Below are 57,671 nucleotides of genomic sequence, written 5' to 3' on the forward strand. Positions count from 1 at the left end.
ATATCGCGCGGCGCATGCGCCTCCAGCTGCGGCAGTGCCGAAGCAAACAGCGACGATCCACGAATGGCCTGCGCCGCCAGCGCATGAATGCCCGGGCCCGGCAGATAGCGCCGGTGTTCATCCTGAATCGTCAGGCCGATGGACGCCATGGTCATCAGCAGACGGTTTACCCGCGTGCTGTTCATCCCCATCTGGCGCGCCAGTTCACGGCCGCCGACCGCTTTGTCACTGGAGACCAGATATTGCAGGCAGCGAATTCCGTCAATCAGGCTCTGGTTGGGTTGCGAAGACATAAATCACCTTGTGACGGTAAAAATTCAATCTTAGCAGCCTTCAGGCGGGAGTAACCTCATGATGCAAACTTTCTCTTCTCAGGCCGCGCGTGCCTTTCCGTTGCAGTCGTTACACGCCGATGTGCTGGTCGCCGGTGGCGGTCTGGCTGGCGTCTGCGCCGCGCTGGCTGCGGCACGCGCGGGCCAGCAGGTGGTGCTGATTCAGGATCGCCCGGTCCCCGGCGGCAACGCCTCCAGCGAAGTGCGGCTGTGGGCCAACGGCGCGACGTCGCATATGGGTAATAACAACCGCTGGGCGCGTGAAGGCGGCATCATGGGCGAGATCATGGAGGAGAACCTGTGGCGTAACAAAGAGGGCAACCCGGTGCTGTTCGACATGGTGCTGCTGGACATCGTGCAGGCGCAGCCGCGCCTGACGCTACTGCTCAATACCGTGGTCAGCGACATCGAAAAATCCGCGCAGCGCCTGCAGGCGGTACAGGCTTTCAACGCCATCAATCAGACCCGCTATCGCGTGACGGCCGACCAGTTTATCGATGCCAGCGGCGACGGCGTGCTCGGCTATCTGGCCGGGGCAGCGCACCGTGTGGGCGCAGAATCACCGCAGGAGTTTGGCGAAAAAATGGCGCCGGGCGAGCAGTTTGGTCACAAGCTCGGCCACTCAATTTATTTTTATACCAAACGCAGCGCGCAGCCGGTGCGCTTTGTACCGCCCTCCTTTGCGCTGAAAGAGATCACCGCTATTCCGCGCTATAAACGTTTGAGCTCCGATCTCAACGGCTGCGATCTGTGGTGGCTTGAGTGGGGCGGCCGGCTGGATACCGTGCATGAAAGCGAAACCATCAAGTGGGAGCTGTGGAAGATTGTCTGGGGCGTGTGGGATTACATCAAAAACTCCGGCGAGTTTGCCGATGCCGACACGCTGACCATTGAATGGGTCGGGCTGATTCCCGGCAAGCGCGAGAGCCGACGCTTTCTCGGCGACACCCTGCTGTGTCAGCAGGATATCATCGCGCAGCGCGACCACTACGATGCGGTGGCCTACGGCGGCTGGTCGATTGACCTGCATCCGGCCGACGGCGTGTACAGCGCTCACGATGGCTGCCGCCAGTTCCACAGCAAAGGCACTTACACCATTCCGTTTCGGGCGCTGTACAGCCAGTCGCTGGATAATCTGCTGCTGACCGGTCGGCTTATCTCTGCCACGCACGTTGCCTTTGGCAGCGCGCGCGTGATGTGCACCTGTGGCGTGCTGGGCGAAGTGGTGGGCCGCGCGGCGGCGCTGTGTCAGCAGCACAACCAGACACCGCGTCAGCTGGCGCAGCCGGAGCATATTGGTCAGCTGCAGCAACAGCTGCTGCGCCACGGCGCGTACATTCCGCGTCAGCAGCTGGCGCATCCGGCCGGTGCCGCTCAGGTCAGCGCCAGCAGCACCTTCGCGCTGCACGCCCTGCCCGCGGATGGCGGCTGGCACGCCCTTACCTCACGCTGCGCCCTGCTGCTGCCGCTTAAAGCCGGAGAACGCCTGCCGGCGCTGACGGTGCGGCTGCGGGCGTCATCCGCGCAGACGCTGCAGGTTTCACTGCTGACCAGCGACAATCCGGCCAATACCTGCGGCGATCGGCTGCTGGCCACGCACAGCCTGCAGATTGACGCTGAAGAGGCGTATTCGCTGCCGTTTGACTACCGTGCGGAGTGCGATCGTTACCTGTTTATCGCCTTTGAAGAAAATCCGGCGGTTGAAGTGGCGCTCACCCGTCAGCGCCTGCCGGGCATTATGATGGTATTCAACAGCCTCAATCCGCGCGTCGCGAAACGCACCCGGCAGATAAACGACGGCGATTACGGCGTGGATGAGTTTGATTTCTGGCTACCGCGCCGCGCGCCTAATCAGATCCTGATCGCGTTTAGTCTGGCGACGCCGCTGCGACTGTGGCACTGCGACTATTTGCTCAACGGTAAACTGCGGCCGGAAAGCCACACCAACGGCTGGCTACCGGCGGCGGACGATCGCCAGCCGTGGGTGTGCTGGCAGTGGCCGGACGCGCAGCGCGCCAGCCAGATTACGTTGCTGTTCGATAACGATTTCGATCATGCGATGGAAACGGTGCAGATGGGCCATGCGCAGGCGGTAACGCCGCACTGCACTACCCACTATCGCCTGTGGCTGGATGACACGCTGCTGGCCGAGGTCAGCGATAATCATCACTCGCTGTGCCATCATGCGCTGCCCCCGGATACCGCGTTCCGCCAGATTCGGCTGGAGCTGCTGGCCAGCGCAGGCGCCCTGCCCGCGCTTTACGGCCTGCATGTGCATCACCAGCCGGCGATGCCCTGACGCGCCAGCTGCAGGGCGATAAACCACATCACGCCACCCACCAGCAGATTAATGATGCGCTGCGCGCGCACGGTGCGCAGGCGCGGCGACAGCCAGGCGGCCAGCAGCGCCAGACCGAAAAACCACAGCAGCGAGGCGCTGGCGGTGCCGAAAGCGAACCAGCGGCGCGCCTCCGCCGACGGCAGCTGACTGCCGAGGCTGCCGAGCACCACGAAGGTGTCGAGATAGACATGCGGATTGAGCCAGGTCACCGCCAGCATAGTGGCGACAATGCGCCAGCGCCCCTGCTTCAGCGCCGCCTCTGACGCCAGCGTGACATCGCCCTGCCAGGCACTGCGCAGCGCGCCCCAGCCGTACCACAGCAGAAACGCCACGCCAGCCCAGGTGATCAGCATCAGCAGAACCGGCGACTGCTGCAACAGCGCGCTGCCGCCAAATATTCCGCCACAGATCAGCGCAATATCGCTCAATGTGCACAACGATGCGGTCATCAAATGGTAATGGCGCTTAATGCCCTGGTTCAGGACAAAGGCATTTTGCGGGCCTAACGGCAGGATCAGCGCAGCACCAAGGGCAAGCCCTTGTAAGTAAACAGATAACACGGAAGATTTCCTGAAAAAGGGGTGTTGCTGTGCAGTATAGTGAGGCGCGGATATTAGCGGAAATGGAAAGAATTAATCGGTCATTAGCGGAACTGATAAAACAAGGGCACCCGCAGGTGCCCAGATAACTTACTCGCTGCGCGCAGGCTGCTGCGCCTCGCTCTGCACCTGATGCAGGTGCACGTCCATCTGCGGATAAGGAATACCGATACCGTGCGCATCCAGTGTGCGCTTGAAGTTCTTCATCAGATCCCAGTAGACGTTTTGCAGATCACCGCTTTTGCTCCAGCAGCGCACCACAAAGTTCAGCGACGAAGCCGCCAGTTCGTTCAGGCCAATCTGAATACCCAGATCTTTCAGCACGCGCTCGTCCGCTTCCACCACTTCACGCAGTAGATCGATCACCTGATCGACATCCGCATCGTAGGCGACGCCAATAATGAACTCGTTGCGGCGGATAGGTTCGCGCGAAAAGTTAACGATGTTGCCGGCGATGATTTTGCCGTTTGGCACCACCACGATTTTGCCGTCAGCGGTTTTCAGCGTGGTCGAGAAGATCTGTACATTCTGTACGGTACCCATCACGCCACCGAGATCGACGAACTCACCGGTGCGGAATGGACGGAAGGTCACCAGCAGTACGCCTGCCGCCAGGTTGGAGAGCGAACCCTGCAGTGCCAGACCGACGGCCAGACCGGCAGCACCGAGCACGGCGATCACCGAGGCAGTCTGCACGCCGACGCGGCCCAGCGCGGCAATAATCGTGAAGGCAATAATACCGTAGCGCACCAGCGCCGAGAGGAAATCAGCCACGGTGGCATCAATATGACGCGCGACCAGCAGGCGATTGACGCCGTTCGATACCACGCGCGCGATAATCATCCCGACAATAATAATGGCGATAGCCGCCACGATGTTCACCGCATAGCTGAGGATCAGCGCCTGGTTGCGCACCAGCCAGCCACCTGCATTGTTAATGCCGTCAACGACGTTAAGATCTTCCATTTGTTAGCCCTGTTGTTGAGTTTCCCGCAGGAAAGTACAAAAACTGCCAGATTCAATCCGACACTCCCGAGTACAAGGGTAAACAATAATGGGGCGAAGCGCCAAAAATGTGCTGTATAAACCGGGATTTCCAGACGGGACGCATAAAAAAAGGCCCTTTCGGGCCTTTTTTGTACGGTAAGCAAAAATTACAGTACGTCGACAGCGTTCAGCTCTTTGAAAGCCTGCTCTAAGCGCACAACCATGGAAGATTGTGCCGCACGCAGCCAGACGCGTGGGTCGTAGTATTTTTTGTTCGGGCTGTCAGCACCGTTCGGGTTGCCAAGCTGACCCTGCAGGTACGCTTCGTTGGTTTTGTAGTACTGCAGGATGCCGTCCCAGGTTGCCCATTGGGTATCGGTATCGATGTTCATCTTGATCACGCCGTAGCTGATAGACTCTTCGATTTCTGCAGCAGAAGAACCGGAACCGCCGTGGAACACGAAGTCCAGCGCGTTGTGCGGCAGGCCGTGTTTCTCTGAAACGTATTTCTGCGAATCACGCAGAATGGTTGGAGTCAGTTTCACGTTGCCGGGCTTGTACACGCCGTGCACGTTACCGAAGGAAGCAGCGATGGTGAAACGCGGGCTGATTTTGCTCAGCTCGGTGTAAGCGTAATCTACGTCTTCTGGCTGAGTGTACAGTGCAGAAGCGTCCATGTGGCTGTTGTCCACACCATCTTCTTCACCACCGGTGCAGCCCAGTTCGATTTCCAGCGTCATATCCAGTTTCGCCATGCGCGCCAGATATTTAGAAGAAATCTCGATGTTCTCTTCCAGTGACTCTTCAGACAGGTCGATCATGTGTGAAGAGAACAGAGGCTTACCGGTTTTTTTGAAGTGCTCTTCGCCAGCATCCAGCAGGCCGTCGATCCACGGCAGCAGTTTCTTCGCACAGTGGTCGGTGTGCAGGATTACTGGCACGCCGTACTGTTCAGCCATCAGATGCACATGGTGTGCACCAGCGATTGCGCCGAAAATCGCAGCGCCCTGTGGTTTGTCGGTTTTGAAACCTTTACCGGCGATGAAGGCAGCACCACCGTTGGAGAACTGAACGATGACCGGCGCTTTAACTTTAGCCGCAGCTTCCAGTACCGCGTTGATGGAATCCGTGCCGACGCAGTTAACGGCTGGCAGAGCGAATTTGTTTTCTTTCGCTACTTGGAAAATTTTCTGAACGTCATCACCAGTGACAACGCCGGGTTTTACGAAATCAAAAATTTTAGACATGGTTGTGTCCTGTTTCGTTTATCGTCCACTCCCCAATGGGAATGCGATCTGTTCGCCCACAGCGGGCAAGCCTTCAGACAGCGCCGAAGCGCTGCCCCCAAAAATTACTGCTTCGCGCGCTCTTCCAGCATGGCTACTGCCGGCAGTTTTTTGCCTTCCACGAACTCGAGGAACGCACCGCCACCGGTAGAGATATAGGAGATTTTGTCCTCGATACCGAACAGGTCGATAGCCGCCAGGGTATCACCGCCGCCGGCAACAGAGAACGCGTCGCTGTCTGCGATAGCGTTGGCAACGATTTCGGTGCCCTTACGGAAGTTCGGGAACTCAAACACGCCAACCGGACCGTTCCACAGAATGGTTTTTGCGTCTTTCAGCAGTTTCGCCATGTTCTGTGCGGTTTCGTCACCGAAGTCCATAATTTCTTCGTTATCCGCTACTTCGGAAACCTTTTTCACGGTTGCCGGGGCAGTTTCGGAGAATTCCGTGCCGACGCGTGAATCGGTAGGTACCGGAATGCCGTACTGGTCGCGCAGGCCTTTAGCGGCCTCAACGAAGTCTGGCTCGTACAGCGATTTGCCGACGTTGTTGTCGATCGCCACGAAGGTGTTAGCGATACCGCCACCGACAATCACGGTGTCAGCGATTTTCACCAGCGACTGCAGCACGTCGAATTTGGTCGACACTTTAGAACCACCCACCACGGCGACCAGCGGACGCTGTGGATTGCTCATCACTTTGCCCAGCGCTTCCAGTTCGGCAGACAGCAGCGGACCGGCACAGGCGATAGGGGCGAATTTGCCCACGCCGTGAGTGGACGCCTGCGCGCGGTGCGCGGTGCCGAAGGCATCCATGACGAACACGTCACACAGGGCGGCATATTTCTTCGACAGGGTTTCGTCGTCTTTTTTCTCGCCTTTGTTAAAGCGAACGTTTTCCAGCACCACCAGTTCGCCCGCGCCCACTTCAACGCCGTCGAGGTAGTCTTTCGCCAGGGTCACGTTAGTGCCGTTCAGTTTTTCTTTCAGGTAGTTAACAACCGGCAGGAGGGAGAACTCTTCGTTGTATTCACCTTCGGTCGGGCGACCCAGGTGAGAGGTAACCATCACTTTCGCGCCCTGTTTCAACGCCGCTTCGATGGTAGGCAGAGAAGCACGAATACGTGCATCTGACGTCACTTTCCCTTCTTTCACTGGTACGTTGAGATCGGCACGGATCAGAACGCGTTTACCAGCAAGATCCAGATCGGTCATCTTAATTACAGACATGGTGAACCCTCTCGTTGATTCTCATAAGTTTTGCCAGACGCAGTCCGCGTCTTACCTGAAACCGCTTGCGGCCATTGCTAACGTGGTGTCGATCATGCGGTTAGCAAAGCCCCATTCGTTGTCACACCAGACCAGGGTTTTGATCAGGTGGTGACCGCTGACCCGCGTTTGCGTGCCGTCCACTATGGCACTGTGCGGATCGTGGTTAAAATCTACTGAGACTAACGGTAATTCCGTATAGTCAACTATACCACGAAATGCCCCCTCTGACGCGTTTTGCAGCAACGCGTTGACCTCACACGCCTTCACCGCCTGGCGCACCGAAACGCTCAGATCAATGGCGGTCACGTTGATCGTCGGCACGCGCACCGCGATAGCCTCGAAGCGATCGTTAAATTTCGGAAAAATACGGGTAATGCCAGCGGCAAGACGCGTATCGACCGGAATGATCGACTGACTGGCGGCACGGGTACGGCGCAGGTCGCTGTGATACGCGTCAATCACCTGCTGATCGTGCATCGCCGAGTGGATGGTGGTCACGGTGCCCGACTCAATGCCAAAGGCGTCATCCAGCAGCTTGATCACCGGAATAATGCAGTTGGTGGTGCAGGATGCGTTGGAGACAATGCGGTCAGTTTGTTTAAGAGCCTGTTCGTTAACGCCGAACACTACGGTAGCATCCAAATCGTTGCCGCCGGGATGCGAGAACAACACTTTCTTCGCGCCAGCCTGCAGATGCGCTTCACCATCGTCGCGGCTGCCGTACACGCCGGTGCAGTCCAGCACGATATCGACATTCAGCTCGCGCCACGGCAGCGCGGCAATCTCCGCCTGATGCAGGATACGGATGGTATCTTCGCCAACCCACAGCTGATCGCGCTCCTGGCGGACGTCAAAGGCAAAGCGGCCGTGGCTGGTGTCGTACTTCAGCAGATGCGCCATGCCAGCCGCTTCCGCCAGTTCGTTAATCGCCACTACGGTGATTTCCGCCCGGCGACCGGTTTCATACAGCGCACGCAACACGTTGCGCCCGATACGACCAAAACCATTTATTGCGATACGAATGGTCATCTCACTTCCTGCAGCCACACCTGAAAAAACGTGCCAAATACCTTGAGCGTTTCGCTGCGTTTTGTACAGGGAATTCTTGCCCGGTTACGGTTGCTGACGGAGAGCACACGGCTGCAACTGAAACGGTTCAGCGAGAATAAAGCATGGAAGGAATAACAGGAATGATTGCGATCAACTGTGCTGCTGATTATTGGATCTGCGTCACAAATTCAGGCAATGGCGATTATTACTGCAGGAATAATTGAACCGTTTCAGGTTGAGGTGATAACAGGCCCGCCGATCTGCTCATGGGTGGCGCGGCGCAATTTATTGCGCGTAGTTAAGCCTGAGGATGGCAGCAGAACTGCGCGATGAATCGCGCCGCTACAACACGCAGCGGCGCGATGGGTTACGCGAAATTACAGAATCGATTTCGCGGTTTTCACCACGTTAGCCACGGTGAAGCCGAACTCTTCGAACAGCTTCTCAGCTGGCGCTGACTCACCGAAGGTGGTCATGCCAACGATGGCACCGTGCAGGCCGGTGTATTTGAACCAGTAATCCGCAATACCGGCTTCGATAGCAACGCGTGCGCCAACTGCTTTCGGCAGCACAGACTCACGATAAGCTGCATCCTGCTTATCAAACGCATCGGTAGACGGCATGGACACAACGCGCACCTTACGACCTTCCGCGCTCAGCTGCTCGTAAGCGCCGACTGCCAGCTCAACTTCAGAACCGGTCGCAATCAGAATCAGCTCCGGCGTGCCGTCGCAATCTTTCAGCACGTAACCACCGCGCGCCACGTTAGCCAGCTGCTCAGCGCTACGATCCTGCTGCGCCAGGTTCTGACGCGAGAAGATCAGGGCTGATGGACCGTCAACGCGCTCGATAGCGTATTTCCACGCCACCGCAGATTCCACCTGGTCACATGGACGCCACAGGCTCATGTTCGGGGTGGTGCGCAGGCTGGCCATCTGCTCAACCGGCTGGTGCGTCGGGCCATCTTCACCCAGACCGATAGAGTCGTGGGTATAAACCATCACCTGACGGATTTTCATCAGCGCCGCCATACGTGCCGCGTTACGCGCGTACTCGACGAACATCAGGAAGGTTGCGGTGTACGGCAGGAAGCCACCGTGCAGCGCAATACCGTTGGCGATGGCAGTCATACCAAACTCACGCACGCCGTAATGAATGTAGTTGCCTGCGGCATCTTCATTGATCGGCTTCGAGCCAGACCACATGGTCAGGTTGCTTGGTGCCAGGTCAGCCGAGCCGCCCAGATATTCCGGCAGCAGCTTACCGAAGGCTTCGATGGCATTCTGCGACGCTTTACGGCTGGCGATTTTTGCCGGATTAGCCTGCAGCTGCTCGATGAACTTCTGCGATTCCGCCTGCCAGTTAGCGGGCAGCTCGTTGTTCACGCGGCGTTTGAACTCTGTGGCCAGTTCCGGATGCGCAGCGGCGTAAGCAGCAAACTTCTCGTCCCAGGCTTTCTCTTTCGCCTGGCCGGCTTCTTTGGCATCCCACTGTGCGTAGATATCAGAAGGAATTTCAAATGGCGCGTAGTTCCAGCCCAGCTGTTTACGGGTCAGCGCGATTTCGTCGTCACCCAGCGGGGCACCGTGCGAATCGTGCGTACCGGCTTTGTTCGGGGAACCGAAACCGATGATGGTTTTGCACATCAGCAGCGATGGCTTGTCGGTGACCGCTTCGGCTTCTTCTACCGCTTTTTTGATCGCGTCGGCGTCGTGACCGTCTACGCCACGCACCACGTGCCAGCCGTAGGCTTCGAAGCGTTTGGCGGTGTCGTCGGTGAACCAGCCATCCACGTGACCGTCGATAGAGATGCCGTTGTCGTCATAGAACGCCACCAGCTTGCCGAGCTTCAGGGTACCGGCGATGGAGCACACTTCGTGTGAGATGCCTTCCATCATGCAGCCGTCGCCCATGAACACGTAAGTGTGATGGTCTACGATGTCATGGCCCGGACGGTTGAACTGCGCCGCCAGCGTGCGCTCAGCAATGGCGAAGCCCACGGCGTTCGCGATGCCCTGACCCAGTGGGCCGGTGGTGGTTTCCACGCCTGCGGTGTAACCGTATTCCGGGTGACCTGGGGTTTTAGAGTGCAGCTGACGGAAGTTCTGCAGCTCGCTCATCGGCAGGTCATAGCCGGTGAGGTGCAGCAGGCTGTAAATCAGCATCGAGCCGTGGCCGTTGGACAGCACGAAACGGTCGCGATCTGCCCACAGCGGGTTAGTTGGATTGTGGTTCAGGAAATCACGCCACAGCACTTCAGCGATATCGGCCATGCCCATTGGGGCACCCGGATGTCCCGATTTCGCTTTCTGTACTGCATCCATACTTAACGCGCGAATGGCGTTGGCAAGCTCTTTACGAGAGGGCATCTTCTACTCCAGGTCGGATTAATGCTCCGCCACGCTTAACTGATTGTAATTAATGAGTTATAAGGCGAAGCGAGAAAAAAGTCGCACATCAATGTACATGAAAATCGGGGCAAAAGTACATGTATCAGGATGCTAAATCTGCGGTTCAGGGTTGCATTTCGGGGCCTGTCTGCTAGCCAATCCGCCCCTGGCACGCTATAACCAATGCGTTTAAACACCTGCGTGGTTTTTCAGGTGTTTGTTTTCTCTACTTGTTACTCAAAGGATGCTGATATGAAAATCCGCGCCATGGTTGTCGCGCTGGGAATGGTTTCGCTGCTGAGCGGCTGCGAAGGAATGGATAACAACGCACTGTTGCAGTCTGGCGCGCAGGCGTTTCAGGCTTACTCGCTGAATGATGCCCAGGTTAAAGAGCTGAGCGATCAGTCGTGTGCACAGATGGATAAAGAGAACCAGCTGGCGCCGGCCAACAGCAGCTATCAGCAGCGGCTGAACAAAATCGCCGCCGCGCTGGGCGATAACATCAACGGTGTACCGGCCAACTACAAGGTGTATCTGACCAAAGACGTCAACGCCTGGGCGATGGCCAATGGCTGTATCCGCGTTTATAGCGGTCTGATGGATATGATGAGCGACAACGAAGTGGAAGGCGTGCTCGGCCATGAAATGGGCCACGTCGCGCTCGGCCATACGCGCAAAGCGATGCAGGTGGCTTTCGCGACCACGGCGGCACGCAACGCTGCGGCGTCGGTGGGCGGCGTGATTGGCTCACTGTCGCAGTCACAGCTGGGCGAGATGGGCGAGAAACTGGTTAATGCGCAGTTCTCACAGACTCAGGAGTCGCAGGCGGATGACTATTCGTACGATCTGCTGAAGAAGCGCGGCATTAATCCGCTTGGTCTGGCGACCAGCTTCGAGAAGCTGGCGAAGCTGGATCAGGGCCGCCAGAGCTCAATGTTTGACTCGCATCCGGATTCTGAGTCGCGCGCGCAGCATATTCGCGACCGCATCGCGGCGGATGGTAAGTAGTCGCCGGTCTTCCCCTCACCCCAGCCCTCTCCCGCACGCGGGAGAGGGAGCAGTCCGTGCTGTTCTCACCTCCCGCTCGATCGGTTCCCTCTCCCGCATGCGGGAGAGGAAGCGGTCCGTGCTGTTCTCACCGCCGGCTCGATCGGCTCCCTCTCCTGAGGGAGTGGGAGCAGTCCGTGCTGTTCTCACCGCCCGCTCGATCGGTTCCCTCTCCTGGGGGAGAGGGTCAGGGTGAGGGCAGCCGTCCGCACTGCCGCTTAACCTTTATTCGCCGCCTGCACGTGCAGCATATCCAGCGCCAGCGTCGCAGCGGCCAGTGAGGTCAGGTCGGCGTGATCGTAGCCCGGTGCCACTTCCACCAGATCCATCCCCACAATGTTCATACCCTGCAGGCCGCGAATCAGCTTGGTGGCTTTATCGCTGGTCAGGCCACCAATAACTGGCGTACCGGTGCCTGGCGCATGGGCCGGATCGAGGCAGTCGATATCAAACGTCAGGTACACCGGCAAATCGCCCACGGTGCGCTTCACTTCGGCCAGGATGTCGTCCACGCTGCGGTCATTAACCTGCGCGGCGTCCAGCACGTTGAAGCCCAGGCTCTTATCGAACTCGGTACGGATACCAATCTGCACCGAATGCTGCGGATCGATCAGCCCTTCCTGCGGCGCAGTGTAGAACATAGTGCCGTGGTCAAAAGTCGGGCCGTTGGAGTAGGTATCGGTATGCGCATCGAAGTGCACCAGCGCCATCTTGCCGAAGTGTTTGGCGTGCGCGCGCAGCAGCGGCAGCGTGACATAGTGATCACCGCCAAAAGTCAGCATGCGCTTGCCGTTCGCCAGCAGCTTTTCCGCGTGCGCCTGCAGCTTGTCGGACAGATCCTGTGAATCACCGAAGGCGTACACCAGATCGCCGCAGTCCACCACGTTGAGGCGCTGACGCAGATCGAAATCCCACGGCCAGCGGCAGCCTTCCCACGCAAGATTAGTGGAGATCTGACGGATCGCCCCCGGCCCTAAACGGCTGCCCGGCCGGCCTGACGTCGCGGCATCAAACGGCACGCCGGTAATCACCCACTCGGCGTCGCTGTCGTAAGGCTGGAAGTTCAGCGGAAAACGCATGAAACCGAAGGCGTTAGAAACCAGGGAGTTGTCGTACTGATTGCCCAGCGTGTTGTACATAACGAGTCCTCTTAAATCCTTAAATCGGTTAGCCAGTTAAGGTATAGATGAAAAAAATCCCCTCCGCGTCGTTAGGCCCGACGAGGAAGGGATTGATGGGCGTGATTATCGCCGAGATTGCCGCGCATCGCAATTAGCGCTCGCGCATCGCCTCTTTGGCCTTGTTAAACGGTTTGACCAGATAATCCATGATGCTCTTCTCGCCGGTTTTGATATCCACGGTGGATACCATGCCCGGGCTGATGGCAAAGCGCCGGCCAGCCTTGTTCTGCACATAGTCGTTATCAGTACGAATAAACACGCGGTAGTAGTAAATCTCCGGTTTGACTTCGTCCTGGATGGTATCCGGCGAAATGCTTTCCACCACGCCGTTCAGGCCGCCGTAGATGGCGTAATCGTAAGCGGAGATTTTTACCACCGCGCGCTGGCCGGGATGGATAAAAGCAATATCGCGCGGCGACAGGCGTGCTTCAATCAGCAGCCGATCGTTCATCGGTACGATGTTCATCAACTCACCGTTGGGCGGAATCACCCCGCCCACCGTCGAGACTTTGATGTTTTTCACGATGCCGCGCATCGGCGCGCGGATGGTCAGACGCGTTACGGTATCTTCGCGCCCTTTAATCACCTGCGCCAGGCTGTCGGCTTCGGCGCTGGCCTTCGCCAGCTCTTCGCGCGCCTGCACGTAATACTGCGAGCGCATATCGGTAAGTTTCAGCTCAAGGTCGGACTTATCGCGCTGTAAGCGCAGCACTTCCACGCTGCTGGCGGCACCAGTTTTCGCCAGTCGCTGAGTAATAGCCAGTTCGCGATTAGCCAGCGCCAGCGACTCCTTAAACTGCCGGGTTGCATCATTGAGCTGGGCGCGTTTGGTGTTATACAGCCGGGTTTCCGCCGCGATAAGATCCGGGTAGCCCTTCAGCTCGGCGGGAAACGTGAGCGGATCATCGTTCACTTCCGCACGCAGGCGCGAGGCCGCTGCCAGTGCGGCCCGGTAGCGCGCCGCGCTCTCGCCGACGCTGGACTGCGAGCGTGTGGCATCCAGTTTCGCCACGATCTGCCCGGCCTGCACGCGATCGCCCTCATGCACATACAGTTCCGTAAGAATGCCGCCCTCCAGCGACTGCAGCACCTGCTCGCGCGAACTGGGGATCACCTTCCCGGTGCCGGTTGAGACCTCATCCAGCATGCCAAACCACGCCCACACCAGCGCCACCACGATCAGCGCCGTGCTGATGACGATCAGCCGCACTGCGCCGGTGTAGTGGCTTTCCGATTTCAGTTCACCGAGCAGATCGTCGGACGAATCCACTTCCGCGGCGGTCACCAGCCGCAGTTTTGCCGGCAATTGTTTCATCATGCCTGTCCCTCCCCCGCCGCTCCGCTGGCGCGCGGTGCCGGCAGCGCGTTCTCTTTCGGGCTATCCATTACCAGCTGCCCCTCTTTCAGCACCAGTATGCGATCGACCAGCGACAGAATCGCCGCGCGGTGCGTCGCCACGATCAGCGTGCGGCCATTCAGCCAGGCGCCCAGCCGCTCAATAAAATCCTTCTCGGTATGATCGTCGAGCGAAGCGGTCGGCTCATCCAGCAGCACGATATTAGGATCGCGCAGCAGCATGCGCGCCAGCAGCAGCGACTGGCGCTGGCCGCCGGACAGCCCAACGCCGCCCTCCATGACCGGATGATCAAGCCCGAGCGGCAGACGGCGAATAAAATCGGCCCCGCCACTGACCGTCAGCGCGGCAAAAATCGCTTCGTCGGTGGCGTGCGCCGCGCCCATGGTGAGGTTTTCCCGCAGCGTACCGTGGAACAGCCGCGCGTTCTGCGTCAGTAGCCCGACGTTGCGCCGCACGTCCGCGACATCAATATGCGGCAGGCTGAGATTGTCCAGCCGCAGCTCGCCGCCCACCAGATCCATGCCGCCGGCCATCGCCTGCAGCAGCGTGGATTTGCCGGAGCCGTTGCGCCCCAGCACGGCGATGCGCTCACCCGGCTTGATGGTCAGCGTCTTGATGCGCAGCGCCACCGTCAGCGAATCGCTGTAGTAGCGGAACATGGCATCGGTGAACTGATAGTGGCCAAACAGTACCGGACAGTGAATGCGCGTTTCGTCTTTACTGTTCTCCACCGGCAGATTCATCAGCGCATCGAGGCTGCTCTTCGCCGCTTTTACCTGCTGCCAGCGTGCCAGCACGCCACACAGCGTCGCCATTGGCGCAATCATGCGTGAAGACAGCAGCGACGCGGCGACAATCGCCCCGGTGGTGATATCGCCGTTGATCACCATCGGCGCCCCGACCACGATCACGCTGGCGTACACCAGTCCCTGAATAGTGACGCCCCAGCTAATCAGCGCATGCATCACTTTGCGCATCTCGACGCCCGACTGCGCGGTGATGCGGATATAGCTGTTCCACTGCTGCAGAAAGCGATCCTCCGCCTGCATCAGCTTGATATCTTCCAGCCCCTGCACGCTCTCCACCAGCACCGCGTTGCGCAGCGTCGACTCTTTCAGGTTTTGCTGCGCCAGCTTCGCCAGTTTTTTCTGGCTCAGCACGCCGGGCAGGATCATCAGCAGCACCGCCACCGGCGCGATCCACGCCAGCTGCGGCGCGATGATCGCCATCACCAGCATAAACAGCAGGAAGAACGGCATGTCGACGATCGCCGTCACCGTGGTCGACGTCACCATTTCGCGCACCGCTTCCAGCTCGCGCAGCTGCGAAATAAAGGTGCCGGTCGATCGCGGCACCGCGCTGTTGCGCAGCCGCAGCGCATGGCCGAACACGCGATCGGAGACGCGCATATCGGCGCGCTTGCCGAGCAGATCGGTGACGTGATCGCGACCGACGCGCAGAATATAGGTGAACACCACCGAGAGGATCACCCCGATATACAGCACGTACAGCGTGGGGTACGACTGCGCCGGAATCACCCGATCGTACACCTGCATCGAGAAGATGATGCCGACCAGCGCCAGCAGGTTGATCAGGAACGATCCCAGCATCACGTAGCCGTAAGGACGCATGTCGTGCAGCACCAGACGGCGCAGCCAGTCGGGCCTGACCGTGGCGAGATAGCGATCGACACGGCTATCTTTGGCGGCCGTCACCGGACGCAGCGCCGCGGCGTAGCGGATCTGCGGCAGCAGCGTGTTCAGCGCGATCGGCGCCGGTTGTTCATCGCCGGCCAGGTGCACGCGCACCGTGTCATCGCCATCAAAGCTGGTGATGACGCCAACCTGGCCGTCGCTCAGTTCCACCGCCAGCGGCAAGCGCCAGCTGCTGATCTCCCACTGATGCTCTTCATACAGCTGCAGCGACAGCCCGGCCTGACGCGCCAGATGGCGCAGTGCTTTATCACGTGACTGTTTGCCCTGCCATTCGCTGGCAGCCATGATCATGCCCGGCGAGCACGGCAGACGATAATGGGTGGCGATGAGAATAATGGCGGTGGCCCAGCCGTGTAACGGCACCTCGCCACCGGCGGCGCTGGCGGGATTGCCATTGGGTGCGTCCGGAATCTGTAATTGCGTCATGGCTGGATCTCCACAGACTGGATGCGCTGGTTATTCAGCGCAAACGCTGACCGCATCTGCCCGGTGCTGTATAAGCAGTCGAGCTGCAGTGAACGTAACTGACTGATGGTTTGCTGCATGGCGAAGCGCGTCTGAAACACTTCCTGTTCGGCGTTGAGCACGTCCAGCAGCGGACGGGTGCCGAGTTGCAGATACTGGTCCTGATACAGCTGCTGCGTCTTCTCGCCCAGCGTCTGCTGACGCGACATGATCGCCAGGCTCTGCGACAGGCTCAGCGCTTCGGTTTGCGATTCGCTGAGCTGCTGCTGCGCTTTGAGACGCGCCGAGTTCACCGCCGCATTGGCCGCCTGCAGCGCGCTGGCCGCCGCATCGCGCGCCGCGGTAATGCCGCCGCCCTGATACAGCGGCATCTCAACTTTGACGAACGCGGAATACTGGGTGCGGTCGAGCGTTTCGCTGCCGGAGTAGTGATTGTTGAGGTAATGCGTGACCTGCGGTTCCAGCGAAATGGTGGGTAAATTCTGCGCGTTGGCGTTATCCAGTTTAGCCTGCGCCTGCCGTGCCTGCGCCCACGCCGCCAGCACCGCCGGATTGGATTTGTCGTCAGCTTTGCCCACCGCGCAGGCGCGCGTCAGGCTGGGCGGAAACGCATCGCTGACCTTTTTCACCAGTGGCCAGCCGAGATAGCTGGCCAGCGTGGCACGCCAGCGGTTGAGGCTGGCCTGATACTGGGTCAGCGTGGTGCGCGCGCCTTCGATACGCGCGTCGGTCTGGGTGGCGTCCGAGAGCGATGCCGCCCCCTCTTCATTGCGCTGACGCGCCAGATCGCCAATCTTACTCAACGCCGTCAGCTGATCCTGGGCGATCTTCACCAGTTGCTGATAGCCCTGCACCTGCACCAGCGCGGCGGCGGTGTCGTGCGCGACGGTATCAATACTCACCAGCACGCTGGCCTGCTCCTGCGCCACCCCGGCTTCGGCGGAGCGCACCGAACTGCTGACTTTGCCGAAGTCATACAGCATCTGCGATACCGACAGCACAAATGACGGGCTGAAGCCTTTCTCGCTGTAGGCGTTGCTGTAGCCGTTGTTCATGCCGGCGCTGATTTGCGGATAGTATTTGGCCTGCGCCACATCGACCTGGCTGGCCTGCTCCAGCATTTTGCCAATTGCCTGCGCGATGTCCGGATGCCACTGGATGGCGCGCTGTACTGCCTGGTTAAGGGTTAAGGTATCCGGCACGTTAGCCAGCGCGGGTTCGGCCACCTGACCGGTTAAGGAGGGAAGATCCTGCTGCTGCGCCAGACCGGCTGAGGTTATGCGCCCCGCCTGCGTCACGGCATCACTGGCAGCCATAAGATGAGAACTGTGAAAAAACACAATGCCAGCACACAGGGCGCTGAGCTTACAGGTACGGCGAGTTGTTGCGCCTGATTGCATCAGATCCATCGATTGTTCACCAGTAAAAGAGAGAAAGGGGCACCTCCCTGTGCCCGTTATGCTTCCCTGCGTTACACCCACTAAGCCGTGTGGTTTTGATGCGGTTGCTGCAGCAACTCCTCCAGTGAGACGTTTACGCCTTCCAGGGTAATCAGCTGCGTACTGCTGTACCCCGTGCCGCTGCCGTCACGGTCAATCGACAACACCGTATTGCCGTCCGCGGTATGATCCACTTTCACAAAGTCATTGATATTACTGGTGGAATCATTCCAGCCGATCAGCAGACTGCTGACGTCGATCTTGTCACCCTGCGCGACGCTGAAGTCGGTCCAGGTGTCGTGACCGTTGCCGCCGGTGGCATCTGCGCTGCTCAGCAGGTGGTAAACCAGCGTATCTGCGCCGGCACCGCTGGTAATGGTGTCGTCGTAGGCGCTGCTGGTTAGGCTGTCAGCCGCGGCGCTGCCCGTGATGGTCGGGTGAAGCTCAATGGTAAAGGTGTTGCTGGTGATGGTGCCGTCGGACGACACCAGGGTGTAGGTAAACACCTCCTTATGCGTGATGTTCTGGATATTCACATCCGCGTTCAGGGTATAGGTATAGCTACCGTTGGCGGCGATGGTCAGTACACCAAAGTCCCCGGCCACCGCCGTGCTGCCCACGCTGCTCACGGTGGTGAGATCGCCGTGCTCATTGAGGATGCTCAGCGTGCCGCTGTGGCTGACGTTGCTGTCTCCCCAGATGCTGCCGCTGGCATCATGCTCGCTGCTGGTGGTGGTTTCCGCCGCCAGACTGGTGGTGGCGAACAGCGCGGTGGCCGCACCGTTATGCAGCGTCACCGTCAGCGTCGCCGAGGTCACTGCACCGCTGGCATCCCGCACCGAGTAGGTGAAGGTGTCTGCGGATGGCAGGGTATCGATATCCAGCCCGGCCTTCAGCGTGTAAGTGTAGTTACCCTTAGCATCAATGGTCAGCGTACCGTAGGTGGTGTTGATCACCGTATTGCCGCTGGACGCCACCGCGCTGCTGCCCACCGACGCCACCGCTGTGCCGGACGGAATCGTCCCGGCGATCGAGCTGGTGTCGTTGGTCAGCAGGTTACCGGTGACCGTCGCGGCGGTGGTGACCGCCAGCGTGGTGAAATCCGACACCGTGCTTACCGTGGTGGTTGGCAACACGCTAATGTTGGTGGTGGCTGCCACCACCACCGCATAGTTGCCGGTCCCCAGTCCGGTATAGGTGACGTTTGCCCCTTTCAGCGTACCGATCGTCAGCAGCGCGTTAATGTAGTTGGTCTTGATACTGATCAACTGCCACGAGCCGTTCGCCTGCTGTTCGTACAGGTTTAACGAATAGTTGGCGGCCACGCCGAGACTGGTCACCGAACCGTTGAGCGTCACGGTACGGCTGTCATCGTTACCCACGCTGAACAGGTAAGCATTACCGTTGTTCAGTACGCTGGCATTGAGCACCGTACCCAGCCCCACGGTCAGCAGCGCGGTGTGCGACGAGCTGACCGTACCGTTGTTCACCGTTGCCTGCGTGCTGGTGTAATCCACCTCGTTGCTGTCGTTGGTCGCCACGATGCGAATCGCACCGGTCAGCGAGGCCCCCGGCGAGACGTTACCGGCGCGATCCGTCTGGATCACCGAGAGCGGCGCACCGGTGATCTGCGCGGTGGTGAGCGTCACCGACCAGTTGCCGCCGCTGCCGACCGTGGTGGTGCCGAGCGCGTTGCCGCTGGCATCGCGCACCGTCACCGTGGCCCCGACTTCACCGCTACCGGTGACGAGGGTACCGGCGCTGTTGATCGCCAGCCCGCTTACCGCCGCCGGAGGCAGGGTATCCACATTTACCGTCGCCGTGATGTTGCCGGTGCTGACGTTACCCGCCGCATCGGTCACCGTGGTGCTCAGCGTGTGCGCGCCGTTCGCCAGCGTGGCGGTGGTGAAGCTCCAGCTGCCATCACTACCCGCGGTCACAGAACCAATGGCGCTGGCACCGTCGTAGATGGTGACCACGGCACCCGCTTCCGTGGTGCCGCGCAGCGTTGGCGTGGTATCGCGCGTAAAGGCGCCGTTCGCCAGCGTCACCGGCGTACCGCTGATGTCATCAATGATGGTCAGCGTACTGGCAACCGGCACCACGGTATCGACGATCAGCGTGGTCGACACCTGCGGGCTGACGTTGCCCGCCGGATCGGTCTGCGTCACGTTCAGCGTGTGGCTGCCGTTACTCAGCGCGTTACCCACCACGAAGCTCCAGCTGCCGTTGCTGCCCACCGTGGTGGTGCCCAGCAATGTGGTGCCGTCGTACACCGTGATGCGCGCGCCCGCCTCGCCGTTGCCGCTCAGCAGCGGCGTGCTATCGTTGGTGACGCCATTATTCGGAATGGTCACCGCCGTGCTGCCGTTGTTGTTGAGCGCCAGCAGATTGGTGATGGCCGCCGGTGCCGTGGTATCGATGATCACCGTGGCCGCGGTGGTGCCGCTGACGTTACCTGCGGCATCCGTTACCGTCACCGTGATCGGGTGCGGCCCGGCGCTAAGCGCCGTCAGAGGCGTGAAGCTCCAGCTACCGTCCGCCTGCACAATCGCCGTACCCAGTGCCAGACCGTTGTCCAGAATGGTGACGCGTGCCCCGGCCTCCGCCGCGCTGACGCTGCCGCGCAGCGTTGGCGTGGTGTCGTTGGTCGCACCGCCGTTAACAATGGTGGCACCGGTCGCATCATTAATAATGGTGAGACTGGTGTTCGCTGGCGCCACCGTATCCACGGTGAGGTTAATCACCTCAGAACGGGGGCTGACGTTGCCCGCGCTGTCGGTCACCGTCACGCTCAGCGCGTGGGCGGCATTACTCAGCGTCGGCGAGACGAAGCTCCAGCTGCCGCTGGCGTTAGCCTGCACCGTTCCGAGCAGCGTGTTGCCATCGTAAACCGTGACAATCGCGTTCGCTTCCGCCGTGCCCTGCAGCGTCGGCGTGCTGTCGTTGGTGACTCCGTTATTAACGATAGCCACACCGGTGACGTCGTTGGTCAGCGTCAGTCCGGTTGCCGCCAGCGGCGGCGCGGTGTCGACGGTCAGCGCAAGGGACGCTGCGGGACCGGTATTGCCGGCCGCATCGGTGGCCGTCACGCTGAAGGTGTGTAAACCGTCAGACAGGGTGCCGGTGACGAAGCTCCAGCTGCCGTTGCTGGCGGCGGTTACCGAACCCAGCACCGTATCACCATCGCGGATGGTCACGATGCTGTTGGCTTCCGCCGTACCGCTCAGGCGTGGCGTGCTGTCATTGGTGACGCCACCCGCCGCAATCGCCACCGGCGTGCTGCCGTTGTTGTTCACCGCTGCCAGCCCGGTGATAGCCACCGGCGGCGTGGTGTCGATCACCAGCGTGGCGCTGGTGGTGGCACTGACGTTACCGGCCGCATCGGTGACCGTGACGTTGAGCGTATGGAGCGTTTCGCTCAGCGCCGCGGCTGGCGTCAGTGTCCAGTTGCCGTCACTGCCCACCAGCGCGGAACCGACCAGCGTGGTGCCATCCAGTACGGTGACGATGCTGCCCGCCTCCGCCCGGCCGCTCAGCACCGGCGTGCTATCACTGGTCACGCCGCCATTCGGGATGACGCTGCCGCTGACGTCGTTGGTGACCACCAGCGTGGCCGCGCCCGGCGCAACGGTATCGACGGTGATAGTCACCGGCGTGGTGCGCGGGCCGGTATTGCCCGCCGCATCGGTGACCGCCACGCTCAGCGCATGCGCGCCGTTACCCAGCGTCGGCGAGACAAAGCTCCACGCGCCGCTGCCGTTCACGAGCGCCGTGCCGAGCAGCGTATTGCCGTCATAAACGCTAACCGTGGTGTTGGCCTCGGCGCTGCCGCTCAGCGTTGGCGTGGTATCGTTAGTCGCGCCGCCAGCCGGTATGCTGACGCCGGTAACATCGTTAGTGATGGTCAGGTTGGTGGCCACCAGCGGTGGCGTCGCATCAACGATCAGCGTCACGCTGAGCGCCTCGCCGGTGTTACCCGCCGCGTCTGTTTCCGTGACGCTGAAGGTATGGCTGCCGTCGCTCAGTGCCGCAGAGGTGTAACTCCAGTTACCGCTACTGCCGACCGTCAGCGAGGCCACCACATCGCCATCGAGGCGAATCGTCACCACGCTGCCCGCCTCTGCCACACCGCGTAACAGCGGCGTGTTGTCATTAGTGGTACCGCCGTCAGCAATCGTCACCGGCGTGCTGCCGTTGTTGTTGCTGGCCGTCAGCGTCAGATCGTCCGGCGCCAGGGTATCAACGATCACCGTCGCGCTGGTGCTGGTGCTGACGTTGCCCGCCGCATCGGTCACCGAAACGCTCAGGGTGTGCGATCCTTCACTCAGCGCTGTCGCTGGCGTGTAGCTCCAGTTGCCGCCGGACGGCACGGTCAGCGTGGTCAGCACATCACCATTATTCAGGATGGTGACCGTGCTGCCCGCTTCCGCTACGCCGCTCAGGGTTGGCGTGGCATCGCTGCTGTAGCCGCCGTTGAGCACCGGCTGCGCGGTATCATCGTTGGTGATGACCAGCGTCGAAGCGTTCGGTGCGATGCTGTCCACAGTGAAGTTAAGCGCCGCGGTGAGAGCACTGCTGTTCCCCGCCGCATCGCTGACGCCCACGCTCAGCGCGTGCGTCCCTTCGCTCAATGCAGGCGTGGTCAGCGTCCAGCTTCCCCCTGCGCCCACCACCACCGACGCGATAGCGGTGTTGCCATCGTACACTGTGACCAGGCTGCCCACTTCGGCGCTGCCACTGAGTACCGGCGTGTTGTCATTGATGACGCTGCCGTCGCTAATCGGCACCGCCGTGCCGCTGCGATCGTTGCTGATCACCACATCAGCGGCCACCGCCGGCGCGGTGATATCCACGGTGAAGCCGAGGGTAGCCGATGGCGTCCCCTCATCACCGCCAGGGTTTTGCGCGGTAATGTAGTATGCGTAGCTGCCTTCAGCCAGTGTCGGCGTATAGCTCCACTGGCCGTTAGCATCCGCCGTAACGCTGGTGATTACCTCACCCGTAATGCCGTTATAGATACGTATGGTTTGATCGGCTAAGGCAGAGCCGCTGAGCGTTGGCGTGGTGTCGCGGGTTACCGCACCGTCTGCCAGCGTCACCAGCGTCGTGCCCGTGTCGTCAGTGATTTGCAGCGTCGAGGTGGCTGGCGGCAGATCGGCCTGCACGTTAAGGCTGAACGCCGGCGTCGCCGTACTGACGTTGCCCGCCGCATCGGTGACGGTCACGGTGAAGCTGTGAGGTCCGTTGTTGAGCGCCGCGGTCGTAAAGCTCCAGGCACCGCCAGAGCCGGTCAGCGCAGTGCCCAGCAGCGTGGTGCCATCGTAGATGTTCACCGTGCTGCCGGCTTCTGCCGTGCCGCTCAGGGTTGGCGTGTTGTCATCGGTCGACGCGCCGTCATCCAGCGGGCCCGTCGTGCCGCCCACGTTATCGGCGACCACCAGGTCAGGAACCGCGTCTGGCACCAGCGTATCGACGGTGATATTCACCGGCCCCGCCGGTTCGCTGACGTTGCCAGCGGCATCCACCACCTGCACCGAGAAGGCGTAGCTGCCATCCTGCAGCGCGCTGGTTTCAAAGCGCCATACGCCATTGGCATCGGCGACCACCGAGCCAATCACCGTATCGTCCTGCAGCAGATTGATGATGGCACCGGCCTGCGCCGTTCCGCTCAGTACCGGCGTGGTGTCGTTGGTAAAGCTGCCATCCACCAGCGGCAGTGCGGTCGGACCGTTGTTGGCGTTGACCTCAAACGACAGCACCGGATCCGGCCCGACGGTGTTAACCGTCACGCCAATGCTCACCGGGTCGCTGACGTTACCCGCGTTGTCACTGACGACGACCGTCAGCGTGTAGCTGCCGTTATCCAGCGGCGACGTATTCAGGCTCCAGTTGCCTTCGCTGTCCACCGTCGCCGACCCCACCAGCACGTTGCCGTTGTACACGTTGACGAGACCACCCGCCTCACCGCTGCCGCTCAGCAGTGGCGTGTTGTCGTTGGTGGCGCCACCATTGGCGATGGTGACAAGGTTATCCGGATCGTTGTCATTCTGCAGCAGCACGGCGCTGACCGGCTGCGGCGGCGTGGCATCAACCTGAACGGTGAAGCTGGAAGACGGCGCACTGACGTTGCCGAGGCTGTCCGTCACCGTGGCCGTCAGGGTGTGCTGACCATCGGTGAGCACGGGCGACAGGAACACCCATTCGCCGGCCGCATTGGCGGTGGTCGAACCCAGCACCACATTGCCATCGTAAATGGTCACCAGGCTGTCAGCCTCCGCCGTACCGCTCAGGCGTGGCGTGTTGTCATTGGTAAAGGTGCCATCGGGCACCAGTACCAGATCGGTACCGTTGTCGTTATTCACTTCCAGCGTGGCCTGGGCCGGAGCCTGGTTATCCACGGTAAAGGTAATCGGTGCCGACGCCGGTCCGGTGTTACCGGCCGCATCGGTGACTGTCACCGTCAGGCTGTGCGACGTGTTGGTGAGGGTTGGCACGTTGAAACTCCACGCGCCGTCACTGCCCGCAATCGCCGTACCAATCGGCGCGCCATTATCCAGAATGTTCACCGTGCTGCCCGGCTCAGCAACGCCCGCCAGCAGCGGCGTGGTATCGCTGGTGGTCGATCCCGACGGAATATCCACCAGCGCACTGCCGTTGTCATTGGAGAGACTGATTTCCGTCACCTGATCCGGTGCGGTGGCGTCAATCACCAGCTGTGCCGTGACCGGCGCGCTGACGTTGCCCGCCGCGTCGCGCGCCACAACGGTTAAGGTGTAGCTGCCGTCACTCAGCGCGCTGGCCGGCGTGAAGCTCCAGCTGCCGCTGCTGCCCACAGTGACGCTGCCCACCGGACCGTTCTGCGAGGTAATCACAATCAGGCTGCCCGGATCGCCGCTGCCGCTCAGCACCGGCGTGTTGTCACTGGTTAAGCCGCCGTTCGGGATGGTGACCGGATCGCCGTTGCCATTGTCGCTGGCGACGCTCAACTGGGTGACCGCCGACGGTGCTACGGTATCGACGGTGATCGCCACACTGGCGCTCGGTGCGCTGACATTGCCGGCGACGTCGGTGACCGTCACGCTGAGGCTGTGCGAGCCATCGGTCAGTTCAGGTGAGAAGGTCCATGCGCCGTCGTTACCTGCCGTCGCCGTGCCGATAGGCGTCTGTCCGTCATAGACGATGATGGTGCTGTTCGGCTCTGCCGTTCCGCTGAGCAGCGGCGTGCTGTCATTGGTGTTGCTGCCTGAGGTGATTGGCGTGGCCGGATCGACATTGTTGTTCACCAGCAGCAGATCGACGACCGCGTCCGGCGCCGTGGTATCCACGGTAAAGCTAATCGGCGCGGAAGGATCGCTGACGTTACCCGCCGCATCAGTCACCGTTACCGTCAGGCTGTGATCGCCCTCGTCCAGCGTACCGGTAACAAACTGCCAGCTGCCATCGGCGCCCACGGTCACAGAACCGATCGGCGTCGTGCTGTCGCCATCGTAGACAGTGATGATACTGCCCGCCGTGGCGCTGCCGGAGAGCTGCGGCGTGGTGTCGTTGGTCGCGCCATTGGCGGCTATCGCCACCAGCGTGCTGCCGTCGTTATTGCTCAGCACCACATCCACTGGCGCTGCTGGTGGCGTGAGATCAACGGTGAAGGTGTACGGCGCGGACTCCGGCCCGACGTTGCCTGCCGGATCGGTGACGCTGGCCGTCAGGCTGTGACTGCCCGCTTCCAGGGCGGTATCAGGCGTGAAGCGCCAGCTGCCGTCATTGCCGGCGTTAGCCGAGCCGATGATCACGCCGTTGTCGCGCACGATCACCACGCTGTCAGGCTCGGCGCTACCGCTCAACACCGGTGTGGTGTCGTTGGTCGCCCCGCCAGAGGCCACCGGTACGGCCGGATCAACCTCATCGTTCACCAGCAGCAGGCCGGTCGGCTCGGCCGGTGCCGTGGTATCCACGGTAAAATCAATTGCCGCGGACGGTGCGCTAACGTTGCCCGCCGGGCTGGTAACCGTCGTGGTCAGGCTATGTTCGCCCTGGCTCAGCGTCGGTACCGCATAGGTCCATGTGCCACCGGCACCCACCAGCACGCTGCCCAGCACCGTGTTGCCATCGAGGATGGTGACGGTGCTGCCGGCATCGGCGGTGCCGCTCAGCTGCGGCGTGGTGTCGTTGGTCGCGGTGCCGCTGTTAATCGGCTGCAGCGTCTCGCCGTTATCGTTGTTCAGCACGACATCAGCGGCGGCAGACGGTGCGGTGAGATCGATAGTGAAATCAAACGCATCAGACGCCGGCCCGCTGTTGCCCGCCGTGTCGGTGACAATGGTGGTCAGGCTATGCGTGCCCGCCTCCAGTGCCGGATCCGGCGTGAAGCTCCAGTTGCCGTTTGCATCGGCCTGCGCCGAGCCAATCACGCTGCCATTGTCGTAAATCGCGACGAGGCTGCCCGGCTCCGCGCTGCCGCTGAACAACGGCGTGGTGTCATTAGTGACGCCATCCGCCGCGATCGGCAGCGGCGTTGCGCCCTGATCGTTAACCAGCAGCAAGTCTGCGGCGGGCGCCGGATCGGTGAGATCGATGTTCACCTCCAGCGGAGCAGAAGGTGCGCTGGTATTGCCAGCCGGACTGGTTTCGGTCGCCGTCAGGCTGTGCTGCCCCTCGCCCAGCGCAGTGGCTGGCGTGAAGCTCCAGCTGCCGTCGTCGTTGACCGTGGTGGTGCCCAGCACGGTATTGCCATCCGAGACGGTGATGGTGCTGCCGGCGGTGCCGCTGCCGCTCAGGACCGGCGTGGTGTCGTTAGTGGCACCGCTGGTGATCAGCACAGGCGTGCCGCTCTGATCATCACTGAGCTGCACATTGCCCGGCGCGGCTGGCGTGGTGGTATCGATGGTAAAGCTGAGGGCGGCCGAGGGTTCGCTGGTATTGCCAGCGGTATCGGTCACCGTCGCCGTCAGGCTATGGTCGCCCGCTGCCAGCACCGGTGCGGTGAAGCTCCAGCTGCCGTCGTTACCGACGGTGGCGGTGCCCAGTACCGTATCGCCATCGGAAATGGTTACGGTGCTGCCCGGTTCCGCGCGGCCACTCAACACCGGCGTGGTGTCATTGGTGAGGCCATTGCTGACCGGCACCGGTGTGCCGCTCTGGTCGTTGCTGAGCAGCAGCTCGCTGGCCACGGCAGGGGCGCTGGTATCGACGATGACAATCACCGCCGTACTGCCCGGCCCGGTATTGCCCGCCGTGTCGGTAACGGTGGACGTCAGGTTGTGCTGCCCTTCGCTCAGCGGATCGGTCGGGGTGAAGCTCCAGCTGCCGTCGCTGCCTGCCGTCGCCGTGCCCAGCACCGTATCGCCGTCGCTGACGGTCACCGTGCTACCGGGTTCAGCGGTACCGCTCAGGGTTGGCGTGGTGTCATTAGTGCTGCCGCCCGCGGCAACCGGTGTGCCGTCGCCATTGCTGAGCTGCAGATTGCCTGCCGCCGCCGGTGCCTGCGTATCGACGGTGACGGTTACCGGTGTTGACGCCGGTCCGGTGTTGCCGGCCGCATCGGTCACGGTGCTGGTCAGGCTATGGCTGCCATCGCTGAGGGGCGGCGTGGTGAAGCTCCAGTTGCCATCGTTGCCCACCGTGGTGCTGCCAATCACCGTACCGCCATCGGAGATAATCACCACACCGCCAGCTTCGCCGCTGCCGCTCAGGGTTGGCGCAGAGACGTTAGTGCTGCCTGTGCCCAGCGGATCGCCGTCATCGTTGGTCAGCTGGATGCCTGTCGGTGCCGCGGGCGCGACGGTGTCGATGGTGATGGTGATTACCGGCGAATCCGTCACCGTGCCGCTGCCGTTATCGGCGATGGCGCGGAATGCGTAGGTGCCGTCGGCCAGCGCCGCTGGCGTGAAGCTCCACTGTCCGTTGCTGCCCGCGACAACGCTGCCCAAAACCGTGCTGCCGTTGTACAGGGTGACGAGATCGCCCGCCCCGGCCTGGCCACTGAGAATCGGCGTGCTGTCGGTGGTGCTGTCGTTATTGGCCAGTTCGACCAGTGTGCTGCCGTTATCATCGGTGACAATCAGCAGGCTGCTGGTGGCCGGCACGCCCGCCTCAATGTTGACCGTGAACACCGGCGATGCCGGACTGACGTTGCCGGCCGCGTCAGTCACCGTGGTGGTCAGGCTGTGCTGCCCGTTGGTGAGCGCATCTGGCGTAAAGCTCCAGCTGCCGTTGCTGCCGGCGGTAACGCTACCGAGCAGCGTGGTGCCGTCATAGATACGCACCACCGCGCCCGCTTCTGCCGAACCGCTCAGGGTTGGTGTGCGATCGTCGGTGGTCTGGCCGGAAGCCAGCGCGCCGGTGGCGCTGCCCGCGTTATCCGTCACCTGCAGGCCGCTGACGGCGGCAGGCGCGGTGGTGTCAACGCTAAAGGCGATCGGCGTTGATGCCGGGCTGACGTTGCCGGCGGCATCGGTCACCGTGGTGCTCAGGCTGTGATTGCCCTCGCCCAGCGCTGGCGTGGTGAAGCTCCAGCTGCCGTTACTGCCCACGCTGACGCTGCCGAGAACGGTGTTGCCATCGCGAATCGTGACAATACTGCCGGCTTCCGCCGTGCCGCTCAGCAGCGGTGTCGCATCGTTGATCGCGCTGCCGCCCGTCACCGGCTGTGCGGTACTGCCGGCATCGTTCAGCAGTGCCAGATCGCTGGCTGCCGCCGGTGGCGTGGTATCAACCGTAATGTTCAGAGTGACGGTGTTAATCACATTGCCGTCAACGTCGGTAATGGTGGCGCTGAACGCGTGGCCGCCCTCACTCAGGTTGCTCAGGGCAAAGCTCCACTGCCCATTGCCGTCGGCGGTGGTGCTGCCGAGCAGATCGCCGCCGTCAAAGATGCGGACGAGGCTGCCCGCCCGGGTCAGGCCGGCGAGGGTCGGGCTGTCGTCATTGGTGACGGCGCCGTTTTGCAGTGAGACGAGGGTATTGCCGCTGTCGCCCACCAGCTCAATGCTGGCGCTGGCGGGCGGCAGCGCAGCGTCCACATTGACCACAAATTCCGCGGTCGCGCTGCTGACGTTGCCCGCCGCATCAGTTTGCGTAACGGTCAGGCTGTGGCTGCCGTTGCTGAGCGCGGGCGTGGTAAAGCTCCAGCTGCCGTTGGCCCCGACAAGGGTATTGCCCAGGAGCGTGCTGCCGTCGTAAATGCTGATCAGCGCACCGGCTTCGCCGCTGCCGCTCAGGGTAGGTGTGTTGTCATCGGTGGTAGCGCCCGACGTCAGCGGGCCCTGGCTGGCACCCACGTTGTCGATCACCTGCAGATCGCCGATCGCCGCCGGTGCGGTGGTATCGACGGTGACCACGATAGCCGCTGACGCCGGACCGGTGTTGCCGGCGCTGTCGGTTACCGTGGTAGTCAGGCTGTGATTGCCGTCGCTGAGCGCTGGCGTGGTGAAGCTCCAGCTGCCGTTACTGCCGACAATAGCCGTGCCGAGCACGACGTTGCCATCGCGTACCGTAACGGTGCTGCCGGCCTCTGCCGTGCCGCTCAGCACCAGCGTGTTGTCATTGCTGCTGCCGCCGGCGGCAACCGGCGTCACCGTGCCATTGCTGTCGCCGGTCAGCAGCAGATCGCCTGCCGCACCGGGCGCCACGGTATCGATGGTGACCGTCAGGGTGACGGAGGTGGTGACGTTACCGGCGGCGTCGGTGGCAACCGCGCGGAACGCGTAAGTACCATCTGCCAGCGTGGCGGGAGTGAAGCGCCACTGACCGCTGCCGTCGGCAATAGTACTGCCCAGCAGCGTGGTGCCGTTGTACAGCGTGATGACGGCGTTAGCGCTCGCCAGGCCGCTCAGCACCGGCGTGCTGTCTTTGGTGCTGGCGCCATCGCTCAGCGTGCGCAGCGTAGCATCGCTATCGTCGGTAATTTGCAGCGAACTGCTGGTTGACGGCAGGCCCGCCTGAATCGTCACCACAAACGGCGAGGACGCAGCGCTGACGTTGCCGGCAGCGTCCGTCAGCGTCACGGTCAGGCTGTGGCTGCCATTGCTCAGCGCTGGCGTGGTAAAACTCCAGTTGCCGTTCGCGCCCACCAGCGCCGTGCCGAGCAGCGTCTGACCATCGTAAACGCTGACCACAGCGCCCGCTTCACCGCGGCCGCTCAGGGTCGGCGTGTTGTCATCGCTGCTCGATCCGTTTGGTACCGGCGTGGTGCTGCCGCCGCTGTTGTTGGTCAGGGACACGTCCGTGGCCACTGCCGGTGGCTGCGTATCGACAGTGAAATCAACCGGGCTGGTGGCCGGACTGGTGTTGCCGGCAGCATCGGTAACGGTAACCGTCAGGCTGTGCTGCCCTTCACCCAGAGCGGGTGTCGTGAAGCTCCAGCGGCCATCGGCACCGACGGTGACCGTACCCAGCAGCGTGGTGCCGTCGTAAATACTGACAATGGTCCCCGCTTCGGCCGTGCCGCTTAGCGTAGGCGTGTTGTCATCGGTGCTGGTGCCGCCCGTGATAGCGCCCTGCACGCTGCCCGCGTTATCCGTGATCAGCAGATCGCTGACTGCCGCCGGTGCCGTGGTATCACCGCCGCCGCCATTGTCGCCGCCGCCGTTATCCCCACCGCCGCCGCCGCCACCGCCGTTGTTACCGGCGATCAGCGCACCGATACCGGCCAGCGCGGCGCCGGCGATACCAAAGGCGGTCAGTGTTCCGTCACCCGTGACGTTTTCCGCTAACAGCCCTTCCGTGCTGTCGATAGAGACAAACTGGAAGCCTTCTGTGCCGGGATCTTCCACCCACCACAGCGCGCCTTTGTCGTCCTGCAGCACCAGATCGCTGTCGCCGTTAGCATCGTAGAATTTATGAATAACAACGACTTCACCGGATTTAGTGGTGACCACTAAATCACTACCATTGCGTGTGAAAGACTTAATATCAGCCTGATTAAGGTTGAGCTTAACCACACTGGGAGCAGTCAAATTAACCTGATTACCGCTCACTTCAGTAGCAATCGTTCCGCCTTTAGGCGTTACAGAGATATTGTTCATTTTATCGATATCCCGCGCAGTTATAAGCTTAATGGCATCCATAAAAACGCCCGGTATCGCCAGACACCGGTATTCTTCGCGAATAATTCAATGAATTACTCACATCCTCTCCAGGCCGGTTTCATCTGCCAGAGGCACAGTGAAAACGCGCTGAGTCGTTATTTGCCGCCCGTGCGAAAAATAGCTCTGCCGAACTCTTTTCAGACTTGCGCCAACAAATCAGTGAGATAGACGCTCTTCCAGTGGTAGCCTTGCATGCCGTAAATTGATTTTTGCGACAGCAAATCAACCTGACGTTGATGTTCAACGCCCTCAATAATCACGCCGCGACATAATTGATTGAGGTGGTCGAGCAGAATGTCGAAAGTGCGATCTTCGCCAAATTGCCAAAAAAATTTTTTATCAATCTTGACGATGTCGAATATTCCGCTATCGAGCATGGTCAGGTTGGAATAACCCGGACCAAAGTCATCGAGCCATAACGGGGCCGGCGTGATTTTGGCTACGCCTTTCAGGATCAACAGGTCGGCGCTATTAAAGCGTGCGGTGAAGAAGGCAGAGATTTCCAGCCGTAATCGCGTCAGCGCGGCCAGTTTTCTTTGTATTTCAGCATCTTTAAAAATGCCTGAAACAATATCTCTGTCTACATTAACGCTGATGACCTGCTCAAACCCCGCATGGTAAAGCTGAATAAGTTTTTCGACCTGGTGGAGGAATAACTGCCATTTTTCGTCAGCAGAAAGCCAACTGAAGAACCCTGCATCCCTGTCAGGGTTACGCTTATTATTGGTATCTGCATCATCTGCGAAACGCGTCAACAATTCCCATGCCACCACTTCACCGGAAATAGCGTGAACCGGCTCCAGCATCAGAATGTAGTCGGATTTGCAGCGCATTTTACGATCCTTACACTGGCTGATAGCGCGTTAAACCGTCAGCTTTTCTCATGTGATTCGTAAGGGAAACATCGATAAAACTTAACACCTTAACTGAAGGTTAACTTACAACTTACATTTTGAAAAATAGATTTCAGTGAACAACAGCATGAACTTTAATCGTTTAAACCAATCAATAAAGCTTCATTTTCACTGCATGTTTCACATAAAGATCAGATAATTCTTAGGATCTGGATTTTTGCTTATCGGCCCTGACAAAAAATAAAATCCATACTCATTTGATTAATAAGCAATAAATTATACGTCATTGGTATAAATTCTGGCTTTGTCCTTAATATGAGATAATGTACTGCTTAAAGCGGGATTCCAGAAAGCGTCAAAAAAACCGACAGCCTGCACAGCGCTCACCTAACGCCTTATGCTTAAATTTTTATTATATATAGACAGAAACTCATAAAAGAAAGATTGGTCATTAGCGGGCAGGTGCAACACTAAGCCACAGATTTAAAAAACGTTTTTTTCACTACCGATGCGCTTTCGCTGCTGAATTAAGCAGATAGCTTTTGTTAATAAACGGTTTGAATTTGCTGTTTCGGCCGGGATAATTTCAGAGTGATAGCGATCACGAATTGAATAAATGGCGGGAAGGATTGTCAGGGAAGGTGATAATAACGGGCTCCAGCCGGAGCCCGTTGCGGGAAATACACTTACTCGTCTTCGAGATAGGTGTAGCCGTAAAGCCCACTCTCAAACTCTTCAAGGAACTGCGCCCGCAGCTCTTCGTCAATATCCTGCTGCTGTTTTACCTGATCGCGGAATAACGTCATCAGATCGTTAGGATTGAGCTGCACGTATTGCAGCATATCCGCCACGGTATCCCCTTCATCAGACAGCTGCACTTCTACGCTGCCATCCGGGAAGGCGAAGACGTCAACCGCTTCGGTATCGCCAAACAGGTTATGCATATTGCCGAGGATTTCCTGATACGCCCCGACCATGAAGAAGCCCAGCATCGGTGGATTATCCACATCGTACTCCGGCATTGGCATGGTGGTGGCAATACCGTCGCCGTCAACGTAGTGATCAATGGTGCCATCGGAATCACAGGTGATATCCAGCAGTACCGCACGACGCTGCGGAGTTTTATTCAGCCCTTCCAGCGGCAGCACCGGGAACAGCTGATCGATGCCCCACGCATCCGGCATCGACTGGAACAGCGAGAAGTTGACGTAAATCTTGTCCGCCATGCGCTCCTGCAGCTCATCGATGATCGGCCGATGGGCGCGGTTGCTCGGGTCAAGGTGCTGCTGAATATAGTGGCAGATGCTGAGATACAGCTGCTCTGCCCAGGCGCGCTGACCGAGATCGTAGGTGCCTGATGAATAGCCGGTATGGATGTCGAACAGGTCCATCTGGCTGTCATGCAGCCATTCGCGCAGCGAACGGCGTACGCTTGGCTCGTGCATCTCCTGCCAGGTATCCCACAGGCTCTGAATCGGGCGCGGTGAGTCGGCATCCGGTGCGACCGGCGTACTGAATTCATTGCGCTCAACGCCGATGATGTTGGAGACCAGCACGGTATGGTGCGCGGTCACCGCACGCCCCGATTCCGTAATCACGGTCGGATGTTCCAGACCGTGCTCTTCACAGGCGTCGCCGATGGCCCAGATCACGTTATTGGCGTATTCGTTCAGGCCGTAGTTGACCGAGCAGTCTGACTGCGAACGCGTGCCTTCGTAGTCAACCCCAAGCCCGCCGCCGACGTCAAAGCACTTGATGTTGACGCCCAGCTTCGCCAGCTCAACATAGAAGCGCGCCGATTCACGCACGCCGGTGGCGATATCGCGAATATTGGACATCTGCGAGCCGAGGTGGAAATGCAGCAGCTGCAGGCTGTCGAGACGACCCGCTTTGCGCATGATATCGACCAGCTGCAGCACCTGCGATGCCGCCAGACCAAATTTGGATTTCTCGCCGCCACTCGACTGCCACTTACCGGAGCCCTGCGATGCCAGACGGGCGCGAATGCCGAGACGCGGCACCACATTCAGCCGCTCGGCTTCTTCCAGCACCAGGCGCACTTCGGTCATCTTCTCAATCACCAGATAGACTTTATGGCCGAGCTTTTCACCAATCAGCGCCAGACGGATATATTCGCGGTCTTTGTAGCCGTTACACACAATCACCGAGCGGGTTTTCCCGGCGTGCGCCAGCACCGCCATCAGCTCAGCTTTGGAACCCGCCTCCAGCCCCAGCGGCTCGCCGGAGTTGACCAGCGATTCAATCACGCGCTTATGCTGGTTAACTTTGATCGGGTAAACCAGGAAGTAGTCGCCCTTATAGCCGTAGGATTCACGCGCGCGTTTAAAGGCGGCATTAATCGAACGCAGACGGTGCTGCAGAATTTGCGGGAAGCAGAACAGCGCAGGCAGGCGCTGGCCGTCGGCCTCGCGCTCTTTAACCAGCTTCGCCAGGTCAACGCGCACTTCCGGCTGATCCGGATCCGGGCAGACGCTGATGTGGCCGAGTTCGTTGACGTCGTAATAGTTGTTTCCCCACCAGGCAATGTTGTAGGTGCGCAGCATTCTGCTTGCGTCCTGATCGTTCATCGCCACCTCCTGCATCGAGCGGAGTACACCCTGTTCGCCAGCTGACGAACCCTTGATATTCTTCATGTCGTCAGACATCACGAACCTCAATTTTCCGTTGAAATATGAAAAAGTTGCCGGATTTTGCTGCTACTGCGCCGGATGGAAATTTCCTCATTCTGCTTATCTTGCCTCAGCAGGTTACCGTGCGCCTTACTGAGGTTAAGTGTAAAACACCGTGCCGGAAGCGGTGCACAACGGGGCAAAATCGTCCCGCATCACCTCACCACAGGCGAGTGAAACACAGCAGAGAAACTGGGGGAATAGCTTAGCCGGCGCTCGTGTCGGGATAATTACCGCAGCGCAGAAAACTTCGACGAGAGAAAAGAGCAGAACTGGAAATGGAAAGGCGTGCCAGCGCGCCAGAACGGCGCCGTGAACCGAAGAGAGCGAAAATGTGGTTCATTGTTTTTATCACCTCCAGCGCCTGCTAACAGCATGCGGAAACGGAGTGGATGAAAATCAGATCAACAGCCTCTGACAGCGCGACGCACGGGGGCGTCATCCATGGGACAACTGCGGCGTTTTATACAGTCTGACGCGGCAAAATGCAAAATCTTTGTCGGCGCGCTGCGGCGGGTGTCAGGAAAATATTCCAGTTGATCTGTAGCGATAAATGCGGATGGCGAAAAAGCACTGGAAAAACGCGCACTGAGTGACCTAAAATAGCCGTCCAGATGGTTTTCCATCTAAACTGATTAACATCCAGGCGGTGTGAGCCTGGTACGCTGACACTTCCTACTGCTTGCGGCTTTGCCTGAAGGGGCGTCGAGCTGGCATCATCCCGCTTACGCTATGCAGTCGAATTCAAACCATTTGCAAGGTAAAGAACAGAATGGCTAAACACCTTTTTACATCCGAGTCCGTATCAGAAGGACATCCTGATAAAATCGCCGATCAGATTTCCGATGCCGTGCTGGACGCCATCCTTGAACAGGATCCCAAAGCACGCGTCGCCTGCGAAACCTACGTAAAAACCGGTATGGTGCTGGTTGGCGGTGAGATCACCACCAGCGCCTGGGTCGATATCGAAGAGATCACCCGTAATACCGTACGTGAAATCGGCTATGTTCATTCCGATATGGGCTTTGATGCTAACTCCTGTGCGGTGCTGAGCGCGATTGGTAAACAGTCGCCGGACATCAACCAGGGCGTAGACCGTACCGATCCGCTGGAACAGGGCGCGGGCGACCAGGGCCTGATGTTTGGTTACGCGACCAATGAAACCGACGTGCTGATGCCGGCACCGGTGACCTACGCGCACCGTCTGGTGCAGCGTCAGGCTGAAGTGCGTAAAAACGGTACGCTGCCATGGCTGCGCCCGGATGCCAAAAGCCAGATTACCTTCCAGTATGACGGCGGCAAGATTGTCGGTATCGATGCGGTAGTGCTGTCAACTCAGCATTCAGAAGAGATTTCTCAGGCCGATCTGCGTGAAGCGGTGATGGAAGAGATCATCAAGCCGGTACTGCCGACCGAGTGGATCAACGCCAGCACCAAATACCACATCAACCCAACCGGTCGCTTCGTGATCGGCGGCCCGATGGGCGACTGCGGCCTGACCGGTCGTAAAATCATCGTCGATACCTACGGCGGCATGGCCCGTCACGGCGGCGGCGCATTCTCTGGTAAAGATCCGTCGAAGGTTGACCGCTCAGCGGCTTACGCTGCGCGCTACGTGGCAAAAAACATCGTTGCCGCTGGCCTGGCCGATCGCTGCGAAATCCAGGTTTCTTACGCGATTGGCGTGGCAGAACCGACCTCAATCATGGTGGAAACCTTCGGTACCGAGAAAGTTTCAACCGAACAGCTGACGCTGCTGGTGCGTGAGTTCTTCGACCTGCGTCCATACGGTCTGATTCAGATGATGGATCTGCTGAAGCCTATCTACAAAGAAACCGCTGCCTACGGTCACTTTGGTCGTGAACACTTCCCGTGGGAACAGACCGACAAAGCCGCCCAGCTGCGCGAGGCCGCAGGCCTGTAATCAACGCGGGTGCGGGCAACGGCTCTCACCCCGAACTTCTCTTACGGGAGAAGGTAAAATCGAGCCCGCGCAAGCGGGCTTTTTTACCGGCGAAATTTCCACGCTTTCGTCCCTGACCGCTTCCCCTATCCCGCCTTTGCACCATCACACTTTTTGTCTATACCACCGCAGGCGCATTTTTCAGCGCTGTCTACACTGTTAGCACTGCGCTTACAACAAAGTGTTAACGATTACATTTTGAAATCCTTTTAATATCTTCAATTTAGAGATTTTTCAGCGTAGTAACGGTGATGAAAATGCGTTATTTTCAGCGTCGTCTGATAGCCGATATTTATAGTGATGTCAGAAACTTAAAGGGTGCTATACCTTACTGGTTATGTGACTGATTCGGGCAAAAAATGCTGGATTACAGGGTTTCAGCGTGTGTAACCGATTACATCGATGTGATCGCACTCACTTTTTCCCGCAGGCAGCTTACTTAACATTGATAAAAACAAAGATGGATAAACTTCGGAGGCAATATGCCTGGTAATACTCACAAAAGCAGAACCTCAAACAAGGCGATGACCCTGTTTGTCTGCTTTCTGGCCGCTCTGGCGGGCCTGCTGTTCGGTCTGGATATCGGCGTTATCGCCGGTGCTCTGCCCTTCATCGCGAAAGATTTCAACGTTACCGCACATCAGCAGGAGTGGATCGTCAGCTCAATGATGTTCGGTGCTGCGGTCGGTGCCGTGGGCAGCGGCTGGATGTCTTCGCGTCTCGGCCGTAAAAAGAGCCTGATGGCCGGTGCCATCCTGTTCGTTATCGGTTCACTGTGGTCGGCGATGGCGCCAAACCCGGAAATGCTGATTGCCGCACGCGTGGTGCTCGGCCTTGCCGTCGGCGTTGCCTCTTATACCGCCCCGCTGTATCTCTCGGAAATCGCACCGGAGAAGATCCGCGGCAGTATGATTTCCCTGTATCAGCTGATGATCACCATCGGTATTCTCGGCGCTTACCTGTCGGACACCGCGTTCAGTGCCTCGGGCGACTGGCGCTGGATGCTGGGCATCATCACTATTCCGGCGGTGCTGCTGCTGGTTGGCGTGGTGTTCCTGCCAAACAGCCCGCGCTGGCTGGCGGCGAAAGGTGACTTCCGCGATGCACAGCGCGTGCTGGACCGCCTGCGTGACACCAGCGAGCAGGCGAAACGCGAGCTGGATGAGATCCGCGAAAGCCTGAAGATCAAACAGTCCGGCTGGCAGCTGTTCCAGAGCAACAGCAACTTCCGCCGCGCGGTGTTCCTCGGCGTGCTGTTGCAGGTTATGCAGCAGTTCACCGGCATGAACGTCATCATGTACTACGCACCGAAAATCTTCGAAATCGCCGGCTTCGCCAATACCACGCAGCAAATGTGGGGCACCGTGATCGTAGGTCTGGTGAACGTGCTGGCCACCTTTATCGCTATCGGTCTGGTGGATCGCTGGGGCCGTAAACCCACGCTGGTGCTGGGCTTCCTGGTGATGGCAGCCGGCATGGGTATCCTCGGTACCATGCTGCACATTGGCATTAACTCTGCCGGTGAGCAGTACTTTGCCATCGCCATGCTGCTGATGTTCATTGTTGGCTTCGCGATGTCAGCCGGTCCGCTGATTTGGGTACTGTGTTCTGAAATTCAGCCGCTGAAAGGGCGTGATTTTGGTATCACCGTCTCTACCGCGACCAACTGGATTGCCAACATGATCGTTGGTGCCACCTTCCTGACCATGCTGAACTCGCTGGGCAACGCGCCGACTTTCTGGGTCTACGCCGCGCTGAACGTGTTCTTTATTCTGCTGACGGTCGCGCTGATTCCGGAGACCAAAAACGTCTCGCTGGAGCACATCGAGCGCAACCTGATGTCGGGCAAAAAACTGCGCGATATCGGCCAGCAGTAAGGCCAGATGCGTTAACCGGGGCTGCCGCAGGGCGGCCCTTTTTTTATCTGCCGCCTGTGCGCATGCAGTTGCGTACCCCGCTGCAACGCCTTATGCTGCCGCACATGAAAACGCCACGTCTGCCCATCGCCCTGCAACAAGCCGTCATGCGCTCGCTGCGCCATTTTTTGCAGCTGGCTCAGCAAAAACTCGAACGTCATTTCGAAGAGCCGACGCTGGTTTATCAGCAGCGCGGCACGGCCGCAGGCACCGCTTGGCTGGAGCAGTGGCAAATTCGCCTCAACCCGGTGCTGCTGCTGGAAAACCAGCAGGCTTTTATCGATGAAGTGGTGCCGCATGAGCTGGCGCATCTGCTGGTGTGGAAAACCTTCGGCCGCGTGCCGCCGCACGGCAAAGAGTGGAAGTGGATGATGGAGGACGTGCTGGGCGTGCCCGCCCGCCGCACCCATCAGTTCGCAATCACTTCGGTGCGCAGCAATACCTTCCCCTATCGCTGTCGCTGCCAGCAACATCAGCTGACGGTACGCCGCCACAACCGCGTGGTGCGTGGTGAGAGCGAATATCGCTGCGTGCATTGCGGTACGCTGCTGCAACCCGGTGAATACGCAGCGGATTAGTCCGCGATTCTCATTCCCCGCGCCCGACCATTCTGTTACCCTGCCGCCCTTTTTCGGTACCAGGTTACTTTTTGGAATATGTCTCGCAAAACGCTGTTATTACTCTCTCTGCTGGTCGCGCCGCTCAGTGCGTACAGCCTCAGTCTCACCCATTACAACCAGAACAATTTTCAGCAGGCGAAAGTGGTCGCGGCAAAGATCAACGCGGATGCGCCGGCGGATTTTTACTGCGGCTGCAAAATCAGCTGGCACGGTAAAAAAGGCGTGCCGGATCTCAGCAGCTGCGGCTATAGCGTGCGCAAGAACGCCAACCGCGCGGAACGCATCGAGTGGGAACACGTCATGCCGGCGTGGGAGTTTGGTCATCAGCGTCAGTGCTGGCAAAATGGCGGACGCAAAAACTGCAGCAAAGACGCAGATTACCGCCGCATCGAAAGCGATCTGCACAACCTGCAGCCAGCCATCGGCGAAGTGAACGGTGACCGCAATAACTTCCAGTACAGCCAGTGGAACGGTGGCGAGCAGCAGTACGGTCAGTGCAGCATGAAGATCGATTTTAAGCAGAAGCGCGCCGAGCCTCCCGAGCGCGCGCGCGGCGCCATCGCCCGCACCTACTTCTATATGCGCGACCAGTATCATCTGCGCCTGTCACGCCAGCAAACCCAGCTGTTCACCGCGTGGAACAAGCAGTATCCGGTCACGCCGTGGGAGTGCGAACGTGACCAGCGCATCGCCACGGTGCAGGGAAATCACAATTCCTGGGTACAGCAGGCTTGCCAGCGCTGAAAGCGCTACCCTACACTAGCTTTTTTCGATTGGGCCGCATCGCGCGATGCGGCATAACGCCGGCAGGAACCGCATGCGCATACCCCGCATTTATCACCCCGAAGCTCTAACCGTTAACAGTGAAGTTCTGCTTGATGAGGATGCCGCCAACCACGTCGGCCGCGTGTTGCGTATGAGCGCCGGACAGCAGATCGAGCTGTTTGATGGCAGTAATCTGACTTTTAGCGCCGAAATCACCCAGGCCGACAAAAAGCGTGTAAAAGTAAAGGTCCTTGCCAGCCAGCCTGATGATCGCGAATCTCCGCTGCACTTACACCTCGGTCAGGTGATGTCGCGCGGTGAAAAAATGGAATTCACTATCCAGAAATCGATCGAACTGGGCGTGAATGTGATTACGCCCTTGTTTTCTGAACGCTGTGGCGTAAAGCTGGATGCCGAACGCCTGGCGAAAAAGATTCAGCAGTGGCAGAAAATTGCCATCGCCGCCTGCGAGCAGTGCGGTCGTAATCGCGTGCCGGAAATCCGCGCCGCGATGACGCTCGAAGCCTGGTGCGCCGAAGCGGATGACGGCCTGAAGCTCAATCTGCATCCGCGCGCCAGTCACAGCATCAATACGCTGCCGCAGCCGGTTGAGCGCGTACGGCTGCTGATTGGCCCGGAAGGCGGCCTGTCGGCAGAGGAAATTGCCATGACGGCGCAGCACGGCTTTACCGATATCCTGCTCGGTCCGCGCGTTTTGCGCACCGAAACCACGGCGCTCACCGCCATCACGGCACTTCAGGTGAGGTTTGGTGACCTCGGTTAAGGGATACTTTCAGCCCGAAGACACACGCAGATAACTGACCAGCACAACGCTTTCGCACGGAACGGGGTGGCTGAATTCCCCTTTGAGGAGAGAATAATGATTAAGCTTGGCATCGTTATGGACCCGATTTCGTCCATCAACATTAAAAAAGACTCCAGCTTCGCCATGTTGCTGGAAGCACAGCGCCGCGGTTATGAAATTCACTACATGGAGATGGGCGATCTGTCGCTGCGTGGTGGCGTGACTTACGCGCGCACCCGGCTGCTGAGCGTCGAGCAGAACTACGATCAGTGGTATACGTTTGGCAGCGAGCAGACTATCCCGCTGGCCGATCTTAACGTGGTGCTGATGCGTAAAGACCCGCCGTTTGATACCGAGTTCATTTACGCAACCTATCTGCTGGAGCGCGCGGAAGAGCAAGGCACGCTGATCGTTAACAAACCGCAGAGCCTGCGTGACTGCAACGAAAAACTCTACACCGCCTGGTTTGCCGACCTGACGCCAGACACGCTGGTGACGCGCAACAAAGAGCAGCTGCGCGCGTTCTGGCAGGAGCATGGCGATGTAATCTTCAAGCCGCTCGACGGCATGGGCGGCGCGTCGATTTTCCGCATCAAAAAAGATGATGCCAACTTCGGCGTGATCACTGAAACGCTGACCAACCACGGTCAGTTCTTCTGCATGGCGCAAAATTATCTGCCGGCGATCAAAGACGGTGATAAACGCGTGCTGGTGGTCGATGGTGAACCGGTGCCATACTGCCTGGCACGCATTCCGCAGGGCGGCGAAACCCGTGGCAACCTCGCCGCCGGTGGCCGCGGCGAAGCCCGTCCGCTGAGCGACAGCGACTGGGAAATTGCCCGACGCGTAGGTCCGACATTGAAAGCCAAAGGGCTGATTTTTGTCGGCCTCGATATTATCGGTGATAAACTGACAGAAGTTAACGTCACCAGCCCAACCTGCATCCGCGAAATCGAGGCGGCGTTCCCGGTCTCCATCACCGGCATGCTGATGGACGCGATTGAAAAACGTTTGGGCTGAGGATGCCGCAGGAGTGAGAGCTCCGTGAACCACCCAAAGCCGGTGCAGCCGTTCAGCACCGGCTATTTTTGGTAAACGAGTGAGAATGAATTTACAGCACCATTTCTTGATTGCGATGCCGTCGCTGCAGGACCCTTTCTTCAAACGCTCGGTGGTGTATATCTGCGAGCATAACGAAGAGGGTGCCATGGGTTTGATCGTTAACAAGCCGATGGACAACCTGACGGTCGAAGGCATCCTGAAAAAACTTAAGATCAGCCCATCAGAACGCGATCCTGCCATCAAACTGGACAAACCGGTGTTTGCCGGTGGTCCGCTGGCGGAAGATCGTGGCTTTATTCTGCACTCGGCCCAGCGCGTGTTCTCCTCCAGTATCCGCATTTCTGACAATACGGTGATCACCACTTCGCGCGATGTGCTGGAAGCGATCGGCACGCGTGAACAGCCAGAGAACGTGCTGGTAGCACTGGGTTATTGCGCGTGGGAGAAAGATCAGCTGGAAAATGAGCTGCTGGAGAATGCCTGGCTGACCACGCCGGCCAATACGCAGATCCTGTTCCAGACGCCGATTGCCGAACGCTGGCGTGAAGCCGCGCGCAGCATGGGTGTGGACATCCACAACATGACCAGCGATGCAGGGCACGCCTGATGGCCAGTGAAACGCTGCTCGGCTTCGACTTCGGTACCAAAAGCATAGGCGTCGCCATCGGGCAACAGCTGACCGGCACTGCGCGCCCGCTCGCCGCGCTGAAAGCGCAGGACGGCACGCCGGACTGGGAGCTCATTGGTAAGCTGCTGAAAGAGTGGCAGCCGGATTACGTGGTGGTTGGCCTGCCACTCAACATGGACGGCAGCGAACAGCCGCTGACGGCGCGCGCGCGCAAGTTTGCTAACCGGCTGCACGGCCGCTTCGGCGTGCGTGTGGAGCTGCAGGATGAGCGTCTGAGCACCGTTGAAGCGCGTGCCGATCTGTTCGAACGCGGCGGCTATCGCGCGCTGCAGAAAGGCCATATCGATTCGCAGTCCGCGGTGATTATCCTGCAGGACTGGTTCGAGACGCATTAAATCAGCCCGGACACGGCCGCGCGGTTTCGCGCCGCCGTGTCGGCGGTTCTCAGGGCAAGTCCCTGCTCAAATCAATCCCGCCTCGCGCCGGGCCTGCTCGCTCTGGGCGAAAGTCTGCATCCCTGCCTGCGCGCCAGTCTGCAACACACCGGGCAGCTGATGCATTTTGCCTTCGCGGATCAGGTTAGCGACCGCCGGCGTCGCCACCAGTACTTCAAACAGGCCAATGCGGCCGCCGGCTTTGGCGGCGACTAAACGCTGCGCCAGCACCGCTTTCAGGCTGCCGGCCAGCTGCGTGCACACGAGGTTTTTCTCCTCGGCCGGAAACACATCCACCAGCCGGTCCACCGCCTGCGTCGCGCCGCGCGTATGCAGCGTGGCCAGCACCAGATGGCCGGTCTCAGCAGCGGTCAGCGCCAGCCGGATGGTTTCGCTGTCGCGCAGCTCACCCAGCAGGATCACATCCGGATCTTCACGCAGCGCCGCTTTTAATCCGAGCTGAAACGAAGCGCAGTGTGCGCCGATTTCGCGCTGCTGAATCAGCGAACGCTGGCTGTGGTGGACGAACTCGATCGGATCTTCCAGCGTGATAATGTGGCGCGCCTGCTGACGATTGAGGCTATCCACCAGCGCCGCCAGCGTGGTGGATTTGCCGCTGCCGGTCGCGCCGGTGATGAGGATAAGCCCTTCCTCCTGCTGCAGCAACGAGCGCACCACGTCCGGCAGCTGCAGGCGCGCCATATCCGGTGGCTGACTGGCAATCAGCCGCAGCGCCAGCGCCAGTCCGTGACGCTGGCGGAACAGATTGGCGCGCAGCCGGCTGCCGTTGCCGAGCGTGATGGCGAAATCGACGTGACCGCTGCCAGCTAACTCGCTGCGCTGCGCGGCGCTAAGCCACTGCTCGCTAAAGGCCTGCAGCCAGCGCTCAGGCAAGCTGTGCTGTTGCGGTATTGGCTCCAGTACGCCCTGCCGGCGCCAGTGCGGTAAATGTCCGCTGCAAAGGTGCAGATCGGCCGCATTATGCTTTACACTAAGCGCCACAACGTCATCCAAATCCATTTAACTTCTCCTGACTATGACTTCCATTGAGCACAACTTACAGCAAGTGCGCGAGCGTATCGCTGCTGCTGCCGCGCGTTGCGGCCGCGCGCCAGAAGAAATTACGCTGCTTGCAGTGAGCAAAACCAAACCTGCGAGCGCTATCGCAGAAGCCATTGCCGCCGGACAGCGCGCCTTCGGTGAAAATTACGTGCAGGAAGGGGTTGAAAAAGTTGCCGAACTGGCCGCACATCCTGATCTGCAATGGCACTTTATCGGGCCGTTACAATCCAATAAAAGCCGTCTGGTGGCGGAAAACTTTGCCTGGTGCCACACCGTTGACCGCCTGCGTATTGCGCAGCGGCTGAACGATCAGCGTCCGGCCGCGCTGCCGCCGCTCAACGTGTTAATTCAGGTAAATATCAGTGACGAGCACAGCAAATCTGGCATCATGCTGGAGGCCGTCGCCGGGCTGGCACAACAGATTGCCGCCCTGCCGCGTTTGCGCCTGCGTGGACTGATGGCAATTCCGGCACCCGAGCAGGATTACGCGCGCCAGCTGGCGGTGTGCCAGCAGATGGCCAGCGCGTTTCGCGCCTTGCAACAGGACTATCCAGGCGTCGATACGCTTTCTCTGGGAATGAGCGACGATATGGATGCGGCGATTGCCGCAGGCAGTACGATGGTGCGCATCGGCACCGCGGTATTTGGCGCGCGGGATTATGCACGCCCTTCACAACAATAATTGAGGAACCTCATGTTAACACTGACGTTTTTAGTCAAAACGCTGATTGATCTGTACGTGATGGTGCTGCTGCTGCGCATCTGGATGCAGTGGTCACGCTGTGACTTTTACAATCCGCTGGCGCAGTTTGTCGTGAAGATCACCCAGCCGATTGTTAAACCGCTGCGCCGCATTTTGCCGGCGCTGGGACCGATTGACACCGCGTCACTGCTGCTGGCATTCGTGCTGACCACGCTGAAATATCCGATTCTGCTGCTGATTCAGGTCGGGGTGTTCTCCGTCGATCCGACCAACCTGCTGGTGGGCCTGCTGTCACTGGTCAAATCCGCCGGCTATCTGGTGTTCTGGGTGATCATCATTCGCTCGCTGATGAGCTGGATCAGCCAGGGACGCGGTGCGATGGACTATGTGCTAATCCAGCTGACCGAACCGCTGATGGCACCGATTCGCCGTATCCTGCCGGCGATGGGCGGCATCGATTTCTCGGCGATGATCGTGATTCTGGTGCTGTATGCGCTGAACTTCCTCGGTATGGACCTGTTCCCGGGTCTCTGGTACCTGCTCTAATTCGTTAATCTGGAACTGTTATGCAAAAAGTTGTGCTCGCCACCGGTAATCCGGGCAAAGTACGTGAACTGGCCGATCTGTTAGCGGCCTTCGGCCTGGATATCGTGGCGCAAACCGAGCTGGGCGTAGAGTCTGCCGAAGAGACCGGGCTGACCTTTATCGAAAACGCCATCCTGAAAGCGCGTCACGCGGCGCAGATCACCGGCCTGCCGGCGATTGCCGATGACTCCGGGCTGGCGGTCGATGCGCTGGGCGGCGCGCCGGGCATTTACTCGGCACGCTATGCCGGCGTTGATGCCAGCGACCAGCAGAATCTCGACAAACTGCTGCAGGCACTGGAGCAGGTGCCGGACGACGAGCGCCAGGCACAGTTCCACTGCGTACTGGTGTACGTGCGTCACGCCGCCGACCCGACGCCGCTGGTGTTCCACGGCAGCTGGGCCGGGGAGATTACCCGCGCGGCCGCCGGTGAAGGCGGTTTCGGTTATGATCCGATCTTCTACGTGCCGGCGCTGGGTAAAACCGCCGCCGAGCTAAGCAAGGATGAAAAGCGTGCCGTGTCGCATCGGGGTAAAGCATTGACGCTACTGCTGGAAGCGATGCGCAATGCCTGAGTTACCACCGTTAAGCCTTTATATCCACATCCCGTGGTGCGTGCAGAAATGTCCGTACTGCGACTTCAACTCGCACGCGCTCAAAGGCGAAGTGCCGCACAGCGAGTATGTGCAGCATCTGCTCAACGATCTTGACCAGGATCTGCCGCTGACCGCCGGGCGCGAAGTGCGCACCATCTTCATTGGCGGCGGCACGCCCAGCCTGCTGAGCAGCGAGGCGATGCAGCAGCTGATGGACGGCGTGCGCGCGCGCCTGCCGCTGGCGGCGGACGCCGAAATCACCATGGAAGCCAATCCGGGCACGGTGGAAGCCGATCGCTTCAGCGGCTATCAGCGGGCGGGCATTAACCGGATTTCGATTGGCGTGCAGAGTTTCAGTCCGCAAAAGCTGACGCGCCTGGGGCGCATCCACGGTCCGGACGAGGCGGTCCGCGCGGCACAGCTGGCGGCCGGTCTCGGCCTGCGCAGCTTTAACCTCGACCTGATGCACGGCCTGCCGGATCAGTCGCTGGAAGAAGCGCTGGACGATTTGCGCCAGGCGATTGCCCTCAACCCGCCGCATCTGTCGTGGTATCAACTGACCATTGAGCCCAACACGCTGTTTGGTTCACGCCCGCCGGTTTTGCCGGATGACGATGCGCTGTGGGATATCTTTGAGCAGGGTCATCAGTTGCTGAGCGCCGCAGGCTATCAGCAGTATGAAACCTCGGCCTACGCCAAACCGGGCTATCGCTGCGAGCATAACCTGAACTACTGGCGCTTCGGTGATTACCTCGGCATCGGCTGTGGTGCGCACGGCAAGCTGACGCAGCCGGACGGGCGCATCGTGCGCACGGTGAAAACCCGTCATCCGCGCGGTTTTATGAAGGGCAACTATCTGGATAAGCAGCATGACGTGCCGGACGAGGACAAGCCGTTCGAGTTCTTTATGAACCGTTTCCGCCTGCTGGAAGCCGCGCCGCGCGCCGACTTTGAGCGCTACACCGGACTGAACGAGGCAGTGATTCGCCCGCAGATCGACGCAGCCATCGCCGCCGGTTATGTGCAGGAACAGCCAGAGCACTGGCAGATCACTGAAAAAGGCAAACTGTTCCTCAATTCGCTGCTGGAGCTGTTCATGTAAATTCAGCGGAGAAGGCACGCGCCTTTTCCGCTGGCAGCCGTACTAAACCGCACGGCTGCATCTGTTACGCTCAGGCGACCATCACCTCATTATTGATTAACAGCGTCGCGCTGTGGTCGAGACTCTCAAACACCTGCCACACTTTGCCACCGCTCTGCTGCGTCCCCTGCTGCTGCCACTGCTGATAAAATTGCGTGCTATCGCTGAGCTGCACCACGTCGCCGGCATCACCATCAATCAGCCAGCTGCGCGTGCGCTCTGGCAGCAGCACATGCTGGTGCGCCTGCTGCAACAGCTGCTGCGCATCCAGCTGCAGCAGATTGTCTCCGGAGCCGGTGAGATCGATATGCTGCAGGCCGCTGATATGCTGCGTCAGCTGCTGATAATCAAGCTGCTGATGTTCTCCTTCCAGCACCAGCGCAGAGAAGCCCTGCAGCGGTTGTCCACTGTGCGCCGCCAGCCACTGCTGCACATCATTCAGATGCAGCTGCGCGCCCTCCTGTTCCTGCGTTTCCGGCAGCGTATGGTGCTGTACCAGGCTCTCGTCTTTGCCCCAGCGCACAGTATCAATAATCCAGCCGACATCGCGCTTCACCAGCACGTTCCAGCACAGCACTTTTTTATAGGTATCCGGATCTTCGCCCGAATGGACGTCAATATAGCCAATCTGCTGGCCCGCCGGAGCCTGCCAGCTAAAGGTGTTCAGGCCCTGCTCAGACCGGCTGGCGCCACCGGGCTGCAGGTATTCGCGCCCCAGCAGCTCGCCGCTGGGGGAGAAGATATCCACGTAGGTATCGCAATTGTGGAGATAGCCATAATTGAACTCCACGTAATTGGTGGCGCCAAAATCAAACTGCACGACCGAATGATCCAGCATCTCAATCGCTTTGCTTTCATAGCCATCCGGCCGGTTCATGATGCCGGTGTAGAAACTGCTGTTGCTGGTGCCATGTTTCAGTTCGGTGACTTTCAACCCGCCGTATTGATACACCCGGCCGGTTTGCCAGCTGGTATTGGCGCGACAGTTCCAGTTCTCTTCGCCAGAACTGTGCTTCACGCCAGAGTCATAGTTAATCATCCAGTTGGGCGCATAGTTGCTGATGTTACCCGCCAGATCGACTGCTTTTATCGTAAAGTTGTTACTGCCCGGCTGCATGTCGCGGTCCGGGGTAATCTGCCAGCGGCCATCGGCCCCCACCGTCGCGCTGCCGGCTACAACGCCGTTCTGGTACAACGTCACCAGACTGTAAGGCTCGGCCTGTCCGGAAAAATCGAGCCGCTTATCGTCGGTGGTCTGGCCCGGCAGCACCGGCTGGATGGTGCCGACGTCATCGATAGCCTGCAGGATGGTGGGCGTGTTGATACGGGTGTCGACGGTCAGCGTCCAGCTGTCGCTCCATTGACTGACGTTGCCGGCTTTATCGCTGCTGCGGCTGCGAAAACGCCAGTCGCCGTCCGGCAGCAGATCCTGCGGCGGCGTCCAGTGCCAGTGGCCGCTGCTGTCGACGGTGGCCGTACCGCCGACAACCCACTTTCCGCCCGGTGCGGCATACTGAATGCGCACCACGCTGCCGGGCTCGGCTTCACCGTGCAGTTCCGGCCGGACATCATCGGTGGGTTGGCCGCGGCCAAACTGGCCCTGATACAGCCCGCGATTGTCGTCGTAATAGCTGAACGTCGGCGTTTCCGGGATAAGCGTATCGAGATAAAAGGTCCACTTCGGCGACGGCTGACTGCGGTTGTCGGCGCGGTCCTCGGCCTGCGCCGTCAGGTTATAGGTTCCGTCCTGCGGCAGATCGAGCTGTGCCTGCCAGTTGCCCTGCGCATCGGCACGGACAGAGGCGAGAAGTTGGTTGCCATTATAGAGATAAACCAGCGCGTTGGCTTCGGCCTGCCCGCGTACCACCGGCTGATCATCGTTGGTATAGCCGTTACGGCGGATGCTGTTACCGTCCTCCACGCCGCCGGCAACGTGGTCTTCAATGGCTTCAATGATCGGTCTGGCGGGCGGATGGGTATCGATATTGTAATCCACGCGCGTGGGTGCGCTGTGATTGCCGGCGGCATCCACGGCGGTGAAGGTGAGCTGGTATTCACCATCGGCCATCGGCTGCGGCGGCATCCACTCGAAGTGGCCATTGATCACCGGCACGCGTAGCGGATTGCCACCGTTAACCGTCACGATGACTTCAACGGCATCCGGCGTTTGTACCGTTCCCTGCCAGCGTTTTTGCGGGTCGTTGTACCAGCCGCGTTCGGCAACGATAACCACAGGGGGTGATAAAACCGGGTGTGAACTGGAAGCAGAGGTGTCAGAAAATAACATAAAATTTCCTTAAAAATTAATAAGTTCAACAGGCTGAATGCCCGTTGATATAGTTATTAATGCGGAAATTTTGCTGTTATCAGATTCGTCCCGAATCTAAGACAATCTGTTAAATCACGACTTAAAAGCTGCGGGGATAAAAAAGGCGCCACTGTTCAGAAGAACAATGACGCCGTGATGTTCCGCGCATTCAGCGGCAACGCGGCTGGCTTAGCCCTTTACGTTCTGCATCAGCGTCTTGCGCTGGCTCTCCAGTGCGGTCACCCGGTTACATACTTCATGACCGAAGTTCTGGAAATCCTGCTCCTGATTGTTCCATTCAGTCTGAATCGACTGCTGTAGCCCGCCGAGGTTGCCCATCAGCGCCTGCAGCGGATTGCTGCCGCTGGCGGCCTGTTTGGTGCCCATCTCGTTCAGGCTATCCTGCAACACCCCGCCCAGCGTGCTCTGCACCAGCTTCTCGCCGTCGGCGCGCACCTGCTCAATGGCCTGATGGTGGAAAGTCAGGCCATCCGGGCGATGCTCGATGATGCGGTTCATCTGCTGCCTGAGCTGGCCGTTCAGCGTGGTCAGGCGATTGCGCACATTGCTGTCCGAGCCGAGTTTTTCGACAATCACTTTATCCAGCGCCACGCGGCCCCGCTCCAGACGGGTGGTTGCGCCGCTGTCGACCCACGGCAGATCGCGACGCAGCGCGTTCTGGTAGTCAATCGCCTGCTGGCGCGTGGCGTTATCGACGCTCACCGACTTGCCGTTGAACTGCACATCGCCCTGCGGCGTGATTTCAAGATTGCCGTTGCTGCCCACCACCTGCACGCTCTGGGGTTTAATGATCACATCATCCTTTGGATTGACGCTGCACTGATAGTCAGCATGCGCCTGAGCTGCCGCCAGCAGCAGCGCGGCGAGAAGAGCCTTACGAACCATGAAATCTCCTGAGTATTCTGTGCGGGAAAGAGCAAGACAGTTTGCGGTTGTTACCAGGTCGCCATAAATGGCGCCCCTACAAAGGACCATCCCCCGCAGGGGCAATCCCCTGTAGGGTGCGCATTTATGCGCACCAGCATACTGTAATAAAACTTAGTCCCACCAAACGTCGAAGAGTTCAGTGACCTGAATATCGGCGAGATTTTTCTTTTCCAGCCAGTTACGCACCAGCTCGCGGTGCGCGTCGGTGCATTTGCCGGTCTGCTGCAGACACACCAGCCCTTCCCACACCAGATAGCCGCTGCCGTCATAGGCCAGACCATTCGGATCGATCACCTCATTGATGAACTGATCGAGCGTGGCATCCACCTCTTCCTCACTGGTGCCTTCGGCAAAACGCCAGGCAACAGAGAAGCCCAGCTCCTGAAACTCATCAACATGCAACTTTTTACGTAAACGGCGGCTACGTTTTACAGCCATTATTTCACCCTCTCAAACATCAGATCCCATACGCCATGGCCCAGTCGCTGCCCGCGCTGCTCAAATTTGGTTAACGGACGCGTTTCCGGACGCGGCACGTAATTCTGGCTCTCCGACTGATTGCTATAGCCATCGATGCTGCTCATCACTTCCAGCATGTGCGTGGCGTACTCTTCCCAGTCGGTCGCCATGTGGAACACGCCGCCCAGCTTCAGCTTGCGCAGCACCAGCTCGGCAAACGGTACCTGGACGATGCGGCGCTTGTTGTGGCGCGCCTTATGCCATGGATCCGGGAAAAACAGCTGCACCATGCGCAGCGAATTGTCCGGCACCATGTTCTCCAGTACTTCCACCGCATCGTGACACATCACGCGCAGATTCTGCACGCCAGCCTCTTTGGCCGAGGCCAGACAGGCACCGACACCCGGCGCATGCACTTCAATGCCGAGGAAGTTCTGATGCGGATTGTTCTGCGCCATGGTCACCAGCGAGGCACCCATGCCAAAACCAATCTCCAGCACCAGCGGCGCTTCGCGGCCAAACAGCGCAACCATGTCCAGCGGCTGCGGCTGATACTCGACGCCCATCTCCGGCCAGTAATTGTCGAGCGCGAGCTGCTGTCCTTTCGTTAAGCGCCCCTGGCGGCGCACAAAACTGCGGATACGGCGCAAAGGCCGCCCGTTCTCATCAAATTCCGGGGTGATGACGTCATTAATCATGTTGAAACCTGCTGGTTAGCCTGTTCAGGGAAACGGGCATTATGCAAAGTTAAGTAACAGAAGCAAGCCTTTGCAATCTTCCGGTTTACACCCTGATGTCTCTGTGCTGGAATTCCTGCCTGATTGTAGAGTAAACACGGAAAATTTCCTTCTTATGATGCAGGCGCCGCAGTTCGCGCAACAGGTGCTGGAGTGGTACCAACGCTTTGGCCGTAAAACTCTGCCGTGGCAGCTGGAGAAAACGCCCTATAAGGTGTGGCTCTCCGAAGTGATGCTGCAGCAGACGCAGGTTGCCACCGTTATTCCCTATTTCGAACGCTTTATGGCGCGCTTCCCCACGGTTGCCGACCTGGCCGCCGCGCCGCTTGATGAAGTACTGCATCTGTGGACCGGCCTCGGCTATTACGCACGGGCGCGTAACCTGCACAAGGCGGCTAAACAGGTGGTTGAGCTGCACGGCGGCGTATTCCCGCCTCATTTCGATGAGGTCGCGGCGCTGCCGGGCGTCGGCCGCTCCACGGCGGGCGCGATCCTGTCGCTGTCGCTTGGCCTGCATTTCCCGATCCTCGACGGCAACGTAAAACGCGTGCTGGCGCGCTGCTATGCAGTGAGCGGCTGGCCGGGCAAAAAAGAGGTGGAGAAGCGCCTGTGGCAGATCAGTGAAGACGTCACGCCAGCGGAAGGCGTCAGCCAGTTCAATCAGGCGATGATGGATCTCGGCGCGTTAGTATGTACTCGCTCCCGCCCGAAATGCGACATCTGCCCGCTTAACAGCGGCTGCGCGGCCTATGCACAAGGCAACTGGGCCGATTATCCCGGCAGGAAGCCGAAAGTCACGCTGCCAGAGCGCAGCGGCTGGTTCCTGATGCTGCAGCACGGCGACGAGGTGTTTCTGGAGCAGCGTCCGCCAGTGGGTTTGTGGGGCGGCCTGTTCTGCTTCCCGCAGTTCACCAGTGAGCAAGCGCTGACTGACTGGCTGGCGGCGCGCGGCATCCACGCGAAACCGCAGCAGCTTACCGCGTTCCGCCACACCTTCAGCCATTTCCACTTAGATATTGTGCCTATGTGGCTGGCGTGGCCTTCCTCCGGGTCGCTGATGGATGAAGCCGGCGGTCTCTGGTATAACTTAGCGCAACCACCGTCAGTGGGGCTGGCCGCGCCGGTAGAGCGCCTGCTGCATGAGCTACGCCATCCCCGGCAGCTTCAACTGCGAACCAGTTTGACCGAAGAGGAAGAGTAATGAGCCGCACCATTTTTTGTACTTATCTGCAACGCGAAGCTGAAGGCCAGGACTTTCAGCTCTATCCTGGCGAACTGGGTAAGCGCATCTACAATGAGATTTCCAAAGAAGCCTGGCAGCAGTGGATGTCCAAGCAGACCATGTTGATCAACGAGAAGAAGCTCAACATGATGAACCCGGAAGATCGCAAAGTGCTGGAGAAGGAGATGGTGAATTTCCTGTTCGAAGGCAAAGATGTGCACATTGAAGGTTACACCCCGCCAGAAAAATAAACGTTCAGGGCCTCCCTTTGAGGCCCTCTTTTTCGAGTCAGGCACGCATTCACAATGAATAAAAAACTGATAGCACTGCTGGTCATCGCACCCCTGTTAGTCTCCTGCTCCGGACAAAAAAAATCGCAGTACCATGAAGAGTGGGTTAAGGACACCAACGGTTTTGACATTCTGATGGGGCAATTTGCCGCCAACATCGAGAATATCTGGGGAATCAATGAGGTTCTGATCGCCGGACCCAAGGACTACGTCAAATACAGCGATAACTATTACACCCGCAGTCACATCAACTTCGACAGCGGTAGCATCACCATTGAGACCATTTCCGGCACCGATCCGATGGCCAGCCTGCGTCAGGCCATCATCACCACGCTGTTGATTGGTGACGATCCGGGCAACGTCGATCTCTACTCCGACGCCAACGATATTCAGATCAGTAAAGAGCCGCTGCTGTACGGCCAGGTGCTGGATAACACCGGTCAGCCGATCCGCTGGCAGGGACGCGCCGGTAACTTTGCCGATTACCTGATCCAGAACAAACTGCAGAAACGCACCTCCGGGCTGCACGTTATCTGGTCGGTGACCATTCCGATGGTGCCTAACCACCTCGACAAACGTGCGCATAAATATCTGCCGCTGGTGCGCAAAGCCGCCGAACAGTATGGCGTTGATGCCTCGCTGATTCTGGCGATCATGCAGACCGAATCGAGCTTCAACCCTTATGCGGTAAGCAACGCCGATGCGCTGGGTCTGATGCAGGTGGTGCAGCATACTGCCGGGGTCGATGTGTTCCGCATGAAGGGCAAATGGGGTAAACCGAGCCGCAGCTATCTGCTCGATCCGGCCAATAACATTGATGCCGGTACCGCTTATCTGTCGCTGCTGCAGAAGAGCTATCTCGGCGGGATTCAGGATCCGCTGTCGCGTCGTTACGCAGTGATCACCGCTTATAACGGCGGGGCGGGCAGCGTGCTGCGCGTGTTCTCCAGCGATAAAGACCGCGCCTTCGCCACCATCAACGGCATGTCACCGAGCCAGGTGTATCAGACGCTGACCACCAACCATCCGTCGGCCGAGTCACGCCGCTATCTGTACAAAGTGAGCCAGGCACAGCGCAGCTACCACCGTTATTGATTAGCGCTCATCGCCACCTTCTCCCGCCCGCGGGAGAAGGTGGCGTGCGGTGGGGGAACAGCCCCTCTTATAACATCATATTCGCCACTAACCGCTTGTGCCCGCTGTCATCTTCCTCGGTGTAAACCCCCTGCAACTCCGGTGAAAAGCCCGGCAGCAGATTGATACCCGCTTCCAGCGCGAGGAAATAGCGCTGCACTGCCCCGCCCCAGGTTTCGCCTGGCACCACACACAGCACACCCGGCGGATACGGCAGCGCTCCCTCAGCGGCAATGCGCCCTTCGGCGCTGGCGATCGGCACCAGCTCAACGTCACCGCGAATATACGCCTGATGCGCATCCTGCGGATTGACCTCGACTTTCGGGAAACACGCCTGACGGAACATGTCGCGCTGCAGATCCTTAACGTCGTAGCTGACGTACAAATCGTGCATCTCCTGGCACAGGCGACGCAGCGTGTAGCCCTGATAGCGCTCAACGTGCCTGCGATACACGCTCGGCAGCACTTCGGCCAGCAGCGCATCTTCCCGCACGTGCTGTTCAAACTGCTCCAGCATCGCCACCAGGTGTGCCATTTTTTCCGGCGTTTCCGCTGGGGTCAGCAGGAACAGGATCGAGTTGAGATCGCACTTCTCCGGTACGATACCGTTCTCGCGCAGATAGTTGGCGAGAATGGTGGCCGGAATGCCAAAGCGGGTGTATTCGCCGCTGGTGGCATCGATGCCTGGCGTGGTGAGCAGCAGCTTGCACGGGTCCACCAGATACTGTCCGGCATCGTAACCGGCAAAACCGTGCCACTTCGCGCCCGGTTCGAAGCTGAAATACGCCGGATCGGCGGCGATGGTGGCGGTTTCTGCCGCCTGCCATGGCTTGCCGTGCACCTGCTCCGGCAGGAAGGGCTGAATCAGGCTGCAGCGCTCAAGGATTGCTTTGCGTGCCTCAATGCCCAGCGTGACGCAGTCGTGCCACATGCTGCGCCCCGCTTCGCCCTGATGCATTCTGGCGTTGATATCCAGCGCAGCGAACAGCGGATAGAACGGGCTGGTTGAGGCGTGCAGCATAAACGCGTTATTCAGGCGCTTGTGTGGGCAGAAGCGTTTCTGGCCGCGAATATGGTTATCTTTCTTGTGAATCTGCGAAGTCTGCGAGAAGCCCGCCAGCTGCTTATGCACCGACTGGGTGACAAAGATCCCCGGGTCGTTCTCGTTAAGCTCCAGCGTCAGCGGCGAGCAGCCGGCCATCAGCGGAATAAACTGCTCATAACCCAGCCATGCCGAATCAAACAGAATGTAGTCACACAGATGCCCGATGCGATCCACCACCTGGCGCGCGTTGTATACCGTGCCATCGTAGGTACCAAGCTGGATGATCGCCAGCCGGAACGGACGCGGCTGATCCGCGCGCTGTGGCGCGACCTGGCGCACCTGCTCGCGCAGATACGTCTCGTCGAAACAGTGCGCATCGATGCCGCCAATAAAACCAAACGGATTACGCGCCGCTTCCAGATAAACCGGCGTGGCACCCGCCTGGATCAGCGCACCGTGGTGGTTAGATTTATGGTTATTGCGGTCAAACAGCACCAGATCGCCGCGCGTCAGCAGCGCATTGGTCACCACTTTGTTGGCGCTGGAGGTGCCGTTCAGCACGAAGTAGGTTTTATCGGCGTTGAACACGCGCGCGGCATATTTCTGCGCATCCTTGGCCGAGCCTTCGTGGATCAGTAAATCGCCCAGCTTGACGTCCGCGTTACACATATCGGAGCGAAAGACGTTCTCGCCGTAGAACTCATAAAACTGGCGTCCGGCCGGATGGCGGCGGAAAAACGCCCCGCCCTGATGGCCCGGACAGGCAAAGGTGCTGTTCTGCATATCGACATAGCGCGTCAGGGTGTCGAAAAACGGCGGCAGCAGTTCCGCCTCGTACGCCTGCGCCGCCTGCTCCAGCGCCTGCCACTCTTCCGCTGCGCCGTTGATCTCTCCGGTCACGCCCGGCAGCGTCAGCACCGCCTCATCAAAGGCGTTCGCGACAAACACCGGCAGATTGAAGCCAGTCTGGCGCAGCAGCGTCAGCACGCCGCTGCGTGTATCGGCCAGCGAGACCACTACCGCGGCCACGTCGGTGAAATCGGTATTATCCAGCGTCACCACGTCGCGCGCGGTGTTGAGACTCAGGCTTGGCGCTACCGCTACGCTGGCAGCAATTTTCAATGGGTTCATAACACAAATCCCCGTAATGAAGGATGAGTGGGTGCCAGTGGCACAGCAATGAGGAAATTTCCCCGGCGAATAACGTCCGGCGGCCGCAACCGATAGACATCAGTAAAGCCAGATCGCGTCTGTCTTTACTCATATCCAACAGCGAACGGGGCGTAGCCTCACCGCATGGTGAGCGGGAAATGCGAACAACAGATGACAGAGGCGCGCTTGTCATGAAGCGCACGGCGACAAGTGCAGATGTGCATTGTACCGGACATGGCGGCGTCCTCAGCGATGAAGATGGGGAAGAAATTCGGGCGACATGATGGCATCTTTTTTTACCGGGAACAACCAATCAGGGCGGAATTTTGATGCAGAACGTCAATGTGCTACTTCATTGATTTACATGAATAATAGTTAAGGCGCCTATTTTTAACTGCCTGAATAGTCGAAGATTACGCAAAGTTATGCAGAATGTAACGCCGGTGCGATAGCGACCGCCTGCCGCGCCCATCCGCCTGGCACTCCCTGCAGCAGAAGCGTACTATGGAGCGCACTTCTCCCAACCAGCCGGAGGCTGCATGTTCAAGGCACTGGTCATTGAAAATGATGAACAGGGATACCGCACATCCCTGCAGGATCTGTCAGAGCAACAATTGCCCGATCAGGATGTTACCCTCGAAGTAAGCTACTCCACCCTCAACTACAAAGACGCGCTGGCCATCTGCAATAAAGGGCCGATTGTGCGCCAGTTTCCCATGGTGCCGGGCATCGATTTTGTTGGCCGGGTGATCCACAGCCGTCATCCGGAGTGGCAGCAGGACGATGTTGCGCTGCTCACCGGCTGGGGCGTGGGTGAAAAACACTGGGGTGGGCTGGCGCAGAAAGCCAGCGTCTCCGGCGACTGGCTGGTTAGCGTCCCGGCGGCGCTCAGCCCGCTGCAAACCATGGCGATTGGCACCGCCGGCTTTACCGCGATGTTGTGCGTGCTGGCGCTGGAAAAACAGGGCATCACACCGCAGCACGGTCCGGTACTGGTTACCGGTGCCAGCGGCGGCGTGGGCAGCTTCAGCGTGAACCTGCTGGCGCGTCTCGGCTATGAGGTCGTGGCATCCAGCGGCCGCGCCAGCGACAGCGCCTACCTGCTCGATACGCTCGGCGCCTCCGCGATTATCGACCGTAACGAACTGAGCGCGCCCGGCAAACCGCTGGCGAAAGAGCGCTGGGCCGCCGCGATCGATAGCGTCGGCAGCCACACGCTGGCCAATGTGTTAGCCGGGATCCAGCGCAACGGCGTGGTCGCCGCCTGCGGCATGGCGCAGGGCCTCGATCTGCCCACCAGCGTTGCGCCGTTTATTCTGCGCGGCGTTACGCTGGCCGGCGTGGACAGCGTGATGTGCGCCAAACCGCTGCGTCAGCAGGCGTGGCAGCGTCTGGCGGAGCTGGTTGACGGCGCGCTGCTGGAGCAAATGACCAAAGTGATTCCACTGAGTGAGGCGCGCGCAGGCGCAGAACAGCTGCTGGCGGGCCAGGTGCGTGGGCGGCTGATTGTCGATTGCCGCCAGGCGCCCTGACCCGGTGCAGGATGCCGTTATGGCCGCAGCTGTATCTGCGGCCGATCCTGCGCTGGCGGCGTAACCACCTGCAGGTCGGCCTGATACCAGCGCGTCAGGATCGGTTCGGTCATCACCGCGTGCGGCGCGCCCTGCGCCAACAGCTGGCCGTGGTGTAACAACAACACCCGATCCGACCACAGTGAGGCCAGATTCAAATCGTGCAGCACCGCGCAGACGCTAAAACGGCCATTGCGCGTCAGCCGGTGCAGCAGGCGCAGAGTAGACTGCTGCCAGTAGAGATCGAGCGTGGAGGTGGGTTCATCCAGCAGCAGCCAGCCGCGCGGGCCGTCGTCATGCCACAGCTGCGCCAGCACCCGGGCCAGCTGCACGCGCTGCTGCTCCCCGCCCGACAGCGAGCGATAGTCGCGCTGCGCCAGCGGCGCGCTGCCGGTTAACTGCATCACCTCCTGCACCACCGCCTGGCAGTTAC

39 protein-coding genes (2 of these 39 running past the window's edge) are annotated in these 57,671 nt (G+C 59.5%); 18 read left to right on the plus strand and 21 right to left on the minus strand.

Going from position 1 to position 57,671, the window contains the following annotated elements:
- On the minus strand, positions 1 to 293 hold the 5' end (the start) of the coding sequence (locus OXR61_RS15790) for an IclR family transcriptional regulator (protein ID WP_021506653.1). It extends 406 nt beyond the left edge of the window; the window shows 293 of its 699 coding nt (coding positions 1-293); its start codon is at positions 291 to 293; its stop codon lies beyond the left edge, outside the window.
- Between the two features lie 58 nt (positions 294 to 351).
- On the opposite strand from OXR61_RS15790, the gene OXR61_RS15795 reads away from it, so the two are divergent.
- Positions 352 to 2,631, plus strand: a complete 2,280-nt coding sequence (locus OXR61_RS15795; protein WP_267412366.1) for an FAD-dependent oxidoreductase — start codon at positions 352 to 354, stop codon at positions 2,629 to 2,631.
- Here OXR61_RS15795 and argO read toward each other — a convergent pair.
- From argO to tkt, 6 genes are all read right to left on the minus strand, one after another.
- Positions 2,610 to 3,233 (minus strand): arginine exporter ArgO, encoded by a 624-nt coding sequence (gene argO, locus OXR61_RS15800; RefSeq protein WP_021506651.1) that lies wholly within the window; start codon positions 3,231 to 3,233, stop codon positions 2,610 to 2,612. The genes OXR61_RS15795 and argO overlap by 22 nt on opposite strands.
- Before the next feature lie 129 nt (positions 3,234 to 3,362).
- Complete coding sequence (mscS, locus tag OXR61_RS15805; protein WP_021506650.1) at positions 3,363 to 4,238, minus strand: small-conductance mechanosensitive channel MscS; 876 nt, start codon at positions 4,236 to 4,238, stop codon at positions 3,363 to 3,365.
- Positions 4,239 to 4,426: 188 nt separating this feature from the next.
- Positions 4,427 to 5,506 carry a class II fructose-bisphosphate aldolase gene (fbaA, locus tag OXR61_RS15810; RefSeq protein ID WP_021506649.1) on the minus strand — a complete coding sequence of 360 codons (1,080 nt, stop codon included), beginning with the start codon at positions 5,504 to 5,506 and terminating at the stop codon, positions 4,427 to 4,429.
- A 104-nt stretch (positions 5,507 to 5,610) separates the two neighbouring features.
- The gene (gene pgk, locus OXR61_RS15815; RefSeq protein WP_021506648.1) at positions 5,611 to 6,774 is read right to left on the minus strand and encodes a phosphoglycerate kinase; all 1,164 of its coding nucleotides are present in this window, start codon (positions 6,772 to 6,774) and stop codon (positions 5,611 to 5,613) included.
- A gap of 51 nt (positions 6,775 to 6,825) precedes the next feature.
- On the minus strand, positions 6,826 to 7,845 hold the full coding sequence (gene epd / locus OXR61_RS15820) for an erythrose-4-phosphate dehydrogenase (RefSeq protein WP_021506647.1): 1,020 nt from the start codon (positions 7,843 to 7,845) through the stop codon (positions 6,826 to 6,828).
- Positions 7,846 to 8,243: 398 nt separating this feature from the next.
- Complete coding sequence (gene tkt / locus OXR61_RS15825; protein ID WP_021506646.1) at positions 8,244 to 10,235, minus strand: transketolase; 1,992 nt, start codon at positions 10,233 to 10,235, stop codon at positions 8,244 to 8,246.
- A 273-nt stretch (positions 10,236 to 10,508) separates the two neighbouring features.
- On the opposite strand from tkt, the gene OXR61_RS15830 reads away from it, so the two are divergent.
- Entirely contained in the window at positions 10,509 to 11,264 is a 756-nt protein-coding gene (locus tag OXR61_RS15830) for a M48 family metallopeptidase (protein WP_021506645.1), read from the plus strand.
- Positions 11,265 to 11,521: 257 nt separating this feature from the next.
- Here the strand turns inward: OXR61_RS15830 and speB are convergent, their stop codons facing one another.
- From speB to speA, 7 genes are all read right to left on the minus strand, one after another.
- Entirely contained in the window at positions 11,522 to 12,442 is a 921-nt protein-coding gene (gene speB, locus OXR61_RS15835) for an agmatinase (RefSeq protein ID WP_021506644.1), read from the minus strand.
- A 133-nt stretch (positions 12,443 to 12,575) separates the two neighbouring features.
- Entirely contained in the window at positions 12,576 to 13,802 is a 1,227-nt protein-coding gene (locus OXR61_RS15840) for an HlyD family type I secretion periplasmic adaptor subunit (protein WP_021506643.1), read from the minus strand.
- Positions 13,799 to 15,982 (minus strand): type I secretion system permease/ATPase, encoded by a 2,184-nt coding sequence (locus OXR61_RS15845; protein ID WP_021506642.1) that lies wholly within the window; start codon positions 15,980 to 15,982, stop codon positions 13,799 to 13,801. The genes OXR61_RS15840 and OXR61_RS15845 overlap by 4 nt, the downstream gene beginning before the upstream one ends.
- Positions 15,979 to 17,430 carry a TolC family outer membrane protein gene (locus tag OXR61_RS15850; protein WP_031279469.1) on the minus strand — a complete coding sequence of 484 codons (1,452 nt, stop codon included), beginning with the start codon at positions 17,428 to 17,430 and terminating at the stop codon, positions 15,979 to 15,981. The genes OXR61_RS15845 and OXR61_RS15850 overlap by 4 nt, the downstream gene beginning before the upstream one ends.
- A gap of 71 nt (positions 17,431 to 17,501) precedes the next feature.
- Positions 17,502 to 30,485, minus strand: a complete 12,984-nt coding sequence (locus tag OXR61_RS15855; RefSeq protein ID WP_031279467.1) for an Ig-like domain-containing protein — start codon at positions 30,483 to 30,485, stop codon at positions 17,502 to 17,504.
- A gap of 200 nt (positions 30,486 to 30,685) precedes the next feature.
- Positions 30,686 to 31,381 (minus strand): EAL domain-containing protein, encoded by a 696-nt coding sequence (locus OXR61_RS15860; protein ID WP_267412369.1) that lies wholly within the window; start codon positions 31,379 to 31,381, stop codon positions 30,686 to 30,688.
- A 707-nt stretch (positions 31,382 to 32,088) separates the two neighbouring features.
- Positions 32,089 to 34,068 (minus strand): biosynthetic arginine decarboxylase, encoded by a 1,980-nt coding sequence (gene speA, locus OXR61_RS15865; RefSeq protein ID WP_071813582.1) that lies wholly within the window; start codon positions 34,066 to 34,068, stop codon positions 32,089 to 32,091.
- 796 nt (positions 34,069 to 34,864) lie between these two features.
- Here speA and metK point away from each other — a divergent pair.
- The 8 genes from metK (at position 34,865) to ruvX (ending at position 42,246) form a co-directional block, all read left to right on the plus strand.
- Positions 34,865 to 36,016, plus strand: coding sequence for a methionine adenosyltransferase (gene metK, locus OXR61_RS15870; protein WP_021506636.1), 1,152 nt, complete (start codon positions 34,865 to 34,867; stop codon positions 36,014 to 36,016).
- A gap of 521 nt (positions 36,017 to 36,537) precedes the next feature.
- Complete coding sequence (locus OXR61_RS15875) at positions 36,538 to 37,932, plus strand: sugar porter family MFS transporter (protein ID WP_031279461.1); 1,395 nt, start codon at positions 36,538 to 36,540, stop codon at positions 37,930 to 37,932.
- A gap of 104 nt (positions 37,933 to 38,036) precedes the next feature.
- Positions 38,037 to 38,549 (plus strand): SprT family zinc-dependent metalloprotease, encoded by a 513-nt coding sequence (locus OXR61_RS15880; protein WP_088517903.1) that lies wholly within the window; start codon positions 38,037 to 38,039, stop codon positions 38,547 to 38,549.
- A gap of 78 nt (positions 38,550 to 38,627) precedes the next feature.
- Complete coding sequence (gene endA / locus OXR61_RS15885; protein WP_021506633.1) at positions 38,628 to 39,335, plus strand: deoxyribonuclease I; 708 nt, start codon at positions 38,628 to 38,630, stop codon at positions 39,333 to 39,335.
- 73 nt (positions 39,336 to 39,408) lie between these two features.
- The gene (gene rsmE, locus OXR61_RS15890) at positions 39,409 to 40,140 is read left to right on the plus strand and encodes a 16S rRNA (uracil(1498)-N(3))-methyltransferase (protein WP_021506632.1); all 732 of its coding nucleotides are present in this window, start codon (positions 39,409 to 39,411) and stop codon (positions 40,138 to 40,140) included.
- Between the two features lie 96 nt (positions 40,141 to 40,236).
- Complete coding sequence (gene gshB, locus OXR61_RS15895) at positions 40,237 to 41,181, plus strand: glutathione synthase (protein ID WP_021506631.1); 945 nt, start codon at positions 40,237 to 40,239, stop codon at positions 41,179 to 41,181.
- 85 nt (positions 41,182 to 41,266) lie between these two features.
- On the plus strand, positions 41,267 to 41,830 hold the full coding sequence (locus OXR61_RS15900; protein WP_021506630.1) for a YqgE/AlgH family protein: 564 nt from the start codon (positions 41,267 to 41,269) through the stop codon (positions 41,828 to 41,830).
- Entirely contained in the window at positions 41,830 to 42,246 is a 417-nt protein-coding gene (gene ruvX, locus OXR61_RS15905; RefSeq protein WP_021506629.1) for a Holliday junction resolvase RuvX, read from the plus strand. Before OXR61_RS15900 ends, ruvX begins: the two co-directional genes overlap by 1 nt.
- A 66-nt stretch (positions 42,247 to 42,312) precedes the next feature.
- Here the strand turns inward: ruvX and OXR61_RS15910 are convergent, their stop codons facing one another.
- Positions 42,313 to 43,305, minus strand: a complete 993-nt coding sequence (locus OXR61_RS15910; protein WP_021506628.1) for a type IV pilus twitching motility protein PilT — start codon at positions 43,303 to 43,305, stop codon at positions 42,313 to 42,315.
- 16 nt (positions 43,306 to 43,321) lie between these two features.
- Between OXR61_RS15910 and OXR61_RS15915 the strand changes: the two genes are divergently transcribed.
- From OXR61_RS15915 to hemW, 4 genes are read left to right on the plus strand one after another with little or no spacing between them, the layout of a single operon-like run.
- On the plus strand, positions 43,322 to 44,029 hold the full coding sequence (locus tag OXR61_RS15915) for a YggS family pyridoxal phosphate-dependent enzyme (RefSeq protein ID WP_021506627.1): 708 nt from the start codon (positions 43,322 to 43,324) through the stop codon (positions 44,027 to 44,029).
- 12 nt (positions 44,030 to 44,041) lie between these two features.
- Positions 44,042 to 44,596, plus strand: a complete 555-nt coding sequence (locus tag OXR61_RS15920) for a YggT family protein (RefSeq protein WP_021506626.1) — start codon at positions 44,042 to 44,044, stop codon at positions 44,594 to 44,596.
- Positions 44,597 to 44,616: 20 nt separating this feature from the next.
- A complete protein-coding gene (locus tag OXR61_RS15925) occupies positions 44,617 to 45,210 on the plus strand; it encodes an XTP/dITP diphosphatase (protein ID WP_021506625.1) in 594 nt (197 codons plus the stop codon).
- Positions 45,203 to 46,333 carry a radical SAM family heme chaperone HemW gene (hemW, locus tag OXR61_RS15930; protein ID WP_021506624.1) on the plus strand — a complete coding sequence of 377 codons (1,131 nt, stop codon included), beginning with the start codon at positions 45,203 to 45,205 and terminating at the stop codon, positions 46,331 to 46,333. The genes OXR61_RS15925 and hemW overlap by 8 nt, the downstream gene beginning before the upstream one ends.
- A 70-nt stretch (positions 46,334 to 46,403) precedes the next feature.
- Here the strand turns inward: hemW and OXR61_RS15935 are convergent, their stop codons facing one another.
- The 4 genes from OXR61_RS15935 to trmB all read right to left on the minus strand — a co-directional run bounded on the left by OXR61_RS15935 (position 46,404) and on the right by trmB (position 50,785).
- Positions 46,404 to 48,659, minus strand: coding sequence for an Ig-like domain-containing protein (locus OXR61_RS15935; RefSeq protein ID WP_267412377.1), 2,256 nt, complete (start codon positions 48,657 to 48,659; stop codon positions 46,404 to 46,406).
- A 210-nt stretch (positions 48,660 to 48,869) separates the two neighbouring features.
- Entirely contained in the window at positions 48,870 to 49,586 is a 717-nt protein-coding gene (locus OXR61_RS15940) for a DUF2884 domain-containing protein (protein ID WP_021506622.1), read from the minus strand.
- 153 nt (positions 49,587 to 49,739) lie between these two features.
- A complete protein-coding gene (locus OXR61_RS15945; protein WP_021313105.1) occupies positions 49,740 to 50,066 on the minus strand; it encodes a YggL family protein in 327 nt (108 codons plus the stop codon).
- A complete protein-coding gene (gene trmB, locus OXR61_RS15950; protein WP_021506621.1) occupies positions 50,066 to 50,785 on the minus strand; it encodes a tRNA (guanosine(46)-N7)-methyltransferase TrmB in 720 nt (239 codons plus the stop codon). The genes OXR61_RS15945 and trmB overlap by 1 nt, the downstream gene beginning before the upstream one ends.
- A 154-nt stretch (positions 50,786 to 50,939) precedes the next feature.
- Between trmB and mutY the strand changes: the two genes are divergently transcribed.
- Genes mutY through mltC form a run of 3 tightly spaced genes read left to right on the plus strand, consistent with a single transcriptional unit; the run spans position 50,940 to position 53,431 of the window.
- Positions 50,940 to 52,025 (plus strand): A/G-specific adenine glycosylase, encoded by a 1,086-nt coding sequence (gene mutY, locus OXR61_RS15955; protein ID WP_021506620.1) that lies wholly within the window; start codon positions 50,940 to 50,942, stop codon positions 52,023 to 52,025.
- Entirely contained in the window at positions 52,025 to 52,297 is a 273-nt protein-coding gene (locus OXR61_RS15960; RefSeq protein WP_021312836.1) for an oxidative damage protection protein, read from the plus strand. The genes mutY and OXR61_RS15960 overlap by 1 nt, the downstream gene beginning before the upstream one ends.
- A gap of 54 nt (positions 52,298 to 52,351) precedes the next feature.
- Complete coding sequence (gene mltC, locus OXR61_RS15965) at positions 52,352 to 53,431, plus strand: membrane-bound lytic murein transglycosylase MltC (RefSeq protein ID WP_021506619.1); 1,080 nt, start codon at positions 52,352 to 52,354, stop codon at positions 53,429 to 53,431.
- A gap of 67 nt (positions 53,432 to 53,498) precedes the next feature.
- Here mltC and OXR61_RS15970 read toward each other — a convergent pair whose 3' ends face one another.
- Positions 53,499 to 55,646 carry an ornithine decarboxylase gene (locus tag OXR61_RS15970; protein WP_021506618.1) on the minus strand — a complete coding sequence of 716 codons (2,148 nt, stop codon included), beginning with the start codon at positions 55,644 to 55,646 and terminating at the stop codon, positions 53,499 to 53,501.
- Positions 55,647 to 56,206: 560 nt separating this feature from the next.
- Here OXR61_RS15970 and OXR61_RS15975 point away from each other — a divergent pair.
- On the plus strand, positions 56,207 to 57,199 hold the full coding sequence (locus OXR61_RS15975; protein ID WP_021506616.1) for an MDR family oxidoreductase: 993 nt from the start codon (positions 56,207 to 56,209) through the stop codon (positions 57,197 to 57,199).
- 17 nt (positions 57,200 to 57,216) lie between these two features.
- On the opposite strand, the gene OXR61_RS15980 is transcribed toward OXR61_RS15975, so the two are convergent.
- A protein-coding gene (locus OXR61_RS15980) for a heme ABC transporter ATP-binding protein (RefSeq protein WP_267412380.1) crosses the window boundary here: on the minus strand, positions 57,217 to 57,671 show its 3' portion. Its footprint extends 325 nt past the window's final position; 455 of the gene's 780 nt are visible here — the last part of the coding sequence; the start codon falls outside the window, past its right edge; its stop codon occupies positions 57,217 to 57,219.

Origin of the sequence: Pantoea sp. GM_Pan_4 (genome assembly GCF_026541005.1) — a bacterium.
In the GTDB taxonomy this organism is placed as follows: Bacteria; Pseudomonadota; Gammaproteobacteria; order Enterobacterales; family Enterobacteriaceae; genus Pantoea; species Pantoea dispersa.

What these genes read in the sequence shown, in the direction of transcription:
- OXR61_RS15795 (WP_267412366.1), top strand. Translation starts at nt 352, where the DNA reads ATGATGCAAACTTTCTCTTCTCAGGCCGCGCGTGCCTTTCCGTTGCAG.
- mscS (WP_021506650.1), bottom strand. Translation starts at nt 4,238, where the DNA reads ATGGAAGATCTTAACGTCGTTGACGGCATTAACAATGCAGGTGGCTGG.
- fbaA (WP_021506649.1), bottom strand. Translation starts at nt 5,506, where the DNA reads ATGTCTAAAATTTTTGATTTCGTAAAACCCGGCGTTGTCACTGGTGAT.
- pgk (WP_021506648.1), bottom strand. Translation starts at nt 6,774, where the DNA reads ATGTCTGTAATTAAGATGACCGATCTGGATCTTGCTGGTAAACGCGTT.
- epd (WP_021506647.1), bottom strand. Translation starts at nt 7,845, where the DNA reads ATGACCATTCGTATCGCAATAAATGGTTTTGGTCGTATCGGGCGCAAC.
- tkt (WP_021506646.1), bottom strand. Translation starts at nt 10,235, where the DNA reads ATGCCCTCTCGTAAAGAGCTTGCCAACGCCATTCGCGCGTTAAGTATG.
- OXR61_RS15830 (WP_021506645.1), top strand. Translation starts at nt 10,509, where the DNA reads ATGAAAATCCGCGCCATGGTTGTCGCGCTGGGAATGGTTTCGCTGCTG.
- speB (WP_021506644.1), bottom strand. Translation starts at nt 12,442, where the DNA reads ATGTACAACACGCTGGGCAATCAGTACGACAACTCCCTGGTTTCTAAC.
- OXR61_RS15840 (WP_021506643.1), bottom strand. Translation starts at nt 13,802, where the DNA reads ATGATGAAACAATTGCCGGCAAAACTGCGGCTGGTGACCGCCGCGGAA.
- OXR61_RS15845 (WP_021506642.1), bottom strand. Translation starts at nt 15,982, where the DNA reads ATGACGCAATTACAGATTCCGGACGCACCCAATGGCAATCCCGCCAGC.
- OXR61_RS15850 (WP_031279469.1), bottom strand. Translation starts at nt 17,430, where the DNA reads ATGGATCTGATGCAATCAGGCGCAACAACTCGCCGTACCTGTAAGCTC.
- OXR61_RS15855 (WP_031279467.1), bottom strand. Translation starts at nt 30,485, where the DNA reads ATGAACAATATCTCTGTAACGCCTAAAGGCGGAACGATTGCTACTGAA.
- OXR61_RS15860 (WP_267412369.1), bottom strand. Translation starts at nt 31,381, where the DNA reads ATGCGCTGCAAATCCGACTACATTCTGATGCTGGAGCCGGTTCACGCT.
- speA (WP_071813582.1), bottom strand. Translation starts at nt 34,068, where the DNA reads ATGTCTGACGACATGAAGAATATCAAGGGTTCGTCAGCTGGCGAACAG.
- metK (WP_021506636.1), top strand. Translation starts at nt 34,865, where the DNA reads ATGGCTAAACACCTTTTTACATCCGAGTCCGTATCAGAAGGACATCCT.
- OXR61_RS15875 (WP_031279461.1), top strand. Translation starts at nt 36,538, where the DNA reads ATGCCTGGTAATACTCACAAAAGCAGAACCTCAAACAAGGCGATGACC.
- OXR61_RS15880 (WP_088517903.1), top strand. Translation starts at nt 38,037, where the DNA reads ATGAAAACGCCACGTCTGCCCATCGCCCTGCAACAAGCCGTCATGCGC.
- endA (WP_021506633.1), top strand. Translation starts at nt 38,628, where the DNA reads ATGTCTCGCAAAACGCTGTTATTACTCTCTCTGCTGGTCGCGCCGCTC.
- rsmE (WP_021506632.1), top strand. Translation starts at nt 39,409, where the DNA reads ATGCGCATACCCCGCATTTATCACCCCGAAGCTCTAACCGTTAACAGT.
- gshB (WP_021506631.1), top strand. Translation starts at nt 40,237, where the DNA reads ATGATTAAGCTTGGCATCGTTATGGACCCGATTTCGTCCATCAACATT.
- OXR61_RS15900 (WP_021506630.1), top strand. Translation starts at nt 41,267, where the DNA reads ATGAATTTACAGCACCATTTCTTGATTGCGATGCCGTCGCTGCAGGAC.
- ruvX (WP_021506629.1), top strand. Translation starts at nt 41,830, where the DNA reads ATGGCCAGTGAAACGCTGCTCGGCTTCGACTTCGGTACCAAAAGCATA.
- OXR61_RS15910 (WP_021506628.1), bottom strand. Translation starts at nt 43,305, where the DNA reads ATGGATTTGGATGACGTTGTGGCGCTTAGTGTAAAGCATAATGCGGCC.
- OXR61_RS15915 (WP_021506627.1), top strand. Translation starts at nt 43,322, where the DNA reads ATGACTTCCATTGAGCACAACTTACAGCAAGTGCGCGAGCGTATCGCT.
- OXR61_RS15920 (WP_021506626.1), top strand. Translation starts at nt 44,042, where the DNA reads ATGTTAACACTGACGTTTTTAGTCAAAACGCTGATTGATCTGTACGTG.
- OXR61_RS15925 (WP_021506625.1), top strand. Translation starts at nt 44,617, where the DNA reads ATGCAAAAAGTTGTGCTCGCCACCGGTAATCCGGGCAAAGTACGTGAA.
- hemW (WP_021506624.1), top strand. Translation starts at nt 45,203, where the DNA reads ATGCCTGAGTTACCACCGTTAAGCCTTTATATCCACATCCCGTGGTGC.
- OXR61_RS15935 (WP_267412377.1), bottom strand. Translation starts at nt 48,659, where the DNA reads ATGTTATTTTCTGACACCTCTGCTTCCAGTTCACACCCGGTTTTATCA.
- OXR61_RS15940 (WP_021506622.1), bottom strand. Translation starts at nt 49,586, where the DNA reads ATGGTTCGTAAGGCTCTTCTCGCCGCGCTGCTGCTGGCGGCAGCTCAG.
- OXR61_RS15945 (WP_021313105.1), bottom strand. Translation starts at nt 50,066, where the DNA reads ATGGCTGTAAAACGTAGCCGCCGTTTACGTAAAAAGTTGCATGTTGAT.
- trmB (WP_021506621.1), bottom strand. Translation starts at nt 50,785, where the DNA reads ATGATTAATGACGTCATCACCCCGGAATTTGATGAGAACGGGCGGCCT.
- mutY (WP_021506620.1), top strand. Translation starts at nt 50,940, where the DNA reads ATGATGCAGGCGCCGCAGTTCGCGCAACAGGTGCTGGAGTGGTACCAA.
- OXR61_RS15960 (WP_021312836.1), top strand. Translation starts at nt 52,025, where the DNA reads ATGAGCCGCACCATTTTTTGTACTTATCTGCAACGCGAAGCTGAAGGC.
- mltC (WP_021506619.1), top strand. Translation starts at nt 52,352, where the DNA reads ATGAATAAAAAACTGATAGCACTGCTGGTCATCGCACCCCTGTTAGTC.
- OXR61_RS15970 (WP_021506618.1), bottom strand. Translation starts at nt 55,646, where the DNA reads ATGAACCCATTGAAAATTGCTGCCAGCGTAGCGGTAGCGCCAAGCCTG.
- OXR61_RS15975 (WP_021506616.1), top strand. Translation starts at nt 56,207, where the DNA reads ATGTTCAAGGCACTGGTCATTGAAAATGATGAACAGGGATACCGCACA.